Raw genomic sequence first — 42,729 nt, forward strand, 5'->3', positions numbered from 1 at the left:
GGGTAATGACACCAGCTTTGGCAAGATGGGCCAAAAGTGCCCTTGAACCGTTGTTCGGTGCTTTTGTAAGGCATCCAAGATTAGCGCTGCCAATCTAAGGCGGACCAAAAAAAGCCCCGTAAAGAGGCTTGTACGGATCCATTTTTTCACGGATTAATATCTTGTGCAACGGTTACCGGTGTTAGCAAACGTTTTTAGTTTTTTTGGATCTCAGGAAAGGTCTCCATTATTAATATTTCTTCGCAACCTTTCATAAGCTCCTTAATTTCTTTCTCATCGTATAGAATCTGATGTTCTTTTGGAACTAATTCGTTAATGATATCAATTGCTGGGCTAAGTTCATCATGAAAGTAATTTTCGACTATAACCTTTTTTAAAGTGTCTTTCTTCTTGTAAGTGAAGAACTTTATGTCTCCATCCAGCACACATTGATTTGAATAGATTGCTTTTAAATTGTCGAAATCAACTTGTGAAAGCTGTCTTAGGTTTCTAACTGGGATATCAATTGATGTAAATAAAATTCTATCCGATTCATTTTCTAATTCACCTTTGAAAACAATCTTGAGTCCTTCATTTGATATTGAATATACTTTTGAGTAGGCCGAAGCATAGTTAAAATCTTGAATTGACAATTCAAATGGCTCTATCGGCGCTGAAGTGCAGCTCCATAATAATAGGCAAACGCTTAATAATACAGAAAGTCTCATTTAATATGTTTCATAAGTTGTTTATATAGATATATTTCTAATTTAGAAATAAATCCGGTGAAATAGATCATCGCTTAAGTAAAGGCCAAAACAGCAAATTCCCTTTTTGGATTTGGGTCTATTGATAACCATTGGGCATTTTCCTTTTGGGAAATGCTGTTTCAAAAGCCTTTCCCATGCGCAATAAATGGGCCTCTGAAAATGGTTTGCCAATAAAGGTGAGGCTGATCGGCTCCCCGCTTGTTTTATACCCCATAGGAACGGTCAAGGCCGGATATTTGGCTACGGCGGCATAACCGGCATGATAATTATTGATGGACAACACCGCATCCAAATCATGTGCATCCAGGGCCGTATCAAAAAAGGCACGTCCGCTGAGCTCCAAATTGGCTTTAATTTTTTCCAGGCCTTCGGCGGTAGTACTATCGGCCAAAATACCCTCAAAAAGTGCTTGACCGTACGGAATACGGACGAGCGAATCGGCATTATTGAAATCGACCGCATCGGCAATGGAAGAAATCGTTACCGATTCCGGATTTGAATACCCCTTTAAGTATGCGGGCAAGTCATTGCGCATATCTATGTTCAGAATACTTAAAAATCCATCCATTTTAACCTCTGGAGGCGTAAATTCTATGATTTCCACTCCAGCCTGCTTTAATTCCCCAACCGTTTCCCTATATAGGCTATCGCGCTCCATAAGCGTCGTCATAGCGCCCAATCTCATTGTTTTCAACGGTTCTGGGTTTAAACCTGCCGATAAGATACCGGGATATTCCTCCTTTACGGATTTGGAATCGGCTGCATCATGGCCCATCATGGCCGACAGCAAAATGGCATTATCCACCACATTTTTGGTCATAGGTCCCGGTGTATCCAAGGTACTTGAAATTGGTACAATTCCTGACCGACTCAAAAGCCCTATGGTAGGTTTTAATCCCACCACGGAATTCTGACTACTGGGCGATAAAATAGAACCCGAGGTTTCCGTACCCACTGCCGCTACGGCATAATTAGCGGCTACCGCGGTACCACTTCCTGAACTAGATCCCCCGGTCTCGAAAATCCTTCTTCCATACGGGTTCAAGGTTTGCCCGCCCACGGCGCTATACCCCACCGGGCAACCACTACAAAGGAAATAGGTCCATTCACTAAGGTTCACCTTTCCTAAAATCAAGGCGCCATTTTCCTTTAGCCGCTCCACGATAAAAGAATCATCCACTTCATTGTTCATCAGCGCGATACTACCGGCCGTGGTTTTCATACCAGCTGTATTGATATTGTCCTTTAAAAGTATCGGCATACCAAAAATGGGGTGACGGACATCCGGCAATCTACCTTCCCGCTTCTGTTCGTCCAGTTTTCTCGCAGCTGCCACCACCTCTTCATTTAAGGCGATTACCGTATTTAACGTGGTTTCATTGTTCAGTTCATATTTGTAGATCCTATATAGGTAAAACAAGACCAGTTGCTCGTAAGTCAGCTTGTCTTGCTCAATACTGGTACGTATTGAAAAGATATCCCGCTCCAAAATCAAAGGTTTTAACGATTCATATTCGTCTTCCTTCATTTTTACCACCTCATCATACAACGGGAGAAAAACGGCATTTTTATCCAACACCTTGGATTGGATGAGTTTGTAGCGCATCCTGCTAATTTCATGATCGGCATTGGCGGCTACTTCGGTAGAATCGTTATAAGGCTCCCATAATACGATTGGTTCTTGTTTTGGCGTATCCGTTCTGCAGGAATAGAACAGCCCCAATAAAAATAGTCCGACTAACTTTTTCATATTTCTCCTTATATTTTATTTCTCAAGTTTGGTTTTCCAAAGCGCTATGCTTTTTTGGTTGAGCCTTACAAACTCATCCTTGTTCTCGGCATCGGCCAGCCTCAGGGATTTTCCCGCCGAAACGATAGCAGCTTCATAGTGGCCTAAATCGGCTTCAACAAGCGCCTTTACCCTATAAAAATAATAGGTGTCGCCCCCTTTTTCCAAGGCCTTTTCCAAATAGGATAGTGCTTCCTCAAGGCGTATTCCTTGTTCCTGATAATAACGGGCAACCTCATAAAAGGTTTGGGCAGATGGATTATCCTCTAATTTCCGTTGGATTTCCATGTCCATCATGGATGTAGTATCCAAGGACAGGGAAACTTGAACTTTTGTGCTTGCCCAGTGGATTATCATTTGGGCCGCATCATGCTGCAGTTCATCAAAATATATCAATAGATTTTCCTGAAAAGCCAAAGTTTTAAAGGGAATAACAGAAACCCTCAGCGCATCTTCCTCCGGGTTATACTTATCCCTTCCGTCCCCCCAATGTGAGGTATTTTTATGAAAAACGACTTCCCATAGGTTTTCATAGGGGAAAATATAGAGTGCATAGGTTCCTTTGGGCAAGTTTTTGCCTTCTATTTTGACATCGGAATCAAAAGTTATTTTTGTGGATTCATTGGCACCTACGCGCCAAATTCGCCCATAGGGTACCAACGCTGGCTTTCCATCTGCTTGAAGACCGAAAACTTTTCTATTTCTAACGGCCGGTCTGGAGTATTCCAAAGAAATCTTGGAGAGACCAACGACTTGTTCCGTTTTGGTGAACGGACTTGCTTTAGGGTGTGTAATCTGTGACCAAGTAATCGTGGTCCATAATAATGGAAGAATAAATAACCCTACTACTTTCAATTATTGATATTAAAAAAAGAATCTACAAATTCGTATTTATTGAAAACCTGAAGATCTTCAATTCCTTCCCCTACCCCAATATATTTTACCGGAATTTGAAATTGGTCCGAAATTCCAATAACCACTCCGCCCTTCGCCGTACCGTCCAATTTGGTAACGGCCAAAGAAGTTACTTCGGTGGCCTTAGTAAACTGTTTTGCCTGTTCAAAAGCGTTCTGCCCTGTGGAACCGTCCAAGACCAATAGGACTTCATGTGGGGTATCTTCCACCACTTTTTGCATGACCCTTTTTACCTTGCTCAACTCGTTCATGAGGTTCACCTTATTATGGAGTCTCCCAGCCGTATCGATGATGACCACATCGGCATCTTGTTTTACCGCGGAGCTCAGCGTATCAAAGGCAACCGAAGCAGGGTCGCTCCCCATTTGCTGTTTTATAATAGGTACGCCAACGCGATCTGCCCACACCTGCAATTGGTCTATGGCCGCGGCTCGAAAGGTATCTGCAGCGCCAAGGACCACACTTAAGCCTTGTTTTTTATACTGATGTGCCAATTTTCCAATGGTGGTGGTCTTACCAACGCCGTTGACACCTACAACCATAATGACATAGGGTTTCTTACCCGATGGTACATGCACTTCAGATTCCTCCCCAGAATGGGTCTCAGACAACAATCCGGCTATTTCTTCCCTTAAGATGGTGTTCAGCTCGTCTGTACCCATGTATTTGTCCTTGGCTACCCGCGCCTCAATACGTTCTATGATCTTTAAGGTGGTATTCACACCTACATCCGAAGTTACCAAAACCTCCTCCAAGTTATCCAGTACATCATCGTCCACCTTGGATTTTCCGGCAACGGCCTTTCCCAACTTGGAAAAAAAACTGGCTTTTGACTTTTCAAGTCCCTTGTCCAAGGTCTCCTTTTTTTCCGAAGAAAATATCTTTTTAAATAAGCTCATCTTGTTATCAATAGTTCATCAAATATAAAAATTAAAAAGCCCCTTTCGTACGGAAAGGGGCTTTTAAAACTTTTCAAAACTTGGTTATTTTTTGTCCAACCACTCATTAACTATTTCTGGAGCCATGACCGATTCCACAAAAACATACGCGCCGGATTTTGGTGACTTGACCATTTTAATGGCCTTCGTCAATCTTTTCGAACTTGTTTGTAAACTTGCTACCGTCTTCTTTGCCATGACTTACTTATTTAATTTCTTTATGAACTGTCATTCTCTTCAAGATAGGATTGAATTTTTTAATCTTTAATCTCTCAGGAGTATTTTTCTTATTCTTTGTAGTAACATATCTGGAAGTTCCAGGTTTTCCGGACTCCTTGTGCTCAGTGCACTCTAATATTACTTGTATTCTATTGCCTTTCTTTGCCATTGTACTCTATAATTATAGGTTACTTTACCAACCCATTAGCTTTTGCATCCTTCAACACGGCAGAGATACCTTTCTTATTGATAATTTTCACCGCTCGTGCAGAAACCTTCAAGGTAATCCATCGGTCTTCCTCTGGAATGTAAAATCTCTTTTTGGAAAGATTTACATCAAACCTTCTTTTAGTTTTGTTGATAGAGAAGGAAACATTATTACCGACCATCGCCTTCTTTCCAGTAATTTCACAAACTTTTGACATCGTGCCGAATTTTTTCTTTTAAACAGGGTGCAAATTTATATCATTTTTATCTTACGGCCAACAATCCTCCTCACATTTTTAAAATTTCTTTTTTGAGCAATTCAAATGCCTTATTTACAGACTTTTGCACGATCCTCTCGCGCTGACTTCCCATGGTGAATTTAAGGGCAAAAACATTAGAGGGCGACGCAATCCCAATGTATACCGTTCCCACGTCAGCGTTGGAATCACCTTTGGTAGGCCCTGCATTGCCGGTGGTAGCGATAGCAAAATCCGTATCCAATAATTTCTTTACACCACTGGCCATGCCCATGGCCACTTGCTCGCTCACCACGGAGTAGGTATCCACCAATTCTTGGGATACCCCCAATACCTGCACTTTAACCTCCGTGGCATAGCTTACCACACTGCCCTTAAAGTACACCGAAGCTCCCGGAACTGCCGTAATTTGAGTGGCAATGGCACCGCCTGTAAAACTTTCTGCAGTTGCTAGTGTCATTCCTTTTTTGGTCAATAACTTGGCAATGACCTCCTCAATATTTTCATCGCTTTCCGTTCCCAAAATGATATCACCAAGTAAAGGAAATAGCTTTTGGGATTCTTCGTCAATGGCCTTGGAAAGTTTTCCATAGTCCGTTCCTTTGGCGGTCAGTCTCAATCGTACCTTGCCCAAGCTTGGCAAATAGGCTAATTTGATGAAACTGGGTAGGTTATCCTCCCAATCCTCTATTTTTTGGGCTATGGCACTTTCGCCCATGCCATAGGTATGCACGGTCTTATGGATAATATGCGGTCGTTCATAAAACGTGACCAACTCCGGAATCACCACTTCCTTTATAAGATGTTTCATCTCGAATGGCACCCCCGGCAACGAAATAAACGTAGTGCCATCCTCATAGAACCACATGCCCGGAGCCGTACCATTTTCGTTGTGCAACACTTTGGCCTTGCTGGGAACCAAAGCCTGTTTTCTATTTAGGTCTGAAATAGGGGTATTGGAAATATATTTTGCAAAAAGATGCTCAACATGCCTAAGCACTTCCTTGTTTTCAACAAGTTGATCATTGAAAAATTCACAAAAGGTATGCTTTGTAATATCATCCTTAGTAGGGCCCAGACCACCGGTTACGATTACGATATCCGCATGGGCCTTGGATTCCTCCAATGCCGTAAGAATATGCTCGCGATCGTCCTGTACCGAGGTTATCTGATATACGGAGATGCCGATTTTATTGAGTTCCTGGGCAATAAAAGCGGAATTGGTATCAATAATTTGGCCTATGAGAATCTCATCGCCAATGGTAATTATATCGGCGAACATTATAGCTGAAAGTCTTTTTTAAGCTCGCCAATTACCTGATGGATATCGGTTTTAAGAATGGGAAAGGTTTTCTCGATCTGTTCCCAACCGGCACTTTGCTTTCCAAGTGTCTCCACTTCCAAGGCAGCCGCCCTGGTCTGTTCCATTCCCAATAAATCCACGTTGGGCTTTATTTTATGGGCCAGCTGGTAGGTCTTTTCATAGTCACGTTCCTGTATGGCCGCTTCCAGTCCTTCCAGATCTTCTGGAACCTCATCCAAAAAAACGGAAATGACGGATAGTATGAAATCCTGATCCCCCTCCGCCATCTCATTGATTTTGTCCAAACTATATATCATTACCTTATTTTGACGTTAAAAAGTTCCTTGTCCTCCAAGTACCCCGTAAGGTAGTCATTTGCACTAACTTTCCCAACTCCTGCGGGTGTTCCCGTAAAAATAACATCCCCTTTTTTTAGCATAAAGAACGTGGACACATAGGATATTATTTCATCTATTTTCCACAACATTAAAGAGGTGTTTCCCTTTTGTGCGGCCTCACCATTCTTCAACAAACTAAAATTTAGGCTGTTAAGATCCTTAAAATTGGATTTTGGCAACCATTGGCCAATCACCGCGGCGCCATCAAAACCCTTTGCCTTTTCCCACGGCAGTCCCTTTTCCTTCAATTTGGACTGAAGGTCCCTTGCCGTAAAATCGATTCCCAAGCCTATCTCGTCATAATAGGTTCCTGCAAATTCCTCCTTAATGTGCTTTCCAACCCGCTTGATTTTTATCAGTACCTCGACCTCATAATGCACATCATTGGAAAATTCAGGGATGTAAAAATCTTGTTCCTTGGGCAGGACGGCGGAATCCGGCTTAATAAAAATAACGGGTTCCGATGGTTTTTCGTTCTTAAGTTCCTCGATGTGCTCGGTGTAATTTCTACCGATACAGATTATCTTCATACTTGTAGTGCTAACTAAGCTTATTGTTGAGTTTACTCAGCTTTATTTGGGTAAGAATTTTTTTGGTGTACAGCGGGAAATCGGCATTTAAAATCCATCCAAAATACCCCGGCTCTTTTTCAAGGACATCGTGTACCTTCTTGCCTTTGTGTTTCCCGAAGGAAAAAATTTCATCGCCCTGCTCATCCAACGCAATAAAGCCGGCAAAGTCTACGAACTCCTTCCTTTTTGAGAATTCGGCCAATTTTTTTATGTTGTTTTCAAGGTCTGGATAACGCTCTAACTGCGAGAGCAACACCTCATAGGTGGCCGTAGTATCGGCCTCGGCACTGTGGGCGTCCGTTAGCTCTTTATCGCAATAAAACTTATACGCGGCCTCCAGGGTCCTTTTCTCCTTTTTATGAAAAATGGTCTGCACATCCACGGAAACCGTATTCTTCATATCAAAGTCTATTCCTGCCCGTAAAAGTTCCTCCGCCAACAAAGGAATGTCGAATCTGTCAGAATTAAAACCCGCCAAATCACTGTCTTTGATTATCTTATATATTTCCTTGGACAGTTCCTTAAAAGTAGGTTCGTTGGCCACTTTTTCATTTGATATGCCATGAATGGCCACCACTTCCTGGGGAATTTCCATCTCAGGATTCACCAACCACGTCCTACTTTCCTTATTGCCATTTGGATACACTTTTAAGATTGATATTTCAACGATGCGGTCTTTTGCCACGTTCGTGCCCGTGGTTTCCAAATCAAAAAAACAAATGGGTCTGGTAAGGATAAGCTCCATGAATTCCGTTTTAAGGCAAATATAGGTTTTAAGAATGAAGGCGTGGAATTTATGCCTTCACTCTTTTTCTGTTTCATCCAAAAAATGGCATATGCCTGTGGAGATTACCTGCTTTATGTAAAGATTAAATTTCCCTGTCCACATCCCATGCCTCCAAATAATCTGCCACGGCCTTGGCGAACATGCTGCCCAAGGCACCGTTGACCACCCTATGATCATAACTGTGGGATAGGAACATCTTACTTCGTACACCAATGAAATCCCCTTCCTCCGTTTCTATCACGGACGGAATCTTTCTAATTGCTCCCAATGCCATGATACCTACTTGCGGCTGATTGATGATGGGGGTACCAAAAACACTGCCAAAAGTACCTACGTTGGTCACCGTATAGGTCCCGTCCTTAACCTCGTCCGGTTTTAAGGCATTTTTCCTGGATCGCTCCGCCAAATCGTTAACTACCCTGGCCATGCCCACCAAATTCAACTGGTCCGCGTTCTTGATCACAGGTACGATCAGGTTGCCATCCGGCAGGGCGGCCGCCATTCCTATGTTGATGTTTTTCTTCTTTATTACAGTATCCCCTTCTACAGAAATATTCATCATGGGATATTTCTTTAAGGACTTCGCTACAGCTTCCATGAAAATTGGGGTAAAGGTCAATTTTTCACCTTCCTGCTTTTCAAAGGCATCCTTTACCTTGTTCCTCCAGTTGACGATATTGGTCACATCCACCTCAATAAAACTTTGAACATGTGCCGAAGTCGCAACACTTTCCGTCATGTGTTTGGCAATCAATTTGCCCATTCTGGACATGGGTATAATCTCGTCCCCGGCCCCTACTTTTATCTGGGGCTCTTCCTTTTCGGAACTTTTTGTGGGCATTGATACCTCTTCTATTTTGCTTTGTACGGGCTGGGAAGCATCTGGGGTTTTCTTGGGCTCTGTTTTTACTTGGGCACCATTGCTTCTTCCCACAATATAATCGAGAATGTCGTTTTTGGTGACCCTACCTTCCTTTCCGGTACCGGAAATGGATTCCAGCTCGGAAAAAGAAACTCCTTCCTCCTTTGCTATATTTTTTACTAGGGGCGAATAGAACCTTTCAGACGCCGCATAGTTCGGAACAGTTCCGCCAACCGTTTCCTGGGCCTTTATCACAGCCTCCTCCGCTACGGAGGCCATTTCCTCTTCCGCGGTTTCCTCAGTATCCCTTGTTATCCCAACGTCATTACCAGAACCACCCTCTATTTCTATGACGGCCACAACCTGTCCCACTTTAACGATATCATCGACATCAAATCTTTTTTCGATCAAAACCCCATCCACCTCACTAGGAACCTCACTATCCACTTTGTCCGTAGCAATTTCAAAGATGGCCTCATCCATTTCCACTTTGTCCCCTACCTCCTTTAACCAGGATGTTAATGTAGCCTCCGCCACGCTTTCACCCATTCTTGGTAATTTTAATTCGAATTTTGACATATCAATAATCTAACGTCCTTTTTGTGTATTTTTTTGCAAAAATAATAAAATTCAATGCCTTTATATGTTTTTGTAACAACTTTGATCGGAATCAATTGTTATTGAAACTTCCTTCAAAAGGTATCCTGTTCAAAATACTACGACCCAATGTGACTTCATCTGCGTATTCCAATTCGTCCCCAACGGCAATGCCCCTGGCTATGGTAGAGGTCTTTACCCCAGTTCCCTCCAATTGTTTAAAGATATAGAAATTGGTGGTGTCCCCTTCCATCGTGGAACTTAATGCAAGAATCAGTTCCTTTACCTCCCCTTCCTTCACTTTATGCACTAATGAGGAGATAGTCAGGTCCTGCGGCCCCATGCCTTCTATAGGCGATATCTTCCCTCCCAAAACGTGGTACAGACCTCTATATTGACCGGTATTTTCTATGGCCATAACGTCCCTGATATCCTCAACCACACAGACCAAGGAAGCATCCCGTTTTGGGTTGGAACAGATTTCACATAGTTCCGTATCCGAAATATTATGGCACTTCGTACAAAACTGAACAGAGTTCCTCAATTTCATCAGGGCATTGGACAGATCCTCGGTCTGGCGCTCCGGTTGCTTTAAGATATGAAGGACCAAACGCAGTGCGGTCCGCTTACCAATACCTGGTAATTGAGACATTTCATTTACGGCGTTTTCCAACAATTTGGAAGAAAAATCCATGGCTTTGCGTTTCCGGTAAAATTACGCACTATTTTAACTTTTTGTACTTTGACCACAAATAATTTACCATGACCGCATCACACATTCTCCTCCTTATTGGGGGTTATTTTGCAGTGCTACTCTTAATCTCCTACTTCACCGGAAAAAACGATTCCAATGAGGATTTCTTTAAGGCAGGGAAGCAATCCCCATGGTATTTGGTAGCTTTTGGGATGGTAGGCGCTTCGTTATCCGGGGTAACCTTTATATCGGTTCCAGGATGGGTGGAGGCATCCAAATTCAGTTACCTACAGGTCGTTTTTGGTTATTTGGTGGGATACTTTGTAACGGCCTATGTCCTGCTTCCCATTTACTATCGCCAAAATGTGACCTCTATATACGAATATTTGGACGAACGCTTTGGTTTTGTCAGTTATAAGGTGGGAGCGATATCGTTCTTCGTATCCCGAGTGTTGGGTGCCGCGTTCCGACTTTTTCTAGTGGCCATCGTCTTACAGCAATTCGTATTCGACGCATGGAACGTTCCTTTTGAAATCACGGTGACGCTTTCAATTCTTTTGATTTGGATATATACCTTCAAAGGCGGTATCAAGACCATTGTATGGACAGACACCCTACAGACCTTGTTCATGTTGATTTCCGTTGGCCTTTCCATATATTTCATTTTGGACAAGTTGGATTGGTCCATGGGCGAATTTTTAACCTCAAAGGAATTTGCCTCCTATAGCGAAACCTTTGTAATGGAGGATTTCTTTGCCAAAAACCATTTTCTCAAATCTTTTATAGGAGGGATGTTCGTAACCATTTGTATGACCGGATTGGACCAGGACATGATGCAAAAAAACCTTACCTGCAGAAATATAAGGGATGCCCAAAAAAATATGGTATCGTTCAGTTTTGTGCTTGTTTTCGTAACCTTTCTGTTTATGCTCTTGGGAGCCCTTTTATTTATCTATGCGGACAAATATCAAATTGGGATGCCCTTAATGGACGGCCAGCCCAAGACGGACCTTCTTTTTCCGGAAATTGCCCTCAACAGCGGATTAGGTATTACGGTAGCCGCTACCTTTATGCTGGGCCTTATTGCAGCGGCCTACAGTAGTGCGGACAGTGCCCTAACGTCCTTAACGACCTCTTTTTGCGTCGACTTTTTGGGAACTGGTAAAAAAACGGATCAAGAGGCCAAAAAACTTAGGAGACGCACCCACATTGGCATGAGTGTTCTACTCATTTTAGTGGTCATAACCTTTAAATATGTATTGGACCGAAATGTTATCGATGGCCTACTGACCGTAGCCTCGTACACCTACGGGCCACTCTTGGGGTTGTTCGCCTTTGGAATTTTCACCAAACATAAAATAAAGGATGGTCTTTCATGGGTCGTTGCCCTAGTTTCGGTATTGATTATTTTCGGATTGGCAAAAATTCCGACGGAGTTTATAGGAGGCTACGAATTTGGTTACGAACTTCTACCGCTTAACGGGTTGATTACCTTCATCGGCCTTTGGCTAATCAGAAAAAGTCCCGAAACCGAACCTACTTCCAATTAAGAAAAATGTTAAAATTGACCGGTCGCCAGCAAGACCAAGGTACAGGCCACCTGGGCCTCTATTCCCTTGGATTCAAGCAAGTTCTGAAATTCAGGATTTTCAGTACCCGGATTAAAAATAACCCGTTCTGGCCGTAACCCAATAATCGTATCGTAATAACCTTTTTGATTGTGTGGATTTAAATAGAGCGTTATAGTCTGAATATTTTGGAATTCTTCGATATTGGTTTTAACTTGCACTCCCCCGATAACTCCAGATTTTAAACCGAATGCTTCGGTTTTAATTCCGTTACCAACCAATCTATGAATGACTAAATTACTGTAACGGTTTGGTTTTAAGGATGCACCAAATACAAGTGTGGTATCCATTTTCATCAGGGTGTTAAATTTTATAAGTTCTGTAACTATTTTCAGGAATAATAGTCTTTATATTGTTATAAGAATTACAAGAAGGTCTATTTTTATTTTTAGTAAAATATATAAAAAGTTGATAGTGCTATATATTTATAGTTAATGGTTAGTGTTTAGTATAGCTTATCAGCAAGAAACCCGGGCTTTTGTCCGGGTTTCGCTTTTTAAGGCATCAAAGAAATGTTAAATGGCATTCTATCTGTAACATTAGCCCCATTTAAAAGTCTATCATACTAAGGAGAAAGTTCTCTATTTGGGAATTGGTTGGTTTTCCCTTTAGACTTTATCCTAAGGAAAACCCGTGATCTAGGTCACGGGTTTTTTATTTGATAATCGAGATTAATTAACCCTATTTGAAAAGCCCAAGGACATGGAGATAGGCTTTCATACTACTATTTTCCTAAGGATTATAGGCATGCCAAGGATTTACTTGACTACCAACGTATGATTACACTGCCCCAAGTAAATCCGCTTCCAAACGCCGCCAGTACGACCAAGTCCCCTTTATTCACCTTTCCAGCTTCCCAAGCTTCGGTCAATGCTATGGGAATGGAAGCGGCGGTGGTATTTCCGTAACTCATAATATTGTTGAATACCTGATCATTGGTAAGGCCGAATTTATTCTGAATAAACTGTGAAATCCTAAGATTGGCCTGATGTGGCACCAACAAATCAATATCCGTTGGCTGCAAACCGTTTTTCTTTAGACCTTCCATAATCACCTCGCTAAATCTGACTACGGCATTTTTGAACACAAATTGCCCGTTCATATAGGGGAAGTAGGACTCATCATTGGGGTCATTATCCGCTAAGATATCCGATACCCATCGTTTTCCCATGCCGGGTGCTATCAAGGAAAGTTCTTCGGCATGCTGCCCTTCGGAATGTAAATGGGTGGAAAGGATTCCCACATCCTCATTTTCTGCCCTACTCAAAACGGCGGCACCGGCACCATCCCCAAAAATTACGGAAACGCCCCTTCCCCTTGTTGTCATATCCAACCCATGGGAATGCAGCTCGGAACCAATGACCAGTATGTTCTTATACATACCTGTTTTAATATATTGATCCGCCACGGAAATAGCGTATACGAACCCGGAACATTGGTTCCTGACATCCAAGGCCCCCACGGTTTTTATTCCCAAATCCCGCTGTACCAGTACGCCGGGTCCCGGAAAATAGTAATCCGGGCTTAGGGTGGCGAAAACGATAAAATCGATATCATCCTTCTCAATGCCGGTGCGCTCAATAGCGATCTTGGCAGCTTTTACCCCCATGGTGGTGGTGGTGTCCTCGCCCTTGATGACATGCCTACGTTCCTTGATACCGGTTCTCTCCTGGATCCAAGCATCGTTGGTGTCCATTATTTTGGAAAGATCATCGTTGGTTACCACATTGTCTGGGACATAATAGCCCAAACCTGTAATTTTTGAATTGTACATAGTGTGAATTTTAGCCGTATTGATACCATTTCAAGTTTAGGAATGCACCAATTTACTTGTTCATTTTTCCTCTGCCTTCATTGTGAAAATTACAATGAACCCAAGTTATTTCCAATTTCCACGGCTTCGTCACAGAAAAAAGCAATGGTGTAAATTTTGGCACATTCCTAAACCGGAACTGGCATTATTGCCCATACAAGCAGTGCAATATAGCAACAATTCCGAATTTCACATCCATTTTAAAAAAGCTTGTTGCTCTTACAAATACTTCTGAAAATGATTCACCTGAATTTCGGCCTTAAGGTCGTTCAACAAATTGTATAGTCCGAAGAAGGTCCTGTTCATGTATAAAAAATGCTTGGAACCCCTATTCCCGTTCATTTTTCTAATTTGCTTGTCCGAAGCATACTGTTCGCTTAGGGCCGCAATTTTGGACCAAAAATCAGTGTTGCCAAAATCAAAGGTCTCCTCGTGAAACGGGGATGTGAACAGGCTCAACATTTCATGAAACAGATGCTTGAAAAATGTTATTTCCTTTTCTGTATCGGAAGGGGTCAAAATTTCAAGCTGGTATAGCTTTTCGGTAAAAATGACATCGTTGGAAATATTCTCCTTTTTGGCCAATTCAAAATAAGGGTAATAGAAATCATCGGGCACCTCCTTGATGCATCCAAAATCGATGACTACCAGCTCCCCTTGGGTATTGACCAAAAAATTACCGGGATGTGGGTCTGCATGGACCTTTCTTAACCCATGTATTTGGAACATATAGAAATCCCAGAGTGTTTGTCCCAATGTATTGCCGACTTCCCGGGAAAAATTTGTTTTTGTAAATTCCCCCAGATGGGTACCGGTCATCCAATCCATGGTAATAATGCGTTCACTGGAAAGGGACTGGTAATAGTTGGGAAATCGTAAGTTCGCCAAATGGCTACATTTATTGGTAATTTCCTGGCTCTGCGCTATTTCCAAAAGATAATTGGTCTCCTCCAATAGTTTATCCTCTACCTCCTTAAAGTACTTATCGGAATCCTTTCCCTGCAGATTGAACATGCGCAAAGCGACAGGCTTCACCAAGGCCAGATCGCTGCTAATGCTTTCGGCTACGCCGGGATATTGTATTTTAACGGCCAAATCCTTACCATCCTTAGTGGCACGATGTACCTGTCCGATACTTGCTGCATTTACGGAGTCCTTTTCAAATGTATCAAAAACCTCCTCCGGATATTTATCCAGGTATTTTTTGAAAGTTTTTCGTACCAATGGCGCCGATAAGGGTGGCACGGAAAACTGAGAAAGCGAAAACTTTTCTACATAGGCATTGGGAAGCAGGTTTTTCTCCATGCTCAACATTTGGGCAACTTTCAGGGCACTGCCCTTTAGACTTTTAAGTCCATCGTAGATATCGCCTGCATTGTCATTGTCCAATTCATCCCTCGTTAATTCTGGGTTGACTATTTTCTTACCATAATATTTGGCATAGTTCCCTCCTATTTTCACGCCCGTCTTGAACAATTTACTGGCGCGTTCAATTTTTCCCGTAGGAATTTTATCAAGTGTCTTCAATGTTGAATACTTTTTAAATTAGGCAAAGGTCTCCTTGTAAAGAAATTTTCCAAAGTCGACAAGATTGTCCAACGGGGTGTTGTCGAATAGGTCAAATACGGTATTGACGGATTTCTCAATGGCGAGATCCGTCTTTTCAAATCCTTGGGATTCATCGTTGGTCCAAAACTTTAAAAGGAACAGCAATTGCAGCCATGCTCCTTCGGAAAAAATTGAAGGATTGTGTTTGGTAATCCTACTGGTTTTTTGCTGGTTTCCATCCGCGATCAACTCTTTGGCAAACTCCTTCAGGTGCTTTCGCAATCCCTTTAGTTGCTCCATGTTCTTAAGCTGGTTGCCGCCTTGGTTCAATGTAAATAGGGCATAACTTCTGTTGAGGGTCAACATCTCGAAAAACGTGTAGAAAAATGTTAACAATTTGTCCCTGTTTGCAAAGGATTCATAGTCCTTGTTCTTTTTCATCAATGCAAGCGTATTGGTGAAAAAGGTGTTCCAAATACCTTTCTTGATAGCGGGGATAGACGCAAAGAATTTATAAAAATCGGCTTCTGGGATTTCATGCTGCTTGCAGAATTTATAAACCGTTTTTGGTTCCTTTTCATGCTCAAGCACATAGTCCATGTATTTTGAAATAATTTCCTCCTTCGTAATTTTCTTGTTTTTAGTAGCCATATGTTAATTCTTTGAGTATTAGGGTTTCTTACAAAAATATGCGGGTTTAGACTAAAAAACGTGCTTTCGGGGGGGAAAGCACGTTTTCAAACAACCTAACCAATAAATAATCAAACGTGATTATGATAAAAACTTTTTCATAGCATTTTCTTTCCTAATCACATGTAAAATTAAATAATGTTTAATGTTTATAAAAAAATATTAAACAAAAGTTTTGTTAAAGTTTGTATAGCGGGATATGTGCCAGTTTGTCACTTTCTATCAGTATGGTATTTTTTTTGACTAAGTGGATTTGTACTAATTTAAAATTCTAAGTAATGGCTACAGGTAAAATAAATGTTTCGGTAGACAACATATTTCCACTCATAAAGAAGTTTTTGTATTCCGATCATGAAATTTTTCTTCGGGAATTGGTATCCAATGCTACGGATGCAACCCTAAAATTAAAGCATCTAACTTCCATAGGCGAGGCAAAAGTGGAGTATGGCAATCCTTTAATTGAAGTAAAGGTTGACAAAAAAGGTAAAAAACTTCATGTCATAGACCAAGGTTTGGGGATGACGGAAGAAGAGGTCAAAAAGTATATTAATGAAGTTGCCTTCTCCGGCGCAGAGGAATTTCTGAACAAATATGAAGATTCCGCCAAGGATGCCGGAATCATAGGGCATTTTGGCCTTGGATTTTATTCTGCCTTTATGGTCGCCCACAAAGTGGAGATCATTACCAAAAGTTTTCAGGACGAAACGGCGGTCCATTGGACCTGTGACGGCTCACCAAATTTCACCATTGAGGAATCCGATAAAAAGGAACGTGGCACCGAAATCATTCTGCATATAGCCGATGACTCCACGGAGTTTTTGGAAGAAAGTAGAATACGTGAACTACTTAGAAAGTATAACAAATTTATGCCGGTTCCCATTAAGTTTGGAACCAAAACGGAGACCCTTCCCAAACCGGAAGGTGCCAAGGAAGAAGATCCAGCGCCTACCAAGGAAGTGGACAATATCATCAACAATCCAAATCCAGCCTGGACAAAACAACCAACGGATCTAAAGGACGAGGATTATAAGAGTTTTTACAGGGAACTCTACCCAATGCAGTTCGAGGAGCCTTTGTTCCATATCCACCTGAATGTAGATTATCCTTTTAACCTAACTGGGATTCTTTATTTTCCGAAGCTTACGAACGACCTGAATATTCAAAAGGATAAGATTCAGTTGTACCAGAACCAAGTATTTGTTACGGACAATGTAGAAGGCATCGTACCGGAATTTTTGACCATGTTGCGTGGTGTCATCGATTCGCCGGATATTCCCTTGAATGTCTCAAGATCCTATTTACAGGCTGATGGTGCGGTTAAAAAAATATCCTCTTATATTACCAGAAAGGTTGCGGATAAATTGACGTCACTTTTCAAGAACAACCGCGAGGATTTTGAAAAGAAATGGAACGATATCAAAATCGTTATTGAATACGGTATGCTCTCCGAAGACAAATTCTTTGAAAAAGCGGACAAGTTTGCACTTTATCCAACAGTTGATGGTGCCTATTATACGTTTGAGGAGCTACAGGAGAAAATCAAGGGCAACCAAACTGACAAGGATGAAAAAATGGTCATTTTGTATGCTTCCGATAAAGAAGCGCAACATAGCTACATAGAGACAGCCAAGTCCAAGGGCTATGAAGTATTGTTGTTGGATTCGCCCATCATTGGCCATCTGATGCAAAAACTGGAAACGACCAAAGAGAAAATATCTTTCGCAAGGGTGGATGCCGACCATATTGATAAACTGATTCAAAAAGAGGATACCCAAATCTCCAAACTATCGGATGAGGAAAAAGAAAAGTTGAAGTCAGATTTGGAAGCCGTTTTTGGGGAAAAAAGCAACTACACCATACAATTGGAAGCCATGGACAGCGATGCTTCCCCATTTGTGATTACGGAGCCGGAATTTTTACGCCGTATGAAGGAGATGCAACAAACCGGTGGTGGCGGTATGTTCGGTATGGGCAACATGCCGGAAATGTACAACCTTATCGTAAACACCAATCATGAATTGGTTGGCGAAATCCTGAATACCAAGACCGCCAAGAAAAAGGAACGTTTGATCAACCAGTCCCTAGATTTGGCCAAACTTTCCAAAGGTCTTTTAAAGGGAAAAGAATTGACCGAGTTTATAAAACGCAGTTATGAAATGGTGAAATAAGAGCCTCTACCATAGAGAGGTATATAAGTAAATATTGATAAAAAGGGCCGAGGTAACTTGGCCCTTTAACATTACCACAAGTTGAAAACTAGTGGTAATAATAGAAATACATTTTACCCCCTTACTAAGCTTTTTAAATGGCCCCATTTATACGTTCATACCTACCAAATGCTCGGTAGAAATGTTCGTAAAGAGCAATGAACCTGCAATTACGATTCCAGTCAAGGAACGACCGCCCTAAAAATACCCGTCCTTTGTGTTTAATTTGTCCTTACGAAGGTGATAGGTTGCATAGAAAGCAACAAAACCTGTAAAAAGTAAAAAATATAGGAAGGTCATGGATTTAAATGAAGTAATAAATTTTAAATCACCATATTTAGATAATCACCCTGTGTTTAGAAAAATAATGCTTTAAAAAAAGAATTTGAAACAAGATAAAAATGACGAATCCGAGCACAGCATAACTGGATGAATTCCATTTGATTTCTTCTAATCGGACATCAAAAAAATCTAGATTACCAATAGTGTTGTATTTCAAAGAAAAAAGCCAAAAGTTGGTATTTGGCTCCATAATGAATCCAATTCCTAAAAGGCCTATGAGTGCAAGTGCAAGTGAGAACCACACTGTTTTGGATATTAAAGGTTTGTATTTTAATTCCTTTGTATCTAATTGTACGATCCTTTGAAATAATCTTTCATTAAAATTTGCAGAAACTTCTTCAGGTCTTAACTCTTTGATAGCGTTCTTTAGGAATAAATCCAATTCTTTATCTTCTTGTTCTTTCATAGCTATGAATTGTTTCCGGTTCTAGTAAATTTCTTAAAATTAATGCCAATTTTTTTCTGGCCCTATGTATTTTCACTTTTACGGTGTTGGTTTCAATACCCATTATTTCCGAAATTTCAACAAGGGAAAGTTCTTGATAATAAAATAGGGTTATTAATACACTATCTTCATTATCCAGTTGCTCTATAGCCCTTTTTATTGTCTTTCTTCTTTCTTTTATTTCTATTTTATTCCAAATTTCCGGATATAGGGACAAGGCAGATGTATCGTTTATATCAAAACTTTTAGTTTGGGGCTGCGATTTTTGTTTTTTAAGACAATCAAGACCCTTTCTATAGGCTATTTTATACAACCAGGTAGAAAACTTGCTCTCGCCTTTAAATGTAGCCAATCCACTATACAACTTTATAAAGGTATCTTGTGCTACCTCTTCTGCATCCTCCCTATTTCTGACTAACCTTAGCGCCAAGGTAAAGACCATATGCTTATATCTATCCACTAATTTGTCATAAGCGGATATATCCCCTTTCAAGGCACACTCTATCAATAGTTGGTCGCTAGGCTTGTTCATTTATAATCATTGGACGAACTATTCTAGGCAAAGGTTACAGTTTTGAAGAAAAACTAAAAAAGTTGTAACCTATGGAAATTTATCGTCGTCAAAGAAGTAAACAGTTTATTTATCAATTAAAAAACAAATCAATGGGAGGAGAAGTAATTATTTTCACGTTAATCTTTGGGGTTATTTTTGGAATAGCCTATTTATTCTTTTCAACTAGAAACAAAGAACGCATGGCTCTTATAGAAAAAGGTGCAGATGCCAGTATTTTTGTCAAAACTAAAAAGGAACATGCCGCGCCCTTTTGGAAAATTCTAATCTTAAACCTATCCCTTCTGCTAATAGGAATTGGTTGTGCAATCTTTTTAGCGTCGATTATGGTCTACAGTTTGGGAGTCGAGGAAAGCGTTGCCTATCCTGGAACCATATTTTTAATGGCCGGAATAGGATTATTGTCCGGTTTCTATCTTACCAAAAAGTTGGAAAAGGAAGTATAGCAACTATCCAGTAAAATTGTAAACTGCCAGATTTCTTCTGGCGGTTTTTTTTATCTTCACAAAATGAAGGTAATCGCCACCAATATCTGCAACGAGCCCAGAACCTTTGTCTGGAACGGCAAGGAAGAACAAACCGGTATTTTTAAATATCCAACTTCTAAAAAATTGTTATTGACCAAAAGCGATGTTCAAAAGGATACGATCATCAATAGAATCAATCATGGGGGCGAAAATAAGGCATGCTACCTGTTTTCCGCCGATCAGTACCCTTTTTGGAAGGAAAAATATCCAAACCATGATTGGAATTGGGGCATGTTCGGGGAAAATTTAACGGTAGAAGACCTGGATGAATCAAAAATTAGGGTCGGAAGTATCTATAAAATGGGAAGTGCCCTGGTTCAGGTTTCACAACCTAGGGAACCATGTTATAAATTGGGAATACGTTTTGGGACCCAAGAAATATTAAAGCAGTTTATAGATCAAAACCATCCCGGAACCTATGTGAAAATATTAGAGGAGGGCGAAGTAGGAATTGGGGACGAACTTCAATTGATACAACTATCGGAGAATACCTTAACGGTCCAGGAATTCTATGAACTCATGTTTCTAAAAGAAAAACCCAAGGAATTACTGCAACGTTTTATGGAAAACCCCGCGGTACCCCAGTATAAAAAGGACCAAATGCAAAAATATCTTTAATGGACTTCAATTATCCGTGGCACCTTTATCTTATGGCAATTATGTATGTATTCGCCGGCATCATGCATTTTATCAGACCCAAGGTTTACATGAGAATCATGCCAAAGTATTTGCCATTTCCAAGGTTCTTGGTGTTTCTCAGTGGTGTTTTTGAGATCTTGTTGGGAATCGCACTTTGTTTACCCGAGACCAAAAATGTGGCTATTTACGGAATCATCGCTATGTTGTCCGTGTTTTTGTTGGTGCACTTTTATATGCTCAAGGGAGAAAAGGAATCTGCGGGAATTCCAAAATGGATATTGGTCTTGCGTATTCCACTCCAATTTCTGTTGATGTATTGGGCCTATGTTTACCTACCCCTATAAATGCAAAAAGGAGGCTCTCCAGCCCCCTTTTCTTGAAATTAACTTAAACCAACTTAATTAACAACAAATTCTTCACTGTAGGTTTTGGTATCATCGGATACTACAACTATATAACTTCCTGAGTATGCCCCTTCAAAGTTGAAGGCCTTCTCTATAATCAATTCATCGGATACGGTCTCGGAGAAAACCAATCTATAGTTTTGATCATAAACTTTTAAGGTTATTTCGGATTTATCCAAGTTTAAAAAATTCATGAAAACCCTATTTTCGGTCTTTCTAAAAAACGGCTTTGCGTGTACCTCAGAATCGATAATCTCGATGGCACCGTCCTTCAAGGAAATGGTGTACATGTTACTTTTTAGACCACTTTCGGCTACCAAATAATAAGACCCATCTACCAAGTCTTTCATGTTCAGTTTTTTGCTGAAACGACCTTTTGAAAGTTTTTCGAAATAGATGCTATTAGAATCCGAATCCAAAAGCTGGATAGTTACGCTTTGATCTGGTGCATCCAAGGTCAAAAGGACACTTTTGGAATTACCAAGGGTAACAACGTCCAATTTAGGCTCTCTTGCCATACCCGCTACTGTAGCGAACATAAAGGCAACAACTGTTGTGATTTTTACAATTTTTTTCATAATAAATTACTTTAAAGGATTAATTAATAATTTACCCTACAAACATACAACCGGTATCCAGCCCTCACTACATCGTATTTTTCCAATTTATATGCTATTTTACCACCCATAACAACCAATTAATACATAAATGTTAATATTCCACATATTTAGGTTAATTTTGCAAAGCAGCCACCAAAAAAGGTTGACTAATTTTACATAAGCAAATTCCTTGAGATGATTGCACAGAAACCTACATTTGAGGCCATTGAACCAGATTTTGGGCATTCCTTTACCTATCAAAAGTTTGATGAGCATAGGGTCAATAGAAACAATGTATGGCATTACCATCCAGAACTGGAATTGGTCTATGTCAATGGTGGTTCCGGAAAACGCCAAATAGGCAGCCATGTATCCTATTATACGGATGGTGACCTTATACTAATAGGTAGCAACCTGCCACACTGCGGATTCACGGATGCGCTAACGGGCAATACGAGCGAGACCGTGGTACAGATGAAATTGGATTTTTTGGGAACGGACTTTTTTACCATTCCCGAAATGAAGAAAATAAAGAGCCTTTTTGAGGTGGCCAGTGGAGGAATAGCATTTTACGGGAAGACCAAAAGAAAAATTGGTGACAAAATGGAGGTATTGGAGTATCAGACCGATTTCCAGCGCCTTTTGAGCATTTTGAACATCCTGAACGAATTGGGAGGCTCCCAAGAAATGAAGCTCTTGAATGCCGATGGTTTTTCGTTGGCCACCGATGTTAAGGACAATGACCGCATCAACATCGTTTTCAATCACGTGAAAAACAATTTTAAGGAAGAGATTACCTTGGAAGAAATCTCATCCATGGTAAGTATGACCATTCCATCCTTCTGCAGGTATTTCAAAAAACTTACCAATAAGACTTTTGTCCAATTCGTTAACGAATATAGATTGGTCCATGCCTCCAAACTATTGGCGGAAAAACCCATGAGCATTACAGAGGTCTGTTTTGAATGCGGTTTCAACAACTTTTCCCACTTTAATAAGTCGTTCAAGGCCTTTACGGGTCAGAACCCAAGTGAATATAGGAATGAGCTAAAAGCGGTGTTGGTATAATGGCCAAGAAGGAAAGCTTTGTACACTTGGACCTGCCCGATTGTGACATACGATATTACCCAAAATTTTTTCCTAATAAAATTGCGGATACCTATTTTAAAAAGTTAAGGTCAGAAACACCGTGGCAACAAGATGATATAAAGGTTTTTGGAAAGGTATATGCCCAGCCAAGACTTACGGCTTTATATGCGAACAATGAAAAGCCCTACTCCTATTCCAACATTACCATGAAACCCCATTGTTTCAGTGCAGTTTTATTGGAAATAAAATCGGAAATAGAAAAGTATGTTTCTACCAAATTTACTACCTGTTTATTGAATCTATATAGGGATGGCAAGGATAGTAACGGTTGGCACGCCGATAATGAAAAGGAACTTGGCAAAAACCCCATAATTGCATCGCTAAGTCTGGGAGCCGAACGTATATTCCACTTAAAACATAATTCAGACCCTACTGCCAAGCACAAAATGGTGTTGGAACATGGAAGTCTATTGGTGATGCAGGGGGAAACACAACATACTTGGAAACATCAAATTCCAAAAACGGCCAAACCGGTTGGGGAACGTATTAACTTGACATTTAGGGTTATACGATAGAGATTCTTCTCTGAAATGGCATACTAAGCGCATTGAAGTATCCATCGAAAAGGTAAGGTCAAAAAAAAAATCGGTTGTGGGAACCGATTTTTATGCCTTTTTGTAGACCGACCATCTTTAATACCGGGCATAACAATACTAATCTGCTTGTCGGGTTTCTACCTTATCAATATAATTCCAAAGGTCGTGCCAAACTAGAATTACAATGAGCTTTGTATATTTGTAATACTATGATTAAAGAATTTACGGAAAGGGAATTGGACCGAATAATAGAAATGGCCTGGGAGGACCGTACTCCATTCGAGGCCATCACGTTCCAGTTTGGTATCAGCGAACAGGAAACCATAGAAATCATGCGCAGGGAAATGAAGCCCAGCAGTTTTCGCATGTGGCGGAAAAGGGTTCAGGGAAGAAGCACCAAACACAGAAAATTGAGGGAAAATGTTTCCGGACGCTTCAAGTGCTCCCGACAGAAAAATATCAGCGGGAACAAAATTTCAAAAAGATAGGGTGTTGCTAACCAAAAATCTGGTTCAATACAGCCGCCAATCGTATTCCCCCTTTTTGCAATTGGTTTTCAACCGTACCCCACCAACGATAACTATATTGATACCCTAATTTCTCCCCTATTTGTGTGGAATCATAGACTTCATTGGTGATTTCCTGGGTTTCCTCGATCCAATCATAAATATCTCCCTGCTGAATTTGTTTTACTTGCTGCTTGGAAAGTTTTGGAAGGGAGTTTGAAAGTTCCGTAAAACTCATTCCATAATCATCGATCATATTGGAATCCCATACCCGATGCAGGTTACTGCCCCTTCCAAACCACTGTAATTGAATATCGTTACCACCCTTATCCTCCAACCGGCCAATGTGCATCGGCTGATGCAAATCCCCAATGAGGTGTACCAAAAATTTCAGGTAGAATGCCTTGTCCTCCTTGGAACTTTCCGTTGAGGTGATTATTTCGATACATTTGTTGATTCCAATGACCAAATCCCCATATTCGCTGGGTTCCACATCATTATAATCCTTGTCTGCGGGGAAATTGACATAATGCCAAGCACTGAATTCACTGTATTTTCTATCGGCCTTTATTTCATCTGCAAAATTGGAGACCGATGCCAAACTTTGTCCGTCCAATAGTTCCTCTATCGCCTTTCGAGCCTTCCTGCTTATATATTCCTGGGCCACATCACCAATGACCCGGTGCCCTGTTTTGGACCAAATAGCATCATTGGCGAACGAACATTGAAAAACTACGAGGAAAATTATGGCAAGCTTTTTCATGAAAATGGTTTTGGACAAAAATAGGACAACAAGTTTTAAGGTATTGTTAAAACTCAGGTTAGCTAAAATTTAAATAAGAACTTGCGAATATGCAGAAAATAAAAAAGGTTCTTAGTAAAATCAATCCACCATTGCTTAGGTATTTCACCTTTGGAATCGTTGGGCTCCTTTTATTACTGATAGTTTTTGTAGGCAGCATATACCTAGGGGCCTGGGGGAAGATCCCCAACAAACAGGAACTCTCCAATTTCCAGTATCAGGTAGCTTCCGAGGTGTTTACGGCCGATAGTGTATTGATCGGAAAATACTACCTCAACGACCGACAGCCCATTACTTTTGAAGAATTCCCGGAACACCTTGTACAGGCCTTGTTATCCATTGAGGACCAACGCTTTTACGAGCATTCCGGCGTGGACTATCCAAGTCTCTTCCGAGTGGGCCTAAAGACAATACTTATGGGAGATGAATCGTCTGGCGGTGGCAGTACCATCAGTCAGCAATTGGCAAAAAACCTGTATCCCCGTAGGGACAGAAACCAAACAAATATCGTTATCGACAAAATCAAGGAAATGATCATTGCCGGAAGATTGGAGGATATTTACGACAAATCTGAAATATTGACCCACTATCTCAATACCGTTTCCTTTGGCGACAACACCTTTGGGATTGAAAGTGCCGCTTTAAAATTTTTCAATACCCGTACCAAGAACTTATCTATTCCGCAGGCTGCTACACTTGTTGGAATGTTAAAGGCTACCTATGGGTACAACCCTAGGATATTTCCGGAAAAAAGTAGGGAAAGAAGAAATTTGGTATTATCATCAATGGTAAAAAACGATTATATCCAGCAAACCGAATATGATTCCTTAATAAACTTGGAACTTGGTTTGGATTATAGGGACTACGACTATAATTCGGGACTTGCCCCTTATTTTAGGGAAGAAGTGCGCAAGCAGTTATTGCAGTGGACCAAAGAACAACAAGATAAAGGTAGAACCTACAACATCTATACTTCCGGGCTAAAAGTGTACACCACCTTGAATTATAAAATGCAAAAACTAGCGGAGCAAAGTATGGTGGAGCATATGGGCAGATTGCAGAAGGAGTTTGAAAAGAGTTACGGAAAGAACGCCCCTTGGCTTACAAATAAAAATCTCATAAAAACGGTGGCAAGGAGAAGTCCGGCATATCAAAACCTAAAAAAAAATGGCCTATCCGATGAAGAAATTTTTGACAGTCTGCAACGTACCAAACGAAATATGACCCTAAAAACTTGGGAGGGTGAAATTGAAAAGGAAGTAAGTGTTATGGACAGTATTCAACATTATATGAAATTCCTGAACACCGGGTCACTTTCAGTAGACCCCAAAACCGGTGAAGTGCTAACATGGATCGGTGGTGTGGATTTCAAGAAGTTTAAATACGACCATATCTCCCAGAGCAAACGACAAGTAGGCTCCACCTTTAAACCCATAGTTTATACTGCTGCATTAGAAGAAGGTATAGAACCTTGCACATATTTCTCGGCTCAGGAAGTTGAATACGAAAATTTAAAAGGATGGTCCCCAAGCAATTCCAGCGATAAAGATGAGGCTTACCTCAATTATTCTATGGAGCAAAGTTTAAGTAATTCCGTAAATACGGTAGCCGTAAAAGTGCTGGAAAAGACCGGTATAGACCATGTGATTTCCCAAGCCAAAGATATGGGCATTGAAGAAAAATTACCAAGGGAACCCTCTTTGGCCTTGGGAACTGGCGAAATTAAAATGTTGAATCTGGCAAAAGCTTATACTAGCTATATCAATGAGGGACATTCAGTAGAACCTTTTTTAATTAAGGCAATAGCTACAAAAAATGATTCTGTGTTAGCTGAATTTAAACCCAAAAAGAGCACAAAAAAAGCCTTCTCCGCAGAAAACGGACAAATAATGTTGGAAATGATGAAGTCTACGATCAATTCCGGAACTGCATCAAGGATCCGTTCCACCTACAAACTGACCAACGACATAGCCGGTAAAACAGGAACTACCCAAAATAATAAGGATGCCTGGTTTGTGGCACTTTCCCCTAACCTACTACATCTAACTTGGGTAGGGTTGGACAATCATGAAATCGGTTTTAGAAACACGACAATTGGCCAAGGAGCCAATGCCGCCTTGCCCATGTACGCCCTCTTCCTAAAAAAACTGAACAAGGACAAAACGTTCAACCATATAACCCAAGCAAAATTTCCGGCACCTAGTGAACATGTCATGGAGATGCTGGAATGTGAACCGATAAAAAGGGACGGTTTCTTCAAAAGACTATTTAAAAATCCGAATAAGAAAAAGACCCGAACATTTAAAAATCAAAGCTAATTCCAACAAAACCCATAACTATAAATTTTTTTTGATATATTTATGATATCATTTTAATATCATATAGCATGTCAAACGAAAAAAATTACAGTCCCATCAATGGCTATCTCATGATTTTAGTCATTTTAATACTCCTCATGGGCGGTGTTGCACTTCTTAGAATTTATTTGGGCATCTTCCTAATAATCCTAGGCGTTCTTTGCCTGGCTGGATTTGTTCTGGTAAACCCCAATGGATCGAGAGTACTATTATTATTTGGAAAATATGTTGGCACCATAAAAAAGAACGTTTTTTTTTGGGTAAACCCATTTTTTACCAAAAAGAAAATTTCATTACGGGCCAGTAACTTTGACAGCGAACGATTGAAGGTAAACGATAAATTGGGCAACCCTGTTATGATCAGCACCATTTTGGTATGGAGGGTGACAGACACCTATAAGGCGGCCTTTGAAGTAGACGACTACCAAAACTTTGTGAGGGTACAGACCGATGCAGCCGTTCGAAAATTGGCCAGCATGTATCCCTATGATAATTTTGCCGATGAAGGTTTGGACGAGGACATCACCTTACGATCTAGCGTCAATGAGGTCAGTGAAGCTTTGGAAACCGAGGTGCAGGAGAGACTTGCCATGGCAGGGATAGAAGTTTTGGAAGCCAGAATTGGTTATTTGGCTTACGCACAGGAAATTGCAAACGCCATGTTAAAAAGACAACAGGCTACGGCCATTGTGGCGGCAAGGCATAAAATAGTGGAAGGCGCCGTAAGTATGGTAGAAATGGCGCTTCATGAACTGAGCAAAAAGGAATTGGTCACCTTGGACGAGGAGCGTAAAGCCGCTATGGTAAGCAATCTTATGGTAGTTTTGTGTTCGGACAAGGACGCATCTCCCATTGTAAATGCGGGGACCTTAAACCATTGATATGCGTTTTTTTAAGGAAACACAGCGGTTTGATCAGTGGTGGCTTCACCTGCTGAATTTGATTGTTCTGGGTATTACGGTTTTCTCCACATATAAAGCCTTTGCAACCAAAAACTTGGATATCCCCGAAAGAAATATCCTAATTTTGACCTTTGTATCCGTTTTGATTGTTCTAGGTGTGGTTTACTCCATAAGGCTTTCAACCCAAATAGACGAAAAGGGCATTCATTTTAGATTTTTCCCCTTTCAAAGAAATTATAAGGTCATACTTTGGGCCGATATGGATAAGTGCTATACTAGGACGTATAGCCCTCTTAAAGAATTCGGTGGATGGGGCTACAGGGGTATCGGCCGAAGGAAAAAAGCGTACAACATACGTGGTAACAAGGGTATACAAATTGCTCTTAAAACAGGTAATATGCTTCTTATTGGCACCCAAAGACCCAAGGAAGCACAACAAACCATCAACAGATATTTAAAACAAGATGAAAGAATATAAGGTAGTCAGTTGGACCGTCGGCCTCACCAATAACAACCAACGGCTGGAGGACACATTGAACGAATATGGCAGACAGGGATGGAAGGCCATAGATTTGGACCATGATCGGAGCCGTATCGTATTCGAAAGGGACAGAAACCGATAAATAATGAAATTTCTTATTTCGTTACTACCAAAACAGAGGGAGAGGAAACACGACTATGAGTAAGAAAAAAGCGTTTGCATTGCGGGTCAGTGAAGACATGTTGAAGGCCATTGAAAAATGGGCCGCGGATGAATTCCGCAGCACAAATGGCCAGATTGAATGGATGTTGATGAAAAGTCTAAAGGATGTGAACAGAGAACCCAAGAAAAAGAAGGAATAGTCTTTTTTAGGGTTTTTTTAACGGAACAAACCTTTAACTTTGTTGGTTAATGTCTCCAAACCAACATGACTAAACTAATAAGTATCGTAGCACTGTTCCTTGCAGTCATCCCACTTAACGCCCAAACTTCAGAAAAATCCTTCACTGTAAAGTACACGAACGAAAAAATACAATTGGATGGTATTTTGAACGAACCTGTATGGAACTTTGCGCAAAGTGCGGGCGAATTTCAACAGTACTTCCCCTCGGATGATGTACCGGCCCAATACCAAACAGATATCCGTATGCTTACGGATGATACGACCCTGTATATAGGAATGACCGTTCAGACACCGGGCTCCAATTATGTAATACCCTCGCTGGAGCGTGATTTTAGGGCTAGCGGAAATGATAACATAAGTCTTGTCTTTGATACGTTCAATGACGGAACAAATGCCTTCCTCTTTGGAATCAATCCTTATGGTGTGCGTCGCGAAGTTCTTATTTCGGGAGGTGGGCAGGACCTAAGCGGTTTTACGACCTCATGGGATGTAAAATGGAAGGCCGAAACAAAAATATACGATAAATATTACACAGCCGAAATGGCCATCCCCTTAACTTCCCTAAAATTTGCCGAAGGCGAGACCAAATGGCGCTTTCAGAGTTATCGCTTTGATATGCAGTCCAACGAACGCAGCAATTGGTTTGTCATTCCTCAAAATCAAAGTGTAATAAACCTAGCCTTTATGGGCGACATGTATTTTGAAAAGCCATTGGGCAAATCCAGGACACCACTGGCATTGATACCCTATGTGAACATCTTGTCTGACAACGATTTCAGTTCAAATGTCAGCAATACAACGATAAAGGTTGGGGGCGATGCCAAAATAGCTATAGGGAACGGTATGAGCCTTGATGTTACCGTAAATCCAGATTTCTCCAATGTGGAGGTAGATGCCATCATCACAAACCTTACCCGTTTTGAGGTATCCCTGCCGGAAAGGCGTCAGTTCTTTATAGATAATAATGATCTTTTTGGGGATTTTGGCAGTAGAAGGTATTCGAACGCATTTTTTTCCCGAAGAATTGGTATCGCCACGGACCGTTTGGGAAATTCTGTTCAAAACGACATTCTGGGAGGCATCAGACTTAGTGGAAAATTAAATAAAAACTTGCGCCTAGGGCTATTGAACATACAGACCGCCAAAAACGAGGAACAGGAGGTGGCATCGAATAATAATATGATGCTGGTCTTACAGCAAAAAGTGTTCGCAAGATCTAACATTGGCATGTTCTTTCTCAATAGACAGGCCTTTGGTGATGCCCCTTTTTTATCATCTAATGACACATACAACAGGGTCCTAGGTGTAGATTATAACTTGGCCAGTACGGACAATGTATGGTCTGGAAAATATTACCTCCACAAATCATTCCAACCAGGGGATAACCAAGGGAATTTCTCAGCCGGCGCCCTTTTGAGCTATAATTCAAGATATTGGAACTCGTTTGTAGATTTGGCCTACATTGACCAAGAGTTTAGATCTGATTTAGGATTTATTCCACGAAATGATATTGTAAAGGCGGTTTCCGGTCTGGAACGCCTCTATTGGCCCAAATCGGGTACTATAAACAACCATGGATTGGAGCTTTTTGCAATCTCCAATTGGCGGACCTCCTTGGATTACCAATTGGCGGATTACGATCTACGGGCCAATTACAATTTTGTACTTAAAAACTTTACGGAGTTTGGAGCAGGGTATACATCCAGCTTCATTTATCTATTTGAACCTTTCGACCCCACAAGCACCGAAGGAGCTATAGAACTTCCGGGAAACAGGGAATACAGATTTGGTACCTTCACTGTAGGTTATCAATCAAATCAGGCGGACGTTTTTGCCTTTCAAGGAGAATCCTCAATCGGCAACTTCTTTAATGGGGAACGATTTTCCATTGGCGGTGAGGCTACCCTGCGCATTCAGCCAAAGATCAGGATAGGATTGAACGTAAACTACGATAAAATAACCTTGCCAGATCCTTACCCAAGTGCAGATCTTTGGTTGATTAGCCCTAGGTTTGGCTTTACATTCAGTAAATCCGTTTTTTGGACAACACTCTTTCAGTATAGCAATCAAAGGGATAATCTTGGAATTAATTCCAGGTTACAATGGCGTTTTGCACCACTATCCGATCTTTTTATAGTGTACAATGATAACTATGCTGTAAATCAGTTTGAACCCAAATATAGATCCATAAACCTTAAATTCACCTATTGGTTAAATATATAAAACCAGAAGTCAAAAGCAATGCCCTATAAGCTCCAGCTACAAAAAATTACATCTACACCCTTATTAGCATATCCTTTGTTGGCGCTCTGCCTGTTCACTCATTTTTTGGGGAGGACCCAGGCAGAAAAAAAATCCTTCACTGTAAAGTTTACTACCGAAAAAATAATGGCGGATGGAATTTTGGACGAAAGTGCTTGGGAAACAGCCGAAAGTGCTAAGGATTATTGGGAATATTTTCCAATGGATTCCGTTCAAGCCCGAAAGCAATCCGAAATAAAAATTCTTTATGATGACAAGAATTTGTATGTAGGTATTAAGGCCTATTCCAGAGGAAAAAACTACGCCACCCAATCATTGCAGCGTGATTTTAGAGGAAGTGGAAGTGATAGCTTTACGCTTGTTTTTGATACCTTCAATGATGGCACCAACGCTTTTTCATTTGGAATAAACCCCTATGGCGTGCGCCGTGAAGGTCTCATTGCAAACGGAGGCGCTTCTCAGGACGATTTTAATTTGTCCTGGGACGTAAAATGGAAAGGCAATGCTAAAATTTATGATGATTACTTCACGGCAGAAATGGTCATTCCCCTTACCTCTTTAAAATTCGAAGAGGGTGCTACCAAATGGCGCTTCAATTCGTACCGGATTGAAACGCAATCTAACGAACGTAGTACATGGACAAGGATCCCTCAAAATCAGCTCATTTATAATCTCGCCTTTATGGGCGAAATAATTTTTGAGAAACCTTTGGGTAAGTCCAGGACCCCATTTGCAATAATACCTTTTGTGAATGCCATTAGTTCCAGGGACTTTGACATTGGGGAAAACCTAGACAATTTTAAGGTAGGTGCAGATGCCAAGATTTCCATAGGCAACAGTTTAAATCTCGACCTTACATTAAATCCAGATTTTTCTACAGTAGAAGTAGATAATTTCATAACCAACCTCACCCGTTTTGAAATTGCATTGCCAGAGCGCCGTCAATTTTTCATAGACAACAATGATCTTTTTGCAAGTTTTGGTAACGGCTTTGATTTTAGTCCGTTTTTTTCAAGACGTATTGGCATCGCGAGGGATACCGTAGGAAATACCATTGAAAATAATATTATTGGTGGCGTTCGCCTAAGTGGCAAGCTTAACAATGATACCAGGATTGGCTTGCTGAACATTCAAACGGCAGAGGATCTGGAAAACAGGATTCCTTCTAACAATAATACGATGCTGGCATTCCAGCAGCGTGTTTTCTCACGGTCCAACATTGGTGTATTTTTTATCAATAAGGAGTCTTTCAAATCATATGACTTTGTAGAACGGGAAGATGAATACAATCGGGTTTTGGGTATGGATTATAACCTGGCCTCCAGAGATAATACTTGGAACGGATCCTTCATCACCCACAAATCCTTTCAACCGGACGATAATGTGGGAAACTTTGCCTCAAGCGCCTTGATTCGGTATAACACAAGAAAACTCAATGTATTTGCAAAAGGTACTTTTATAGATGAAGATTTTCGTTCAGATTTAGGCTTTGTGCGAAGAACCGATCTGTTTAAGACACTCCTAAGCTTAGAGCGTGTTTTCTGGCCAAAAAGAGGCATTGTCCAGAACCATGCGCTTCGTTCTTTTACAAATATACGCTGGAGCCCTAGTATGGATTTTAAAAATACGGATTACGACCTACAATACAGTTATGAAGTTCAGTTCAACAATCAATCGCAGGCGCGAATAGAATACACGAATACTTATACCTTCCTGTTCGATTCTTTTGACCCGACACGCACTGAAGGGGCGGTACCCCTCCCAGCCGATCAAAATTATCATTACAATAGCGTCCAAGCAGGGTATCAGTCCGATCAGCGAAAGCTTTTTTCTTATGAGATCCGGTCCACATTGGGTCATTTTTTTAATGGAAACAGATTTTCTATGGAAGGTTCGATGACCATGCGGTTTCAACCTAAAGCGTCCATCTCCCTTCAGTTTAATTATGACCAAATAGACCTCCCCGAACCCTATTCAAGTGCCAATATATGGTTGGTAAGCCCCAGAATGGACCTTACCTTTAGCAAATCCATTTTCTGGTCCACGTTGATCCAATACAGCAACCAACGGGATAACTTGGGCATCAATTCTAGATTGCAATGGCGGTTTGCTCCACTTTCCGATCTTTTCCTTGTTTATAATGACAATTATTCGGTAAATGTATTTGCCCCAAGATTCCGATCTATCAACCTGAAACTTTCATATTGGCTGAATATTTAATATGAAATACAAACTACTCTGCTCAGACCTGGATGGCACACTTCTCTCGACTAAAAGTGATGTTTCAGGATACACCATTGCCCAGATCAATAGAATAAAGCAAAGCACCCGAATCATTCTTGTATCCGCCAGAATGCCCAACGGTATGTACTATATCCAGAGAGACCTGGGAATCTTGGACCAACCCATTGTTTGTTATAATGGCGCACTGGTCCTGGATGGTACCAAGGAACTGCTATCCGTGACCGTTCCATTGAAAGTCGTAAAGCAAATCCATGAAGTATGTGAAGATTTTAAAACGGATATGGGCCTATACGCATTTGACGAATGGCACGTACCCAAAACATCGGAAAGGGTTGAGAAGGAAATAAAATACACCAAGACGAACCCGGTTTTTAAATCGACCTTACGGACGTTGGCGGAATGGGACGGAAGAAAAATTGGAGCACATAAGGTTATGCTTATGGGTACCAAAGCCTCTGCGGATCAATTAATGCCCATACTTAAGGATATAGTTGGAAACGAAATCAATTTGTACCGCTCTAACGACACTTTAATAGAAATTTCCCCAAAATCCGTGTCCAAACTAACGGCCATACAAAAATTGTTGGTTTCCGGTGAATTGTTACAGGACATCATAGCCTTTGGTGATAACTTTAATGACATCGATATGTTGGCAAACGTTGGCTATGGCGTGGCGGTCTCCAATGCCAGGGAAGAAGTGAAACAAATAGCCAAATCCATTACCTCAAGCAATACAGAACACGGAGTTGCCCGATACATTGAACAACATCTACTTATTTAAGTATATTTGGTTCCAAAGGAAACCCTAGCAATATGGACAACCCCGTAAACCAGCCATTGATCGTAAACGATACCGTAGTTTTTGGTCTTTTGGCCCTCGCCCTTGGTTTTATATTTTACACCTCCAGTTTAAAAACCGGTTTTTGGCCAAAATTCTATTCCATTGTTCCAGCGGTACTCATGTGCTACCTATTGCCAGCGTTGATGGCAAGTGCGGGATTGATATCGGACGATACGTCCAATCTCTATTTCATGGCCAGTAGGTATCTCTTGCCCGCCGCCTTGGTATTAATGACGCTAAGTATTGACCTAAAGGCCATAAGCAACTTGGGTTCAAAGGCCCTGATCATGTTTTTAACAGGAAGTTTCGGAATCATTATTGGAGGTCCAATTGCTATTTTATTGGTTTCTATTTTTTCTCCTGAAACCGTTGGGGGGAATGATTTTGATGCCGTTTGGCGGGGATTGGCCACCATTGCGGGTAGTTGGATAGGTGGTGGGGCCAATCAGGCTGCAATGCTTGAAATTTTCAAATACAATCCTGAAAAATATGGCGGTATGGTTCTTATCGATATCGTAGTGGCCAATATTTGGATGGCCATTATTCTTTTGGGTGTAGGTAAAACAAAAAGAATCGATAAATGGCTCAAGGCAGATACATCGGCCATTGAGACCTTAAAAGTTAAAGTAACCCAGTTCACTGAAAAAATCACAAGGGTGCCTACGCTCCATGATTATATGATCATGCTATGCCTGGCCTTTTCAGCGGTAGGCCTTTCACATTTTTTGGGGGATTATGTAAGTGGGTACCTAAACGAAAACTTTGAAGCGGTCAGCGATAAAAAGAGTTTTCTTTCCTTTTTGGGATCCGGATTCTTTTGGATGGTGGTACTCGCAACCTGTGCGGGCATTGCCATGTCATTCACTAAGGCCAAGAATTATGAGGGTGCCGGGGCGAGTAAAATTGGCGGCGTTTTCATTTACATCCTTGTGGCCACCATTGGTATGAAAATGGACCTTGGAAAGGTTTTGGAAAATCCGGGTCTCATTGCCATTGGCTTTGTTTGGATCAGCATTCACGCCTTACTGCTCATCTTGGTGGCCAAACTCATAAAGGCCCCTTACTTCTTTTTGGCCGTAGGCAGCCAGGCCAATGTGGGTGGTGCGGCTTCTGCGCCCGTGGTAGCAGCGGAATTCCATCCTTCCTTAACTTCGGTTGGTGTATTATTGGCCGTTTTGGGTTATGTGGTTGGTACTGCAGGGGCCCTATTATGTGCCTACCTCATGGAGGTAGCCTCCAGTTTATAGTATTTATTTTTTGAATTGTATTTTCTTTAAAAATTTAATGATATTTGCCCCCTAAATTGTTTGAATGAAAAAAGTAGCTTTTATCCTGACTATACTTTTAATGGTTTCTTGTGGAAGCAACAAGGAAGATAACCTGGTCGTAAATGGCAAGGTACGAGGTTTAAAAAAAGGAACACTCTATCTACAGCATTTGATGGACACCACCCTCGTCACCGTAGATTCCCTAGAAATCGACGGAGACGGAACGTTTAGCCTTTCGGCCCAGTTGGAAAGTCCGGAAATTTATTATCTGTACTTGAATAAAAAGGACAACAACGCAATCAATGACCGGATTACCTTTTTTGCGGAACCGGGAATCATAACCATCAATACGGACTGGAACACTTTTGATACAACCGCAGAAATCAAGGGATCGCCTACACAGGAAAAGTTGGAAGAATACCAGAAGGCATTATCCAACATTAATCTAAGGAATATGGAAATTATGCTCAAGGCATCCCAGTTGGACGCAAACTCGGATCCGGCCACCATGGATTCCTTGGAAAGGATACGCACCAGAAATACCCAAAGAGCATACGCCTATTCCATCAACTATGCGCTAAATAATAAGGATTCATATATTTCACCTTACATAGCGGTAAAGGAAATTCCGGATGCCAACCTCAAATATCTGGACTCCATATACAAAGGCCTTGCGCCAGAGGTCGCCAATTCCAAATACGGAATGGACTTAAAAAAATTATTGGAAGAGAATGAATAAAAAAAGCATCCCATGAGGGATGCTTTTGGTTTTTTTAACGTGGCCAATTAAGCCATACCGTTCAATTGATCGACCAATTTATTGGCCTTGGTTTCAAGTTCTGTCCTAATACCGTTAAAATGGGCTCTTTTGTTTTCGACACCACCTTGGTTCACCTTGGCGATCAACTCGTCAAACGTTTCGATAGCACCGTCGATAATGGCAGTGCCTTCTTTTGAGGAACCTCCTCCGTTAGTTGCTTCTACTATATAAACCCCTTCAATAATATCACCCAGGACGTTATTTATATCCTTTTTTAAATTTCTAATACTTGCCATATTTTATATTTTGAACAAAAGTACGATTAAACCATTGAATATGTACACTGCCTAAATAGTAACTTCCAGTAATTTGGCACCTTCCGTGTTTATACTAATTATCTGTGACATGGCCGGTATCAAGGTCGTTTCGCCTTTTTGTATGCTTACTTTTCCAAACTCGTTTTCAATAAGAGCCCTGCCATCCACACACATATATATTGTAAAGGAATCCCTATTGTTGGTATCGATACTAAAGTTCTTGTCCAATTCCAAAATATTTGTTTTGAAATATGGACAGTCCACCATGGTATTGAGCGAGTTCATTTCTTTGGAATAGGCAACCTTAAAATCATCTTTCTTCTTATAATCAATGGCATCCAATGCCAGTTCAGTGTGCAATTCCCTTAAGTTTCCTTCCTTGTCCTTTCTGTTAAAATCAAATACACGATAGGTGATATCTGAAGTTTGCTGTATTTCCGCTAGTAAAACCCCAGCACCTATGGCATGTATTTTACCCGTATTGATGAAAAATGTATCCCCTTCATGTACTTTTTCATAATGCAACAACTCCAGCAAGGTGTCGTTTTGCAAACTTTGCCAGTATTCCGTTTTTGAAACATCCCTATTAAAGCCTACGACAAGTTGGGCCCCGGGATCGGCGTCCATAATGTACCACATCTCCGTTTTACCGAAAGAATTGTGTCTTTCCTTGGCCAATGCATCATTAGGGTGCACCTGTATGGAAAGATCCTGTTTGGCATCAATGAATTTGATAAGTATTGGAAATTCCGTTCCAAACCTATCCACCACGCTCTTGCCTAATAATTCTACTGGATATTTGTCAATTAAATCCTGTAAAAAGGTTCCTTCCAATTCACCGTTCGATACTATGGAAACATCACCGGTAACCGCGGAAAGTTCCCAACTTTCCCCAGTAATTTCACTTGTACTTGGCTTCCCAAATAAATCCTTTAATTTGGTTCCGCCCCAAAGTCGTTCTTTGAGTATCGGTTTAAATTTTAGCGGGTATAAATTCATTTTTTTGTATAAACTTTCCACATACCTAACGATGGCAGGAACTATATTATTTGAAACAATAAGAACTATCTAAATAATTTGTTCGCCGATAACATAAACTTGGCCCAGTAAGTTTTAGAATCCGGCGTAGGAGACAAAGTTTCGGGGTGTTTCGTAGAGGACTACCTCCAAATCCTTGTTTGCTTCGATGCTAGGCCTCAACCTGTTCCAAATAACTACGGCAATATTTTCCGCTGTAGGGTTCAATTCCAAAAATTCAGGAACCTCCTTGTTCAGGTTTTTATGGTCGAATGCATCTTCAATTTTATCCTTGATAAGGTCTTTCAAGACCTTCATATCCATAACAAAACCCGTTTCTGGGTCGATTTCCCCGGTAACGCTAACAATCAACTCATAGTTATGCCCGTGGAAGTTTGGGTTATTGCATTTACCAAAAACCTCCCAGTTTTTGGAATCTTCCCAATCCGATCTATAAAGCCGGTGCGCTGCATTAAAATGTGCCTTTCTACTGACCTTAACCTTCATTCTCCACAAGATTATCGATTAAATGCTGATAAAATTTTTCAAAAATTATCTTGAACCACGCAGTGTAAATCTCCGGATGCTCTTCCATATCCAATTTAATCGCTTTGGGCGTCATCCATTTCCAATCTGCAACTTCATCTTTATTGATATTTGGAACATCATTGAAATATCCAATTATTACATGATCAAGTTCATGCTCGGTCAACCCATTGTCGAAAGGAGCTCTGTAGATAAATGAAAAAAGCTCCTTTAAATCGGTTACAAAACCCATTTCTTCTTTAAGCCTACGCTTACCAGCTTCCAAATTGGACTCCCCTACCCTCTGGTGGCTGCAGCACGTATTGGTCCATAAAAATGGGGAGTGGTATTTATGGGCCGCCCTTTGTTGCAGCATAATTTCATTTTTATTATTTAAGACAAAAACAGAAAAGGCCCTATGCAACTCGGCTTTTTCATGAGCTTCCATTTTGGGCATGGTTCCCCTAGGGTTGTCATTTTTGTCGACTAGAATTACTTCTTCTTCCTTCATCCTGTAAAAATAAGGCCTTTGCGCTTTATTGTTCGAAGGCTTTATGAAAAAAATAAGAAAGAAGAAATGAAAAAAGTAGTTTTAGAAAAACCTAGGAGATTTCAGGTTGTTTTTACTGGAGATGAAATCATACCTAAGGATAACCTCGAAAGAACCGTCATTGAATGCTGCATTTCCAAGTTCTGTGGTCTCGCGGTCATAGGCAATACCTATTAAGAAGTTACCATTAACATTAAAACCTACCATACCACTGAAGGCAGCATCCCAACGATAGGCCGCTCCTAAAATGAATCGTTCATTTAGCATAAAATTGGCCGAAAGATCCACCTGCAAAGGAGCGCCTTGTACGACCTTGGTAAGCAAGGTTGGTTTAAATTTCAACATGGGGTTCAAATCCCAAACATATCCTGTAATAAAATAAAAGTTCATTTGCTCCTTGGCCGTACTCAAAGAGGATTCTTCAAAATAGGACGTCTCCAAAATTCGGGGCACGGAAAGTCCAGCATAGAATTTATCGGTATGATAATACACCCCTGCACCAACATTGGGCGAAAGACGGTTGTCTATATCCTGTTGAAGGGTCTGATCCGTGATAAATTGATTGAGTTCGGAAAAGCGTATGTCCAATAGGTTAGCACTTGCCTTTAACCCGAAACTTAAACGGCTTTCCGCTGCCAATGTCAACGTATAGGAGAAATCGACATCAAAATTGGTTTCGGAAGTGGGCCCTATTTTATCGTTGACAATGGACAAGCCCAGTCCTAAACCTCTATAACCAATTGGAGAATGGATATTAAAAGTCTGGGTCGTAGGTGCTCCCTCCAAACCCAACCATTGGGAGCGGTGTAAAGCGGCAATACTTATCTGACCCCTGGAACCTGCATAACCGGGATTCACACTTACCGTGTTGTACATATACTGGGTATACTGGGCATCCTGTTGCGCAAACATTGAGGTTTCGGACCAAAGGAGTATAAGGATCAATAGACCTTTTATTGAAAAGCTACTGTTCAGTTTAAAAAAATTGTTATCTAACATCCTTCTATCTATTAATATATATGTAACCCGAAAGCTGTTTCATGGTCCCATTGGGCTCCTCATAATCCAATATGTAGAAATAAGTTCCAACAGGAAGTTTATTGTCTTGCGCAATGGTTACCCTACCTTGGGAAGTTCCATCAAAGACATTTCCTTCTGTATTGTAGGCCCTAGTGGTAAAGACCGATACGCCCCATCTGTTATAAATCCTGATGGTATTGTTAGGATAATTTTCCAGGCCATCGATACGCAGTACGTCGTGTACACCATCACCGTTAGGTGTGATAACATTAAATACCTCTATCTGTTCCGATAGTTCGCCCAGATCGGAATCCAAATAGTTTGGCGTACCGTCTCCGTCCGAATCATCGTTACTATAATCACCGTCACCGTTCAAATCCTCATCTATGGTCTCAATGCCATCGTCGTCGTCGTCAGTATCTCGATAATCGGATTCCAAATCGCTATCCGTATTGGGCAATTGGCCATAAGGATCGTCCAACTCATCGTTCACATCGACGTCATTGACATTGCTTCCTTCGTAGCCGTCGTCAAGGCCATCGCCATCCTGATCGGACCCGAACAATGTGAAATCGGCAATACCGTCTTGATTTTGGTCATGGGCCTCGATGCTATCGGGTACATTGTCATTATCACTGTCCTCATCCAAATAATCGGGCAAGCTATCCCCATCAGTGTCTACTGGAAACAACCCAAGATTTCCGCCACCTTCATAGGCGTCATCCACACCGTTTCCATTGGCATCGGTACCACTTGGAGCGATATATCCAGAGGTTGTCTGTGCTTCTACGTTATCAGGGACACCATCGTTATCGCTATCTATATCAAGATAATCTGGGTAACCGTCCAAATCTGTATCCGTAGGATTGGTGGCCGGATCATTGTCGGCGTCCAGATTAAGGTCTTCAAAACTATCGAGTATACCGTCGTTGTCGCTATCCAAATCGGTATCCGACGGACTTACGATCATCGTAATCGTTGAAGTACTGCAGTTTCCTGCATCGTCACAAAGGGTATATTCGAGGGCATCAGAGCCTATAAAATCATTGTTAGGAAAATAGGTAATCGTATCGTCAGTTGGGTCGTTGGGAGTACCATTATCATCAATGGTCGCAGATCCGTTTGTTGGCTGGGTTATACTGAACGTACCAATTGTAGGTATATCGTTATCATTTAAGCTCCATTCATTGATAACCCTAATTTCGTTTACGGCAATGGCGATATTATCATCAAAAGTATCCAAAATAGGTAATACGTCTATACTGACAGTTGCCGTACTACAATCTCCAAAGCTGTTGCAGATGGTATAATCAAAACTGTCCGCACCATTAAAATCAGGGTTGGGGGTATAGGTAAGTATATCATCCAATGGGTTGTTAGGTGTACCATTGTCATCTATGATGACCGTTCCGTTGGAAGGTGAAGTCGTTGTCAAAGCACCCGGGTTTGGCAAATCGGAGTCATTGGCATAAATATCCACAATTAACGAAGTATCCTCATCTAAGGCGATCAAATCATCCACTAAGTTTGCGGCCTGGGGCAAACAAACTACCGTAAAATTGGGAAGTGCAAAGTCATTGCCCACCTTTGTTACCGTGGCCGTATACCTTACCACAGCATCCGTAGCCGTTACTGTAGGTCTTGTGGGGTCTCCACTGACTGCGGGAGACCAGCTTACCGTAGCCCCGCCACTTACGTTATTGGTGATATCCAGGGTAACCTGATTATCAGGATTATTACAGTCCGTGACGATGAAATACCCTGTGGCATTGGAACCGCAAAGCGTACCATCATAGGTAGCAAAGTAAATACCGGGTGCGGTTACCTCATAGAAAAAATCCGTTCCCAAAACGGTATTGGTATCCGAGGCCTCGTACCAGCGATAATTGTTTTCATCGGTGGAATTGGGTGCCTGTAGTAAAAATTGGGCATTGGATACCAACATCCCGAACATTGTAAAAACAAAGCTCAGGAATATGGATTTATGTTGATTGATTTTTTTCAAACCGATATGGGTCTTTAGCTGATTACTTTACTACGAATACCACGTTGATCAAAGAGTTGTAATCCGGAGGTGTACCAATTACATCGTATTGCATGTTACCGTTCGCATCAATTAAATCGATGTTCAAAACTGCAGGATCTGCAAAGGTTACGTAGTAATATAGTTCTGTTCTACCATAGGTTGGAACAGTCCCTGGTGCACCCGCGCTCGCCGTAAAGTTTGCAGCCGAACCTCCGTACTGGTCTAGATATTCCTGATAAAGGTCTACTGTTACATTATTCACTAAAACGGAAGCATCAATTGCTATAGAGGGTGGGTAGAAAATCCGTGCTGCCTTAGATGTGATTGGTGCAATAGCCTGTATTACGTCCTCCACTGTTGCCTCACTACTACCATCTCCGTCCACATCTACAGGTGTATCCGAATCCACTTCAGAAGCCGTCTGGTCGTCGGTACCTACCAAACTCGATAGGTCGACCGTGGCCGAACTACCTCCTTCAATATCTATCTGTAACTGGTTGCTACCGTCAAGGGTAGCTCCCGTCAAGTTCTGGTCATCCGTGCTGCCCGCTGCAAGTTCAGACAAGGCCCCCTCTACATCCGTGGCCGTAAAGTTGCCTCCGGCATCAGTGATGTTCACCTCCGAGGCCGTCTGGTCGTCCGTGCCCACCAAACTCGATAGGTCCACAGTGGCCGAGGTTCCGCCCTCGATGTCTCCGACAAAGCACCTTCTACATCCGTGGCCGTAAAGTTGCCTCCGGCATCAGTGATGTTCACCTCCGAGGCCGTCTGGTCATCCGTACCCACCAAACTCGATAGGTCCACAGTGGCCGAGGTTCCGCCCTCGATGTCTATCTGTAACTGGTTGCTACCGTCAAGGGTAGCTCCCGTCAAATTCTGGTCATCCGTGCTGCCCGCTGCAAGTTCCGACAAAGCACCTTCTACATCGGTTGCCGTGAAGTTTCCACCTGCATCCGTAATATTCACTTCGGAAGCTGTTTGGTCGTCGGTACCTACCAAACTCGATAGGTCGACCGTGGCCGAACTACCTCCTTCAATATCTATCTGTAACTGGTTGCTACCG

47 protein-coding genes are annotated in these 42,729 nt (G+C 41.3%); 18 read left to right on the plus strand and 29 right to left on the minus strand.

Features of this window, described 5'->3' with window-relative positions; translation table 11 throughout:
• Positions 1–194: 194 nt before the first annotated feature.
• The 13 genes from BFP75_RS13265 to recR form a co-directional block, all read right to left on the minus strand.
• Positions 195–707, minus strand: coding sequence for a hypothetical protein (locus tag BFP75_RS13265; RefSeq protein ID WP_123803461.1), 513 nt, complete (start codon positions 705–707; stop codon positions 195–197).
• 118 nt (positions 708–825) lie between these two features.
• The gene (locus BFP75_RS13270) at positions 826–2,499 is read right to left on the minus strand and encodes an amidase family protein (protein ID WP_099545865.1); all 1,674 of its coding nucleotides are present in this window, start codon (positions 2,497–2,499) and stop codon (positions 826–828) included.
• A 15-nt stretch (positions 2,500–2,514) separates the two neighbouring features.
• Entirely contained in the window at positions 2,515–3,393 is an 879-nt protein-coding gene (locus tag BFP75_RS13275) for a DUF2911 domain-containing protein (protein WP_099545866.1), read from the minus strand.
• Positions 3,390–4,352 (minus strand): signal recognition particle-docking protein FtsY, encoded by a 963-nt coding sequence (ftsY, locus tag BFP75_RS13280; RefSeq protein WP_099545867.1) that lies wholly within the window; start codon positions 4,350–4,352, stop codon positions 3,390–3,392. The genes BFP75_RS13275 and ftsY overlap by 4 nt, the downstream gene beginning before the upstream one ends.
• A gap of 84 nt (positions 4,353–4,436) precedes the next feature.
• Positions 4,437–4,589, minus strand: coding sequence for a DUF4295 domain-containing protein (locus BFP75_RS13285; RefSeq protein WP_099545868.1), 153 nt, complete (start codon positions 4,587–4,589; stop codon positions 4,437–4,439).
• A 7-nt stretch (positions 4,590–4,596) separates the two neighbouring features.
• On the minus strand, positions 4,597–4,779 hold the full coding sequence (rpmG, locus tag BFP75_RS13290; RefSeq protein WP_099545869.1) for a 50S ribosomal protein L33: 183 nt from the start codon (positions 4,777–4,779) through the stop codon (positions 4,597–4,599).
• Between the two features lie 19 nt (positions 4,780–4,798).
• Complete coding sequence (gene rpmB / locus BFP75_RS13295) at positions 4,799–5,035, minus strand: 50S ribosomal protein L28 (protein ID WP_099545870.1); 237 nt, start codon at positions 5,033–5,035, stop codon at positions 4,799–4,801.
• A gap of 70 nt (positions 5,036–5,105) precedes the next feature.
• On the minus strand, positions 5,106–6,356 hold the full coding sequence (locus BFP75_RS13300; protein ID WP_099545871.1) for a competence/damage-inducible protein A: 1,251 nt from the start codon (positions 6,354–6,356) through the stop codon (positions 5,106–5,108).
• Positions 6,356–6,694, minus strand: coding sequence for an Hpt domain-containing protein (locus BFP75_RS13305; RefSeq protein WP_099545872.1), 339 nt, complete (start codon positions 6,692–6,694; stop codon positions 6,356–6,358). The genes BFP75_RS13300 and BFP75_RS13305 overlap by 1 nt, the downstream gene beginning before the upstream one ends.
• Positions 6,694–7,305 (minus strand): fumarylacetoacetate hydrolase family protein, encoded by a 612-nt coding sequence (locus BFP75_RS13310; protein WP_099545873.1) that lies wholly within the window; start codon positions 7,303–7,305, stop codon positions 6,694–6,696. Before BFP75_RS13310 ends, BFP75_RS13305 begins: the two co-directional genes overlap by 1 nt.
• Before the next feature lie 10 nt (positions 7,306–7,315).
• Positions 7,316–8,092: a 3'-5' exonuclease gene (locus BFP75_RS13315; RefSeq protein WP_099545874.1), complete on the minus strand. Its 777-nt coding sequence runs from the start codon at positions 8,090–8,092 to the stop codon at positions 7,316–7,318.
• Between the two features lie 124 nt (positions 8,093–8,216).
• Positions 8,217–9,575 (minus strand): dihydrolipoamide acetyltransferase family protein, encoded by a 1,359-nt coding sequence (locus tag BFP75_RS13320; protein ID WP_099545875.1) that lies wholly within the window; start codon positions 9,573–9,575, stop codon positions 8,217–8,219.
• A 91-nt stretch (positions 9,576–9,666) separates the two neighbouring features.
• Positions 9,667–10,287 (minus strand): recombination mediator RecR, encoded by a 621-nt coding sequence (recR, locus tag BFP75_RS13325; protein WP_099545876.1) that lies wholly within the window; start codon positions 10,285–10,287, stop codon positions 9,667–9,669.
• Positions 10,288–10,355: 68 nt separating this feature from the next.
• Here recR and BFP75_RS13330 point away from each other — a divergent pair, with 68 nt between their 5' ends.
• On the plus strand, positions 10,356–11,837 hold the full coding sequence (locus BFP75_RS13330) for a sodium:solute symporter (RefSeq protein ID WP_099545877.1): 1,482 nt from the start codon (positions 10,356–10,358) through the stop codon (positions 11,835–11,837).
• An 8-nt stretch (positions 11,838–11,845) separates the two neighbouring features.
• Here BFP75_RS13330 and BFP75_RS13335 read toward each other — a convergent pair whose 3' ends face one another.
• The 4 genes from BFP75_RS13335 to BFP75_RS13350 form a co-directional block, all read right to left on the minus strand.
• Positions 11,846–12,205 (minus strand): CoA-binding protein, encoded by a 360-nt coding sequence (locus BFP75_RS13335; protein WP_099545906.1) that lies wholly within the window; start codon positions 12,203–12,205, stop codon positions 11,846–11,848.
• Positions 12,206–12,681: 476 nt separating this feature from the next.
• Positions 12,682–13,689: a 3-oxoacyl-ACP synthase III family protein gene (locus BFP75_RS13340; protein WP_099545878.1), complete on the minus strand. Its 1,008-nt coding sequence runs from the start codon at positions 13,687–13,689 to the stop codon at positions 12,682–12,684.
• Positions 13,690–13,947: 258 nt separating this feature from the next.
• Complete coding sequence (locus BFP75_RS13345; protein ID WP_099545879.1) at positions 13,948–15,255, minus strand: ABC1 kinase family protein; 1,308 nt, start codon at positions 15,253–15,255, stop codon at positions 13,948–13,950.
• An 18-nt stretch (positions 15,256–15,273) separates the two neighbouring features.
• The gene (locus tag BFP75_RS13350; RefSeq protein WP_099545880.1) at positions 15,274–15,927 is read right to left on the minus strand and encodes a TetR family transcriptional regulator C-terminal domain-containing protein; all 654 of its coding nucleotides are present in this window, start codon (positions 15,925–15,927) and stop codon (positions 15,274–15,276) included.
• 317 nt (positions 15,928–16,244) lie between these two features.
• Here BFP75_RS13350 and htpG point away from each other — a divergent pair, with 317 nt between their 5' ends.
• Positions 16,245–18,134, plus strand: coding sequence for a molecular chaperone HtpG (htpG, locus tag BFP75_RS13355; RefSeq protein ID WP_099545881.1), 1,890 nt, complete (start codon positions 16,245–16,247; stop codon positions 18,132–18,134).
• Positions 18,135–18,510: 376 nt separating this feature from the next.
• Here htpG and BFP75_RS13365 read toward each other — a convergent pair whose 3' ends face one another.
• Together BFP75_RS13365 and BFP75_RS13370 are read right to left on the minus strand one after the other, a co-directional pair.
• On the minus strand, positions 18,511–18,921 hold the full coding sequence (locus tag BFP75_RS13365; RefSeq protein WP_099545882.1) for a hypothetical protein: 411 nt from the start codon (positions 18,919–18,921) through the stop codon (positions 18,511–18,513).
• Entirely contained in the window at positions 18,902–19,492 is a 591-nt protein-coding gene (locus BFP75_RS13370) for an RNA polymerase sigma factor (protein WP_099545883.1), read from the minus strand. Before BFP75_RS13370 ends, BFP75_RS13365 begins: the two co-directional genes overlap by 20 nt.
• Positions 19,493–19,623: 131 nt before the next feature.
• Between BFP75_RS13370 and BFP75_RS13375 the strand changes: the two genes are divergently transcribed.
• From BFP75_RS13375 to BFP75_RS13385, 3 genes are all read left to right on the plus strand, one after another.
• Complete coding sequence (locus BFP75_RS13375) at positions 19,624–19,977, plus strand: DUF6249 domain-containing protein (RefSeq protein WP_099545907.1); 354 nt, start codon at positions 19,624–19,626, stop codon at positions 19,975–19,977.
• 63 nt (positions 19,978–20,040) lie between these two features.
• Positions 20,041–20,676, plus strand: coding sequence for an MOSC domain-containing protein (locus BFP75_RS13380; protein WP_099545884.1), 636 nt, complete (start codon positions 20,041–20,043; stop codon positions 20,674–20,676).
• Positions 20,676–21,041, plus strand: coding sequence for a MauE/DoxX family redox-associated membrane protein (locus BFP75_RS13385; RefSeq protein WP_099545885.1), 366 nt, complete (start codon positions 20,676–20,678; stop codon positions 21,039–21,041). The genes BFP75_RS13380 and BFP75_RS13385 overlap by 1 nt, the downstream gene beginning before the upstream one ends.
• Positions 21,042–21,094: 53 nt before the next feature.
• Here the strand turns inward: BFP75_RS13385 and BFP75_RS13390 are convergent, their stop codons facing one another.
• Entirely contained in the window at positions 21,095–21,679 is a 585-nt protein-coding gene (locus tag BFP75_RS13390; RefSeq protein ID WP_099545886.1) for a hypothetical protein, read from the minus strand.
• A 216-nt stretch (positions 21,680–21,895) separates the two neighbouring features.
• Between BFP75_RS13390 and BFP75_RS13395 the strand changes: the two genes are divergently transcribed.
• From BFP75_RS13395 to BFP75_RS13405, 3 genes are all read left to right on the plus strand, one after another.
• Positions 21,896–22,768, plus strand: coding sequence for an AraC family transcriptional regulator (locus BFP75_RS13395; RefSeq protein WP_099545887.1), 873 nt, complete (start codon positions 21,896–21,898; stop codon positions 22,766–22,768).
• Complete coding sequence (locus BFP75_RS13400) at positions 22,768–23,364, plus strand: alpha-ketoglutarate-dependent dioxygenase AlkB family protein (RefSeq protein ID WP_099545888.1); 597 nt, start codon at positions 22,768–22,770, stop codon at positions 23,362–23,364. Before BFP75_RS13395 ends, BFP75_RS13400 begins: the two co-directional genes overlap by 1 nt.
• 230 nt (positions 23,365–23,594) lie before the next feature.
• Positions 23,595–23,873 carry a TIGR03643 family protein gene (locus BFP75_RS13405; protein WP_099545889.1) on the plus strand — a complete coding sequence of 93 codons (279 nt, stop codon included), beginning with the start codon at positions 23,595–23,597 and terminating at the stop codon, positions 23,871–23,873.
• Between the two features lie 7 nt (positions 23,874–23,880).
• Here BFP75_RS13405 and BFP75_RS13410 read toward each other — a convergent pair whose 3' ends face one another.
• Complete coding sequence (locus BFP75_RS13410) at positions 23,881–24,654, minus strand: S1/P1 nuclease (RefSeq protein ID WP_099545890.1); 774 nt, start codon at positions 24,652–24,654, stop codon at positions 23,881–23,883.
• Positions 24,655–24,743: 89 nt separating this feature from the next.
• On the opposite strand from BFP75_RS13410, the gene BFP75_RS13415 reads away from it, so the two are divergent.
• From BFP75_RS13415 to BFP75_RS13455, 10 genes are all read left to right on the plus strand, one after another.
• Positions 24,744–27,011, plus strand: a complete 2,268-nt coding sequence (locus tag BFP75_RS13415; protein WP_099545891.1) for a transglycosylase domain-containing protein — start codon at positions 24,744–24,746, stop codon at positions 27,009–27,011.
• Positions 27,012–27,079: 68 nt separating this feature from the next.
• Positions 27,080–27,931: an SPFH domain-containing protein gene (locus BFP75_RS13420; protein WP_099545892.1), complete on the plus strand. Its 852-nt coding sequence runs from the start codon at positions 27,080–27,082 to the stop codon at positions 27,929–27,931.
• Between the two features lies 1 nt (position 27,932).
• On the plus strand, positions 27,933–28,430 hold the full coding sequence (locus tag BFP75_RS13425; RefSeq protein WP_099545893.1) for a DUF6141 family protein: 498 nt from the start codon (positions 27,933–27,935) through the stop codon (positions 28,428–28,430).
• Complete coding sequence (locus tag BFP75_RS21870; RefSeq protein WP_165776598.1) at positions 28,417–28,575, plus strand: DUF4177 domain-containing protein; 159 nt, start codon at positions 28,417–28,419, stop codon at positions 28,573–28,575. The genes BFP75_RS13425 and BFP75_RS21870 overlap by 14 nt, the downstream gene beginning before the upstream one ends.
• A 55-nt stretch (positions 28,576–28,630) precedes the next feature.
• Entirely contained in the window at positions 28,631–28,795 is a 165-nt protein-coding gene (locus BFP75_RS13430) for an Arc family DNA-binding protein (RefSeq protein ID WP_099545894.1), read from the plus strand.
• Between the two features lie 65 nt (positions 28,796–28,860).
• On the plus strand, positions 28,861–31,059 hold the full coding sequence (locus tag BFP75_RS13435; RefSeq protein ID WP_099545895.1) for a DUF5916 domain-containing protein: 2,199 nt from the start codon (positions 28,861–28,863) through the stop codon (positions 31,057–31,059).
• Positions 31,060–31,077: 18 nt separating this feature from the next.
• Positions 31,078–33,318, plus strand: a complete 2,241-nt coding sequence (locus BFP75_RS13440) for a DUF5916 domain-containing protein (RefSeq protein ID WP_240531786.1) — start codon at positions 31,078–31,080, stop codon at positions 33,316–33,318.
• A 1-nt stretch (position 33,319) separates the two neighbouring features.
• On the plus strand, positions 33,320–34,123 hold the full coding sequence (locus BFP75_RS13445; RefSeq protein ID WP_099545896.1) for a Cof-type HAD-IIB family hydrolase: 804 nt from the start codon (positions 33,320–33,322) through the stop codon (positions 34,121–34,123).
• 32 nt (positions 34,124–34,155) lie between these two features.
• Positions 34,156–35,430: a DUF819 domain-containing protein gene (locus BFP75_RS13450; protein ID WP_099545897.1), complete on the plus strand. Its 1,275-nt coding sequence runs from the start codon at positions 34,156–34,158 to the stop codon at positions 35,428–35,430.
• A gap of 64 nt (positions 35,431–35,494) precedes the next feature.
• Positions 35,495–36,190: a DUF4369 domain-containing protein gene (locus BFP75_RS13455; protein ID WP_099545898.1), complete on the plus strand. Its 696-nt coding sequence runs from the start codon at positions 35,495–35,497 to the stop codon at positions 36,188–36,190.
• A 47-nt stretch (positions 36,191–36,237) separates the two neighbouring features.
• On the opposite strand, the gene BFP75_RS13460 is transcribed toward BFP75_RS13455, so the two are convergent.
• From BFP75_RS13460 to BFP75_RS21875, 8 genes are all read right to left on the minus strand, one after another.
• Positions 36,238–36,507 (minus strand): hypothetical protein, encoded by a 270-nt coding sequence (locus BFP75_RS13460; protein ID WP_099545899.1) that lies wholly within the window; start codon positions 36,505–36,507, stop codon positions 36,238–36,240.
• A 51-nt stretch (positions 36,508–36,558) separates the two neighbouring features.
• Positions 36,559–37,527, minus strand: a complete 969-nt coding sequence (locus BFP75_RS13465) for a type I phosphomannose isomerase catalytic subunit (RefSeq protein WP_099545900.1) — start codon at positions 37,525–37,527, stop codon at positions 36,559–36,561.
• Between the two features lie 114 nt (positions 37,528–37,641).
• Positions 37,642–38,052 carry a 6-pyruvoyl trahydropterin synthase family protein gene (locus BFP75_RS13470; RefSeq protein ID WP_099545901.1) on the minus strand — a complete coding sequence of 137 codons (411 nt, stop codon included), beginning with the start codon at positions 38,050–38,052 and terminating at the stop codon, positions 37,642–37,644.
• Positions 38,042–38,581, minus strand: a complete 540-nt coding sequence (idi, locus tag BFP75_RS13475; protein ID WP_099545902.1) for an isopentenyl-diphosphate Delta-isomerase — start codon at positions 38,579–38,581, stop codon at positions 38,042–38,044. The genes BFP75_RS13470 and idi overlap by 11 nt, the downstream gene beginning before the upstream one ends.
• Positions 38,582–38,662: 81 nt before the next feature.
• A complete protein-coding gene (locus BFP75_RS13480; RefSeq protein WP_099545903.1) occupies positions 38,663–39,619 on the minus strand; it encodes a type IX secretion system membrane protein PorP/SprF in 957 nt (318 codons plus the stop codon).
• Positions 39,620–39,623: 4 nt separating this feature from the next.
• Positions 39,624–41,594, minus strand: a complete 1,971-nt coding sequence (locus BFP75_RS13485) for a gliding motility-associated C-terminal domain-containing protein (RefSeq protein WP_099545904.1) — start codon at positions 41,592–41,594, stop codon at positions 39,624–39,626.
• 73 nt (positions 41,595–41,667) lie between these two features.
• Positions 41,668–42,333 (minus strand): hypothetical protein, encoded by a 666-nt coding sequence (locus tag BFP75_RS13490; protein ID WP_123803463.1) that lies wholly within the window; start codon positions 42,331–42,333, stop codon positions 41,668–41,670.
• Positions 42,282–42,729: hypothetical protein (locus tag BFP75_RS21875; RefSeq protein ID WP_165776599.1), on the minus strand; the 448-nt coding region annotated here is incomplete at its 5' end. The genes BFP75_RS21875 and BFP75_RS13490, both read right to left, overlap by 52 nt.

The organism is Maribacter sp. 4G9 (genome assembly GCF_002742265.1).
GTDB lineage: Bacteria > Bacteroidota > Bacteroidia > Flavobacteriales > Flavobacteriaceae > Maribacter.

Bases quoted from the DNA above. Each gene is read 5' to 3' on its own strand.
- BFP75_RS13265 (WP_123803461.1), bottom strand. From the start codon at position 707: ATGAGACTTTCTGTATTATTAAGCGTTTGCCTATTATTATGGAGCTGC.
- BFP75_RS13270 (WP_099545865.1), bottom strand. From the start codon at position 2,499: ATGAAAAAGTTAGTCGGACTATTTTTATTGGGGCTGTTCTATTCCTGC.
- ftsY (WP_099545867.1), bottom strand. From the start codon at position 4,352: ATGAGCTTATTTAAAAAGATATTTTCTTCGGAAAAAAAGGAGACCTTG.
- BFP75_RS13285 (WP_099545868.1), bottom strand. From the start codon at position 4,589: ATGGCAAAGAAGACGGTAGCAAGTTTACAAACAAGTTCGAAAAGATTG.
- rpmG (WP_099545869.1), bottom strand. From the start codon at position 4,779: ATGGCAAAGAAAGGCAATAGAATACAAGTAATATTAGAGTGCACTGAG.
- rpmB (WP_099545870.1), bottom strand. From the start codon at position 5,035: ATGTCAAAAGTTTGTGAAATTACTGGAAAGAAGGCGATGGTCGGTAAT.
- BFP75_RS13300 (WP_099545871.1), bottom strand. From the start codon at position 6,356: ATGTTCGCCGATATAATTACCATTGGCGATGAGATTCTCATAGGCCAA.
- BFP75_RS13305 (WP_099545872.1), bottom strand. From the start codon at position 6,694: ATGATATATAGTTTGGACAAAATCAATGAGATGGCGGAGGGGGATCAG.
- BFP75_RS13310 (WP_099545873.1), bottom strand. From the start codon at position 7,305: ATGAAGATAATCTGTATCGGTAGAAATTACACCGAGCACATCGAGGAA.
- BFP75_RS13315 (WP_099545874.1), bottom strand. From the start codon at position 8,092: ATGGAGCTTATCCTTACCAGACCCATTTGTTTTTTTGATTTGGAAACC.
- BFP75_RS13320 (WP_099545875.1), bottom strand. From the start codon at position 9,575: ATGTCAAAATTCGAATTAAAATTACCAAGAATGGGTGAAAGCGTGGCG.
- recR (WP_099545876.1), bottom strand. From the start codon at position 10,287: ATGGATTTTTCTTCCAAATTGTTGGAAAACGCCGTAAATGAAATGTCT.
- BFP75_RS13330 (WP_099545877.1), top strand. From the start codon at position 10,356: ATGACCGCATCACACATTCTCCTCCTTATTGGGGGTTATTTTGCAGTG.
- BFP75_RS13335 (WP_099545906.1), bottom strand. From the start codon at position 12,205: ATGGATACCACACTTGTATTTGGTGCATCCTTAAAACCAAACCGTTAC.
- BFP75_RS13340 (WP_099545878.1), bottom strand. From the start codon at position 13,689: ATGTACAATTCAAAAATTACAGGTTTGGGCTATTATGTCCCAGACAAT.
- BFP75_RS13350 (WP_099545880.1), bottom strand. From the start codon at position 15,927: ATGGCTACTAAAAACAAGAAAATTACGAAGGAGGAAATTATTTCAAAA.
- htpG (WP_099545881.1), top strand. From the start codon at position 16,245: ATGGCTACAGGTAAAATAAATGTTTCGGTAGACAACATATTTCCACTC.
- BFP75_RS13365 (WP_099545882.1), bottom strand. From the start codon at position 18,921: ATGAAAGAACAAGAAGATAAAGAATTGGATTTATTCCTAAAGAACGCT.
- BFP75_RS13370 (WP_099545883.1), bottom strand. From the start codon at position 19,492: ATGAACAAGCCTAGCGACCAACTATTGATAGAGTGTGCCTTGAAAGGG.
- BFP75_RS13375 (WP_099545907.1), top strand. From the start codon at position 19,624: ATGGGAGGAGAAGTAATTATTTTCACGTTAATCTTTGGGGTTATTTTT.
- BFP75_RS13380 (WP_099545884.1), top strand. From the start codon at position 20,041: ATGAAGGTAATCGCCACCAATATCTGCAACGAGCCCAGAACCTTTGTC.
- BFP75_RS13385 (WP_099545885.1), top strand. From the start codon at position 20,676: ATGGACTTCAATTATCCGTGGCACCTTTATCTTATGGCAATTATGTAT.
- BFP75_RS13390 (WP_099545886.1), bottom strand. From the start codon at position 21,679: ATGAAAAAAATTGTAAAAATCACAACAGTTGTTGCCTTTATGTTCGCT.
- BFP75_RS13395 (WP_099545887.1), top strand. From the start codon at position 21,896: ATGATTGCACAGAAACCTACATTTGAGGCCATTGAACCAGATTTTGGG.
- BFP75_RS13400 (WP_099545888.1), top strand. From the start codon at position 22,768: ATGGCCAAGAAGGAAAGCTTTGTACACTTGGACCTGCCCGATTGTGAC.
- BFP75_RS13405 (WP_099545889.1), top strand. From the start codon at position 23,595: ATGATTAAAGAATTTACGGAAAGGGAATTGGACCGAATAATAGAAATG.
- BFP75_RS13410 (WP_099545890.1), bottom strand. From the start codon at position 24,654: ATGAAAAAGCTTGCCATAATTTTCCTCGTAGTTTTTCAATGTTCGTTC.
- BFP75_RS13415 (WP_099545891.1), top strand. From the start codon at position 24,744: ATGCAGAAAATAAAAAAGGTTCTTAGTAAAATCAATCCACCATTGCTT.
- BFP75_RS13420 (WP_099545892.1), top strand. From the start codon at position 27,080: ATGTCAAACGAAAAAAATTACAGTCCCATCAATGGCTATCTCATGATT.
- BFP75_RS13425 (WP_099545893.1), top strand. From the start codon at position 27,933: ATGCGTTTTTTTAAGGAAACACAGCGGTTTGATCAGTGGTGGCTTCAC.
- BFP75_RS21870 (WP_165776598.1), top strand. From the start codon at position 28,417: ATGAAAGAATATAAGGTAGTCAGTTGGACCGTCGGCCTCACCAATAAC.
- BFP75_RS13430 (WP_099545894.1), top strand. From the start codon at position 28,631: ATGAGTAAGAAAAAAGCGTTTGCATTGCGGGTCAGTGAAGACATGTTG.
- BFP75_RS13435 (WP_099545895.1), top strand. From the start codon at position 28,861: ATGACTAAACTAATAAGTATCGTAGCACTGTTCCTTGCAGTCATCCCA.
- BFP75_RS13440 (WP_240531786.1), top strand. From the start codon at position 31,078: ATGCCCTATAAGCTCCAGCTACAAAAAATTACATCTACACCCTTATTA.
- BFP75_RS13445 (WP_099545896.1), top strand. From the start codon at position 33,320: ATGAAATACAAACTACTCTGCTCAGACCTGGATGGCACACTTCTCTCG.
- BFP75_RS13450 (WP_099545897.1), top strand. From the start codon at position 34,156: ATGGACAACCCCGTAAACCAGCCATTGATCGTAAACGATACCGTAGTT.
- BFP75_RS13455 (WP_099545898.1), top strand. From the start codon at position 35,495: ATGAAAAAAGTAGCTTTTATCCTGACTATACTTTTAATGGTTTCTTGT.
- BFP75_RS13460 (WP_099545899.1), bottom strand. From the start codon at position 36,507: ATGGCAAGTATTAGAAATTTAAAAAAGGATATAAATAACGTCCTGGGT.
- BFP75_RS13465 (WP_099545900.1), bottom strand. From the start codon at position 37,527: ATGAATTTATACCCGCTAAAATTTAAACCGATACTCAAAGAACGACTT.
- BFP75_RS13470 (WP_099545901.1), bottom strand. From the start codon at position 38,052: ATGAAGGTTAAGGTCAGTAGAAAGGCACATTTTAATGCAGCGCACCGG.
- idi (WP_099545902.1), bottom strand. From the start codon at position 38,581: ATGAAGGAAGAAGAAGTAATTCTAGTCGACAAAAATGACAACCCTAGG.
- BFP75_RS13480 (WP_099545903.1), bottom strand. From the start codon at position 39,619: ATGTTAGATAACAATTTTTTTAAACTGAACAGTAGCTTTTCAATAAAA.
- BFP75_RS13485 (WP_099545904.1), bottom strand. From the start codon at position 41,594: ATGTTCGGGATGTTGGTATCCAATGCCCAATTTTTACTACAGGCACCC.